The following is a 57,671-nucleotide window of genomic DNA, read 5'->3' on the forward strand; positions in this document are numbered from 1 at the left end:
ATGAACACATCGGAACAGGATCGCTGGTCACGCGTGAAGAGCCGGCTGCGCTCGAACGTAGGCGAAGACGTCTATACGAGCTGGTTTGCCCGCATGGATCTCGAAGGCGTGCAGGAGGAGAGCGTGCGGCTCTCGGTCCCGACGCGTTTCCTCAAGAGCTGGATCCAGGCCCATTATGCCGAGCGCGTGCTGTCGTGCTGGCAGGCCGAGATGCCGGAAGTGCATCGCATCGATCTCACCGTGCGCTCCGCGGTGCGCCCGATCGTGCAAAAGGAAGTGCCCGCACCGGTCGAGGCGCGACGCGCGCCTGCGCCGGAGCTGCGCTCGACCGCGACCGCGCCGGTCTCGGCCAATCACGATGCGCTCGGCGGCTCGCCGCTCGATCCGCGCCTGACCTTTGCGAGCTTCGTCGTCGGCCGCTCCAACACGCTGGCGCACGCAGCGGCGCGCCAGGTCGCGGAAGGCCGCCGCGGCGATCCCGTGATGTTCAACCCGCTCTACATCCATGCCGGCGTTGGCCTCGGCAAGACGCATCTGCTTCAGGCCGTGACCTGGGCCGGCAATTCCGGCAATGAGCGCAAGGTGCTGTACCTGACCGCGGAAAAATTCATGTACGGCTTCGTCGCCGCGCTGAAGACGCAGACGGCACTCGCCTTCAAGGAAGCGCTGCGCGGCATCGACGTGCTCGTGATCGACGATTTACAGTTCTTGCAGGGCAAGTCGACGCAGGCCGAGTTCTGTCACACGCTGAACGCGCTGATCGACGCAGGCCGCCAGGTCGTGATCGCGGCCGACCGTCCGCCGTCCGATCTCGAAAGCCTCGATGACCGCGTCCGCTCGCGGCTTGCCGGCGGCCTCGTGGTCGAGATGGGTTCGCTCGGCGAAGAGCTGCGGCACGGCATCCTCAAGTCGCGCGTTGCAGCCGCTCGCACCCACCACGCGACGTTCGAGGTGCCCGAGGAGGTGCTGACCTATCTGGCCCGCGCTATCACCCACAACGGCAGGGATCTCGAAGGCGCGATCAACCGGCTGCTTGCGCACTCGAAACTCAACAACCGGCCAGTGACGCTGGAGATGGCGGAGCACGAGGTTCGCGACCTGATCCGGCCGCAGGAGCCCAAGCGGATCAAGATCGAGGACATCCAGCGCGTGGTGGCGCGGCAGTATAATGTCAGCCGCTCCGACCTCCTGTCCTCGCGCCGCACCGCCAATGTGGTGCGCCCGCGCCAGGTCGCGATGTACCTCGCCAAGACGCTGACCCTGCGCTCTCTCCCCGAGATCGGGCGCCGCTTCGGCGGGCGCGATCACACCACGGTGCTGCACGCCGTGCGCAAGATCGAGGCACTGGTCAACAAGGACACGGCGCTGTCCGAAGAGGTCGAATCGCTGAAGCGCCAGCTTCAGGAATAAGCGCCCAGGCCCCTATTCCCGCTCTCCCGCCGCCCCGGCCAGTCCAGGGCGGCGGCTTCGTTTTTGCCGGTAAATCGTGGGGAACTACCTTCCAATCCCTTGAAACGGATGGCTTTCCGCGCCACCTTGCGCGACCCTGGCTGCTTTGGTCATATCGGCTGAATGATCCGGCTTTCGGGGTCTTCGGTGCCGCGGCGGGCTTTTCGGCCGCCCGGCTTTTTTCATCTTGGGGATCGGGCGAGTAGTGCAATGAAGGTTACGGTCGAACGCGCGCAACTCCTGAAGTCGCTGGGCCATGTCCACCGCGTGGTCGAGCGCCGCAACACGATCCCGATCCTGGGCAACGTGCTGGTCCGCGCCGAAAATGCAAAGCTGTCGCTGAAGGCGACCGACCTCGACCTCGAGGTAACGGAGACGCTGCCTGCGGAAACCGCGACCGCGGGCTCCACCACGGTGCCGGCGCACATGTTCTACGACATCGTGCGCAAGCTGCCGGATGGTTCGCAGATCGTGCTGGAGGCCGACGGCGACCGCGCCGTGCTGGCGATCCGCGCCGGCCGCTCGCGCTTCACGCTGCAGACACTGCCGGAAAATGATTTCCCGGATCTCGCCGCCGGCGACATGTCGCATTCGTTCTCGCTCGCCGCCAAGGACGTCAAGCGGCTGATCGACCGCACCCAGTTCGCGATCTCCACTGAGGAGACGCGCTATTATCTCAACGGCATCTATCTGCACGCCGCCGGCACCGCCAAGGCCGCGACCCTGCGCGGCGTCGCCACCGATGGCCACCGCCTCGCCCAGCTCGATCTGGTGCAGCCCAAGGGCGCCGACGGCATGCCCGGCGTCATCGTGCCGCGGAAAACCGTCGGCGAGGTGCAGCGCCTGATCGAGGACAATGAGGCCGAGGTCACGATCGAGCTGTCGCAGGCCAAGATCCGCTTCACCATCGGCAATGTGGTGCTGACCTCGAAACTGATCGACGGCACCTTCCCCGACTACGGCCGCGTCATCCCGCAGGGCAACGACAAGGAGCTCGTGGTCGACAAGAAGGATTTTGAGAACGCTGTCGATCGCGTCTCGACCATCTCCAGCGAGCGAGGCCGTGCGGTCAAACTCTCGCTGTCGCCGGGCAAGCTGGTGCTGTCGGTGACCAACCCGGATTCCGGCAGCGCGACCGAAGAGCTTGAAGTCGAATACGCCTCCGACGCCCTCGATATCGGCTTCAACTCCCGCTACTTGCTCGACATCGCCTCCCAGATCGAAGGCGACGTCGCAACGCTCAAGCTCGCCGACCCCGGCTCGCCGACCCTGGTGCAGGACAAGGACGACAAGAGCGCGCTGTATGTGCTGATGCCGATGCGGGTGTGAGGGCTACCGGCCTCTCCACACATTGACTACATCCGTCATGGCCGGGCGTAGCCGTCCGAGGGACGGCGTCGCTTCGCTCGCCTATGTCCCGGCCATCCACGTCTTTGAGCCAAGAACGTGGATGCCCGGCACAAGGCCGGGCATGACGAAAAGCGGATTTCCATGACCCCCTCCCGCATTCATCGCCTGACGCTGACGCATTTTCGCAATTATCGGGCGGCGGGGCTCGAGACGGCGGCTGACATGGTGGCGCTGGTCGGGCCGAACGGGGCGGGCAAGACCAATTGCATCGAGGCGATCTCGTTCCTGTCGCCGGGCCGCGGCCTGCGACGCGCGACGCTGGAAGACGTGGCCGACAATCAGGGCGACGGCTCCTGGGCCGTGTCCGCGCAGGTCGAGGGCGCGCTGGGGCTTGGCACGCTCGGCACCGGCATCGACGCTCCGCGCCCCGACACCGCGGTGAGCCGGCGCTGCCGCATCGACCGCGAGCCGGTCAATTCGGCCACCGCCTTCGGCGACCACATCCGCATGGTGTGGCTGACGCCGGCGATGGACGGGCTGTTCATGGGAGGCGCCTCCGAACGGCGGCGCTTCTTCGACCGCCTGGTGCTTGCGATCGACAGCGAGCATTCCAGCCGCATCTCGGCGCTTGAACGTTCCCTGCGCTCGCGCAACCGCCTGCTCGAGACGCGCAATTACGACGACCATTGGTGTGACGCGATCGAGCGCGAGACCGCCGAGCTTGCGGTCGCGGTTGCCGCGACGCGCGGCCAGACCGCGGCGCGGCTGACCGGCATGCTCAATGCGCGCGCGCAGGCTTCCGCCTTTCCGTCGGCGCAGATCGCGCTGGATGGCTGGATGGAGAACGCGCTGCTCACCGAGACCGCCACGGCGGTCGAAGACCGCTACCGCCAGATCCTGCGCGACAACCGTCCGCGCGACGCCATTGCCGGACGCACCACCGACGGCCCACATCTCACCGACCTCCAGGTGATCTACGCACCGAAAAGCATGCCGGCGCGCGATGCCTCGACCGGCGAGCAGAAGGCGCTACTGATTGGCCTCGTGCTGGCGCATGCGACGCTCGTCGCCGAGATGACCGGCATCGTGCCGCTGCTGCTGCTCGACGAGGTCGTCGCGCATCTCGATCCCAACCGGCGAACGGCGCTGTTCGAGGAGCTGCGCAAGCTCGGCGCGCAGGTGTGGCTGACCGGCGCCGACCCGGCCGCCTTCACCGAGATCGGCGCCTGCGGCGAGGTGTTTGACGTCGAGAGCGGGCAAGTGTCGGCCCGGCGCTGACCGCCGCCATTGAACCTGCCTTATTCTCCCCGCGACTAGCTCTCTGAGGCCGCACCGACGGTGTCGCAGCCGTTTTGCAATCGCGCATGACATGACGCGTGATTTCCCTGGAGAGTGACAATGCGGACGGTAGGGCTCGGAGCAAAAACTCCGGCACGATGGCGGGCGTTTGCGTGCGGCCTCGTCTTCCTCGCATGCTGTATGCTCGCGGCAACCGCCAGCGACTGGGTGCCATATCTGTCGCCGCTGTTTTCGTCCGCGCTCGCGCCGGATCCCGATGCCAAGCTGCCCGCGCCGACCCGTTACAGCTTCAGAGGCATCCACACCACCATGATGCTCGGCATCGAAGCGCCGCTCCGCATCGAGCTCGAAGCCACCGTGCCCGCAGAGCTCCGCGACGTTCTCGCCTTCTACCGCACGGAGCTCGGAAAGCTCGGCTGGCAGGAAAAGACCGATGGCGCGGTGGTCGCCGCCGATCACGTCCAGCTCGCCTTCATCTCCCCGCTGGGGCCGGCTATGCTGGAGCTCGGCCGCAAGGACAGCAGCACCTCGGTCAATCTGGTGCAGCGGAATCAGGATGCCGCGACCAGGGCGAACGTCATGCCCGAGCCCGGCCAGGCGATGCTGGTGTTCAGCAATATCAGCGAGACGGAAGCCGTGCTCGAGATCAACGAGCGGACCATCAAGCGCGCCACCGGCGCCCACGCGGTCGCGCTGGATCTGCCGCCCGGCCGGTATTCCTACCAATTGAGCGTGCCCGGCCATCCAGCTACCACGAACATCCTTAACTTCACCGCTGGCGATACCTGGGAGCTCACGGTCGGGCGCGACGGAGACGCCTGGTCGCCGCTCCAGCTGTATTGAACCTGCCCGGTTCCCGCCGCGACTAGCTGTCTAGGGCCGCGCCGACGGTGTCGCAGCCCGCAAACGCGCGCGGGAAAACCCGCGCGAAATCCAGGAGTTTTGCCGATGTCGACGATCGAGCGCGGGACGCAGGTCCCGGCACACTGGCGGCTGCTTGTGTGCGGTCTCTTCCTGCTGACGAGTTGCCCGATCACGGCACAGGCTGACGAGGGCATCGTGGACGTGCACACGCTGCCAAAGCTGCAAGGCGCGATCGAGGATAATTCGCGCGCAGATCCCAACCGGATGCAGTATGGCGTGCCGACCGTGGTCGCGGCGACCGCCGCTGCCGCGAAGAAGATGCTCAGCGCCGACGGCTGGGTGCCCTATGTCCGCCCGCTCGACGAGACCAACACCACTCTCGCCTTCAAGAAGGGACGGCAGGGACTTTCCGTCTCGTTCACGCAGGGCCTCGGCCGGCCCGATCAATCCGTGGTCTATTACAGCCCGGACCGCATCTATTCGAATGTGCCATTTCCTGAGGGCGCGATCGATCTCGTGTTCGACGAGACCCGCCCCTATCTCGGCTGCATCGCGCCGGCCGCTTTCGATGCGACGGTGAATTTCTACACCAGGGAAATGGCCGCGATCGGCTGGCGCAAGCTGACGCCCGAGACAGCCGCAATCTGGCCGAACGCGGACCTGACCGCGACCGTGCCGAACGGCATCCGCGCCTTCTACGACCATCCCGATGGCGACTCGACGCAGTTCTACAAGCAGAAGCCGGTGATGCTGACGCTGACCCGCCGTGACGACGGGCGGACCAATGTCGAGATCAGGATCGCGCCCTTCGCGCTGCCGACCGATCTTCAGTCAGAGGAGATGTCCGGCCTGCCGGCGCCGAAACCGTACAAATCAGCCTCGGGCAAGAGCAACGCCCGCGCCGCCACGCACGAGGTCACGGTCGCCGCCCTTGCCGATCTGCCCGCCGTGCTCGCGTTCTATCATCGCGAGTTCGCGGCGCGTGGCTGGACGGAAGAGGGAAATGCAGCGCTTGCCCCCGGCGATGAAGCCGCGGTCAAATTCTCCTCGCCCGAGGAAACCGGCGTGCTGCATCTCGGCCGCAAATACGATTTCACGATGGTTACCTTGACCGCGCAGGTGAAGGAGGCCGTGCTTGCCGCCCGCGCCAGGGCCAAGAAGGACGCCGACGACAAGTTCATGCAGGACGCCGAGGCGATGGCGAAACAGGTCATCGCCGCCGACGAAGCCCGGCGCAAGTCACAAGCCGCCACCTTGTCCGATTCGCCGTTGCAGGCGCAGGCCGGCAGCAACACGCCGCTGCCGCTGCCGGAGAATGCGCAGGAGGTGAATTTCGACAGCGACGACGGCCGGCTCGAATTCAACTCCACCTCCAGCGTCAAGGCGATTGCTGCCTTCTACCGCGCGTCGCTGAAGCAGGCGGGCTGGAAGGAGCAGCCCTCGGTCATCAACCAGCCGAACATGGCCGTGCTGGAGTTCGCCAAGGGCAGCAAGACGATCTCGATGACCGTGATGCAGATGGGGCCGAAGGTGAATGTCAGCGCCGACGGATCGGGTCTGGTGATGGCTGCCGCCAAGCCTGCGTCCAGCGGCAAGCCTTCGAGCAACGGCAAGCCTTCGAGTAGCGATCAGGCCGGCGCTTCGGCCACATCGGCCGGGCCGCTGGAGGCGGATGCGGAGTCCGCCCTGCCGGTGCCGAAGCAGCACAGCTCGACCTCGCTTGGCACAGCAAAGCTGCCTGGCATCGAAGCCCCGTTCCGCCGCGAGCTCGACGCCAGCGTGCCGGCCGAGCTCAGCGACGTGCTCGCCTTCTACCGCACGGAGCTGACCAGGCTTGGCTGGCAGGAAAAGCCGGACGGCGCGGCGATATCAGCCGACCGCGTCCAGCTCGCCTTCGCCTCGCCGCAGGGGCCGGCCACGCTGAAGCTCGGCCGCGCCAATGGCGAGACATCCGTCAGCCTTGTGCAGAAGAACCCGGACGCCGCGACCAAGGCGGACATCATGCCGAAGCCAGGTCAGGCCAAGCTGATGCTCGGCAATATGAGCACCACGGACGCACAGCTGACGATCAACAAGCAGACCATCAAGGTTGCGGCCGGCGCGGGCGGTCCGCAATCGCCAAAGGGCCCCACGCTTGATCTGCCGCCGGGCAAGTACCAGTACTCGCTGAAGATGCCAGGCCGTCCTGCTCGCAACGACACCATCGAGATCGCTGCGGGCGATGCCTGGGGCCTCATGGTGGGGCCGACCGGCGAGGTGCTGCCGATCCAGATGTACTGAGCCGATGAGCCGTTCCGGGGCGCCTGCGGCGCCTCGGAACACTCTCTGCGCCCCCGCAAAATTCACGCCTTTGCGGCATCGAAACAAGCGCTCGAATCGCGCTTTTTCCGGTGCCAGAAATCGGCCTTCAAACGCCTTGAAAACCGGCCGAAAAACCCTATCTACTCAAAGGGTTGCCGGAAGATACTTTGCGCTAGGCGCAATCTGTCTTTCATGGCACAAATAGCCTGCAAATCAGCGCCTTTTGCGCGGCTGATTCGGGCGACATCTCGAAGGCCTCTCATGACAGAACCTGCTCGGCAGACGCCTGCCGAAAACGAGCCCTCAAATCCAAGCGATTACGGGGCGGAATCGATCCGTGTGCTCAAGGGTCTCGACGCCGTCCGCAAGCGCCCGGGCATGTATATCGGCGACACCGACGACGGGTCGGGCCTGCATCACATGGTCTACGAGGTCGTCGACAACGCTATCGACGAAGCGCTCGCGGGTCATGCCACGCGGGTCGATGTCGTGCTCAACGCCGACAATTCCGTCACCGTGCGCGACGACGGCCGCGGCATTCCCGTCGACATCCACAAGGGCGAAGGCATCTCGGCTGCCGAGGTCATCATGACCCAGCTCCATGCCGGCGGCAAATTCGACCAGAATTCCTACAAGGTCTCCGGCGGCCTGCACGGCGTCGGCGTCTCCGTCGTCAACGCGCTGTCGAGCAAGCTCACGCTTCGCATCTGGCGTGACAACAAGGAGCACTCCATCGAATTCGCCCATGGCGATGCCGTCGCTCCGCTGAAGGTCGTCGGCGACGCGCCGGGCAGGCGCGGCACCGAGGTGACGTTCCAGGCCTCGAGCGACACGTTCAAGAACATCGAGTATGATTTCGCCACCCTCGAGCACCGCCTGCGCGAGCTCGCGTTCCTCAACTCCGGCGTTAACATCGCCCTCTCCGACATGCGTCACGCGGTCGAGAAGCGCGAGGAGATGCACTATTCCGGCGGCGTCGAGGAGTTCGTCAAATATCTCGACCGCAACAAGAAGGCGCTCGTGCCGGCGCCGATCATGGTGCGCGCGGAGCTGAACGGAATCGGTGTCGAGGCCGCGTTGTGGTGGAACGACAGCTACCACGAGAACGTGCTGTGCTTCACCAACAACATCCCGCAGCGTGACGGCGGCACGCATCTGGCCGGCTTCCGCGGCGCGCTGACGCGCCAGGTCAACGGTTATGCCGAGGCCAACGCGAAGAAGGAAAAGATCGCGCTGACCGGCGACGATTGCCGCGAAGGCCTCACCGCCGTGCTGTCGGTGAAGGTGCCCGATCCAAAATTCTCGTCGCAGACCAAGGACAAGCTGGTGTCCTCGGAAGTGCGCCCCGTGGTCGAGAACGTCTTGAACGAGGCGCTCCAGGCCTGGTTCGAGGAGCACCCCTCTGAAGCCAAGATGATCGTCGGCAAGGTGATCCAGGCGGCCGCCGCGCGCGAAGCTGCGCGAAAGGCACGCGAGCTGACGCGCAAGAGCCCGCTCTCGGTCTCCTCGCTGCCCGGCAAGCTCGCCGACTGCCAGGAAAAGGACCCGGCGAAATCCGAGCTGTTCATCGTCGAGGGTGACTCGGCAGGCGGCAGCGCCAAGCAGGGCCGCAACCGCGAATTCCAGGCGGTGCTGCCGCTGCGCGGCAAGATCCTCAACGTCGAACGCGTCCGCCCCGACAAGATGCTGGGAAGCGAGCAGATCGGCACGCTGATCACCGCGCTCGGCACCGGCATCAGCGACGAGTTCTCGATCGAGAAGCTGCGCTATCACAAGATCATCGTGATGACGGACGCCGACGTCGACGGCGCTCACATCCGTACGCTGCTGCTGACGTTCTTCTACCGGCAGATGCGCGAGATCATCGACGGCGGCTATCTCTATATCGCCCAGCCGCCGCTGTATAAGGTCAGCCGCGGCAAGTCCGAGCAGTACCTGAAGGACGAGCGCGCGCTGGAAGATTATCTGATCGACACCGGGCTCGACGACTGCGTCTACATTCCCGGCAACGGCGGCGATCGCACCGGCCGCGATCTGCGTTCGCTGGTCGACGACGCTCGAACCGTCCGCAGCATCCTGCGCAATCTGCACAGCCGCTATAACCGCAAGGTGATCGAGCAGGCCGCCATCACCGGGGTGCTGAACAAGGCGATCTACGGCGATCCCGAGAAAGCTGCTGCCGCCGCGCAATACATCGCGGGACGGCTGGACAGCCAAGCCGAGGAGGTCGAGCGCGGCTGGGTCGGCCAGTATGTGGAAGGCCAGGGCTTCCAGTTCGAGCGTACAGTGCGCGGCGTCAAGGAAGCAGCCGTCATCGACGATGCTTTCCTGGGGTCGGTCGAGGCGCGCCGGCTCGACGAGTACACGACCAAGCTCCAGGACGTTTATGCCCGCCCCGGCAAGCTGCGGCGCAAGGACGTCGAGCACATGGTCTACGGCCCGGTCGACCTGTTCGATGCGGTCACCGACGCCGGCCGCAAGGGCATCACGCTGCAGCGCTACAAAGGGCTGGGCGAGATGAACCCGGAGCAGCTCTGGGAAACGACGCTGGATATCAATGTGCGCTCGCTGCTGCAGGTGAAGGTCAAGGAGGTCGACGAGGCCGACGACATCTTCACCAAGCTGATGGGCGACGTGGTCGAACCGCGCCGCGACTTCATCCAGGAGCACTCGCTGAGCGCGACGATCGATATCTAGGGTTCGGTCGGACAGGCGGAGCTCAGCGCCCCGCCTGCCGGCAACGGCAAATTGAATTCGCCCGCAATTCCCTATAGTTTCCGCCTCCGAAGCAGCCCGCCCCAACCGCAACAGGACGGAGAGATCTCAGTGGCGCCCATCCAATATCTCGTCGAGGGCGGTCACCGGCTCTCGGGCTCGATCGAGCCGTCCGGCAACAAGAATTCGGCGCTGCCGATCATCGCAGCCGCCCTGCTCACCGAGCACCCGGTAACGCTCCAGAACGTGCCGCGCATCCGCGACACCGAGACGCTGGTCGAGCTGATCCGCTCGGTCGGCGCGTCGGCCGAATGGAGCGCCCGCAATACGCTCGTCATTCACGCCAAGAGCATCCGCGCCGCCGATCTCGACCCCGACCTCTGCGTCCGCATCCGCGCCTCGATCCTGCTCGCAGGCCCTCTGCTCGCCCGCTGCGGCGAGGTGATGCTGCCACCGCCCGGCGGCGACGTGATCGGCCGGCGGCGGCTCGACACGCACATGCTGGCGCTGGAACAGTTGGGCGCCAAGGTCACCGCCACCGACCGGCTCGAATTCCGCGCCTCAAAGCTCACCGGCGCCGACGTGTTCCTGGACGAGCCGAGCGTCACCGCGACCGAGAACGCGCTGGTCGCGGCGGTCGCCGCCGACGGCGTCACCTATTTGCGCAACGCGGCCTCCGAGCCGCATGTGCAGGACCTCGCCAATTTTCTGGTCGCACTCGGCGCCAGGATCGAAGGCATCGGCACCAACACCATGATCGTCCATGGCCCGGCGACGCTGGGCGGGGCGACCTACTCGATCCAGCCCGACCATATCGAGGTCGGCTCGCTGATCGGGCTTGCGGCCGTGACGCGCTCGCCGCTCCGCATCGTGCGTGCCGGCGTCGAGCATCTGCGCTCGATCCGCATGGGTTTCGAGCGACTCGGCATCGTCTGCCGCGTCGAGGGCGATGATCTGATCGTGCCCTCGAACCAGACGCTGAAGATCCAGGATGATTTCGGCGGCCACGTGCCGAAGCTCGAGGACCAGCCCTGGCCGGCCTTCCCGGCCGATCTGATGTCGATCGCGATCGTCACCGCCACGCAATGCGAGGGCGTCATCCTGATGTTCGAGAAGATGTTCGAATCGCGGATGTTCTTCGTCGACAAGCTGATCGCGATGGGCGCGCGTATCGTGCTCTGCGATCCTCATCGCGCCATCATCGCAGGCCCGAGCCGCTTGCGCGGCGCATCGATGATCTCGCCCGACATCCGCGCCGGCATGGCGATGCTGCTCGCGGCGGTGTGCGCCGAGGGCACCTCGACCATCAACAACGCCGACCAGATCGAGCGCGGCTACGAGCGCATCGACGAACGGCTGAACGCGCTGGGCGCGAAGATCCGGCGCGTGCCCGAGCGGAAGGGCTGACGCGCTTTCTTCCCTTCTCCCCTTGTGGGAGAAGGTGGCATAGGCGGCCTGCGGCCGCCGTCCTTAGAAACGCCGATGCTTTGCATCGGCTATGGCGCCGGATGAGGGGTTCTCTCCGCGCGCCCAAACTCGAAGACGAACTCGCGGAGAGAACCCCTCACCCGTCTCGCCGCTCCGCGGCGAGCCACCCTCTCCCACAACAAGGGGAGAGGGTAAGAAAGCCGGGCCATGCTCGACACCGTGCGACCTCATCCGCAGCCGCCAAACCATCTCGCCGATGAATTCGTCGAGACGTTGCGGCTGGCCGTGCCGATGATGCTGACGCAGCTCGGGCAGATGGCGATGATGACCACCGATCTCGCGCTGATCGGCCGGCTCGGTGAAGACGCGGTCGCAGCCGCGGCACTTGCGCACACCGTCTATTTCGTCAGCTTCACCTTCGGGCTCGGTCTCGTCGTCGCGGTGTCGCCGCTGGCCGCGCAGGCGTTTGGCGCCGGCGACGTCAGGCGCATGCGCAGCTCCCTGCGCGTCGGCCTGTGGGTCGCACTGCTGATCTCGCTGCCGATGATGGCCTCGCCGCTCTATGGCGAGCAAATTTTACTGGCGCTCGGGCAGGCGCCGCATTCGGCCCAGCTCGCCCAGCATTATCTCAACGGGCTGGCCTGGGGCATCGCGCCGGCGCTCGGCTTCGTCGCGCTGCGCGGCCTGATGAGCGCGATGAACCGGCCGCAGGCGCCGCTGTGGATCACGCTCGCGGCGATCCCCGCCAATGGCGCGCTGGTCTACGTTCTGATGTACGGCCTGTTCGGGATGCCGGAGCTCGGTCTGCTCGGCGCGGGCCTGGCGACCACGCTGGTCAATTTCGGCACTTTCGTTGCCGCGCTCGCCATCATCGCATGGCGAAAGCCGTTTTCCGGATATCGCCCGCTCGCTTATCTCTGGCGGATCGACTGGCCGCTGCTGCGCGAACTTGTTGCGCTCGGCGCGCCGATCTCGTTTGCGATGCTGATGGAATACGGCCTGTTCTCCTCGGCGGCACTCTTGATGGGGCTGATCTCGACCACCGCCCTTGCTGCGCACCAGATCGCGCTCCAGGTCACCGCCGTGCTGTTCATGGTCCCGCTCGGCATCGGCATGGCGGCGACGGTGCGGGTCGGCCACGCCGTCGGCCGCAACGAGCCCGCTTCCGTGCGGCGCGCCGGCCTCGTCGCGGGCGTGCTCGGGATTGCGTTCGTCTCGGCCCTGACCATCGCCATTGTTCTCGGCCGCTACGCGCTGGGGCGGCTGTTCTTCGGCAGCGGCGAGGCCAGCGCGGCCACAGTCGAGCTGACCGCGACCCTTCTCCTCGTTGGCGCGACCTTCTTCATCGCCGACGGCCTCCAGACCATCATCGGCGGGGCGCTGCGCGGCCTCAATGACACCAGGATGACACTGGTGTTCGCCGCCATCGGCTATTGGTGCGTCGCCTTTCCGATCGCCTGGATGCTTGCGTTCCACGCCCATCTCGGCGCGGTCGGCGTCTGGATCGGGCTGTCGATCGGTTCGTTCGTCTATGCCGGCCTCTTGATCTTGCGCTTTGGGATGTTGACGCGCAAGATCGCGGGATGACAGGACCAGTTCGCGAAATCAGCCCCAATGTTGATGCCGGCGCGGTGCTATCAGGCGCGCAGTTCATTGATGCCTTTCGTGTAGAGGTCGGCGCGACGCAATTGAGCGCCCGCGAGGCCTGCACCCGAATGGTGGTGCACGGGCCACGCTGGATCGATGCGCTGACGCGCTTGCGTAACATCCTGGTGAAACCCCTCGGACTGAAGACGTCGGGCGAAGGTGCTCCGGCCCCGTACGGGATGATCGGCTTGTTTCCAGTGCTGAGCGAAACACCGGACCGGCTGATCGCCGGATTTGACGACCACCATCTCGATTTCCGCGTCGTGGTCGAGGTCGCCGGCGATGCGGCTGACCGGCGGGTGACATTGACCACGTTGGTGCGGACCAACAATCTGCTTGGGCGGGCCTATCTCACACTGATCGTACCGTTCCACAAGCTCGTGGCCCGCAGCATGATGGGAGACATCGCGGAGCCGGCGCGATGACGCTGTCGGTCGACCTCTTCTTTTCCTTTCGCAGCCCCTACTCCTATCTGGCGCTGCCGAGGACACTGAAGCTGGTCGAAGAATACGATCTCGCGGTGAATCTGCGGCCGGTCTATCCCATCGCGGTCCGCGTGCCCGGCTTCTTCAAGAAGGCCAGTCCGCAATTCGCGCGCTACATCGTGCTCGACAGCCGCCGCGTCGCCGAGCACGCGGGCATTCCGTTCCGCTTTCCGCGGCCGGATCCGATCGTGCAGGACATGACGACGCTCGATGTCGCAGCCGAGCAGCCCTACATCCACCGCCTGACCCGCTTGGGCGCCATGGCACAGCTCGAAGGCCGCTCGCTCGCATTCACTTATGCGATCGCGCGCGTGATGTGGGACGGATCGGTGGCGGGCTGGGACCAGGGCGATCACCTGGCGCGCGCCGCCGAGAAGGCCGGCTTCGATCTCGCTGCGATGGATGCCGGGATCAGCGCAGACGCCGACCGCTACGAGCAGGTGATCACGGAGAACGAGAAAGACCACGCGGCGGCCGGCCATTGGGGCGTGCCGACTTTTGTGTTCGAGAACGAGCCGTTCTTCGGCCAGGACCGCATCGATCTCCTGGTCTGGCGCATGCAGGGCAAGGGACTGACGAAGCGCTAGGCCGCGCGCTTACGAGTTCGCGGAGCGGTAGTCATCGAAGAATGAGTTCGATGCCATCAGTTGCTTCGCTGCCGCCGGGGCAATGACACCGGATTATTCCTACAAGCCAGTCAAATACGGTAGGCCCTTCGTGTCTCAACGCCTCGGCCAGATAGTTTTCGACTGAAGGTATGTTGGACGGGTGACAGCGCTTCAGCCTTTTTTGCAACTGGCGAATAGTCTCGTCATATCCGAGATTTTGCTTCGAGATTTCGTGGTTGTCCCAGCAAAAAACGAAGCCTTCAGCCGGGGTCCCGAAACCGCCCCTTAGAATGTCGTTGAATGCGTCGAGATTTCTACCCCACTCGGCACCTGGAATAATACGAAGGCAAACTTGGTCGTAAAACTCCTCCAGCGTCGAAAACTCCGCCCCATCAATGCGCAGCTCTTGCTTCGAGACGATCATGGCGCAGCGCTAATCCTTTAGCTCAATCAACCGGCGATGAGACGCCGATGCTCACGAATACGAGCCCACGACTCACTCCGCGATCTTCACCGGCCTATCGGACGTAGCCTCCGACCATTCACCGGCGACGCGATCGAGGTCGCAGAGATTCTGGTGCATCTGCTCCAGCGAGAAGCCGAGCGCGAAGAAGCGCTCCGCGGTGTCGCCGGGATGGCCACGGATCAGGCCGTCCTGGCGGACAGCCGCGACCGCCTCGGCGTAATGCTGAAGTGCGACGTGAACGGGATGGATCGGCGGCGCGCCGGCACCCTCGCGGATGGCTTCGGCCGCCGACTTCAGGAAGCGCACGATTGCCGCGCTCACCTCTGCAAGGGGTGCCGCGAGCCTGACTTGCACTTCGGCCGGTAGCGGCACTACCGTGGCGCGGCCAATCATCACGACGTCGTGGCGCAGCCGCAAGATCGTGCGCAAGAGCGGGCCCGTATCAGGCCCACCCGATAACCGCGCGGAGCGCTCGCGTTCGGCTTCGGCACCGATTGCATTCATGCCCACCATTGCGGTGCCAATGCCGTCCTGAATCCGATGCAATGCATCGTTGTCGCGGCCGCGCGTGAGACCCGCGAGCAATTCGGTGAAGGCGTCCGCGATCAGTTCGAGCAGTTTTGCCGCGCTGGCGCGGATCTGCTGGACCGCGCGCGACGGCAGCACCAGGAAGGAGACCAGCAATCCCGTGATGGCGCCGACCGAGACCTCGCTGACGCGGTCGATCGCCGAGGCCATGGGATCGGCATGATGCATGCTCGGAAGCACCAGCACGATCACGGCCGTCACCGTTGCAGAGCTCAGGTTCGGATAGATGGCTGCGACAAAGGCGAGCGGCGCCACGGCCAGCACCAGCAAGCCCAGAAGCCCCAGTTCGCCGGAATAGGGGATCAGGATTGCGATAGCGCCACCATAGATCGCGCCGCCGATCGTGCCGATCATGTAGTCGCGTGTCGCCTTCAGCGAGCGGCCGACGCTCATCTGGGTCACGATGATGGAGGTGAGGACGGCCCAGAGCGGCAACAAAAGGTGCAGAGCGGTGGCAAGTGCATAGGCCGCGGTGGCCGCTACCGTGACCCGGACCGCCAGCCCCAATTGCGTCTTTCGCGACCAGACCCGGTCGAACAGCTGTCTTGCGAGTGCCATCGTCAATCGTCCCGGTCCAATCTTCGTCAACCGACCCAAAGCATAGCTGATGCCCGCGGCCCCAAGGCCGCTTGAAAGGCCAAATCAGCCCGCCTAACTTGCCGGCCAAAACGAGGAAACACGATGGCCCACGAAACCGCAACGCTCGCCGCCTATGTCGCCAACCTGAAATTCGCCGATATTCCGGCGGAGGTGCTGGATCGCGCCAAGGTGCTGACGCTGGATTTCCTCGGCAGCGCCATCCGCGCCCGCAGCGAGGCGGAATCGACCCCCTCGCTGCTGAAGATGCTCGAGGCGCTGGCGCTCGACACCAGGGGCGAGTCTACCGTGTTCGGCGACAGCAAGACCTGGACGCCGGCGGTGGCGGCCCTCCTCAATGGTGCACTCGGCCACTCCCTCGACTTCGACGATACCCATGCGGATTCCTCGCTGCATCCGAGCGCGCCGGTGGTTCCGGCCGCGTTTGCCGTCGGCGAGATGGTCGGCGCCTCCGGGCGCGACGTGCTGACCGCGATCGTCGCGGGCTATGAGGTCTGCTGCCGGCTCGGCAACGCGCTCGACCCGACCTCGCATTATGCGCGCGGCTTCCATCCCACTGCCACCGCCGGCACCTACGGCGCGGCGGCGGCGGCGGGCAAGCTGTTCGGCCTCTCCGAGACGCAGATCATCTCAGCTTTCGGCGTCGCCGGCAGCCAGGCCGCGGGCTCGCTGCAATTCCTGATGAACGGCGCCTGGAACAAGCGTTACCAGGTTGGCGCTGCCGCGATGAACGGCGTGATTGCGGCGACCTTGGCGCGCAACGATTTCGTCGGCGCGACGGAATCAATCGAAGGCAAGCATGGCTTGCTCGCCGGCTACACCGATGACGCGCATCCCGACAAGGCGGTGGCCGGACTCGGCAACAGCTATGAGACGATGAAGATCGGCGTCAAACCATATCCGAGCTGCCGCTACACCCATGCAGCGATCGACGCGCTCATCGCGATGCGGCGCGAGCACAATCTCACGCCCGACCAGGTCAAGCGCGTCGAGATCGGGCTGCATCGCAACGGCATCACGCTGACCGGCGATGCCGCGACCAAGCGGCATCCCACCTCGATCGTCGGCGGCCAGTTCTCGATGTTCTTCACCGGCGCGCTCGCGCTCGACCAGGGCTCATTTGGCTGGGACGATTACAGCCGTCTCGGCGATGCGGCGATCGACGCGCTCGCCGACAAGTTCGACGTGGTGCAGGACGACCGCCTCGAAGTCGGCCGCACCCACCCGTTCGGCGCGCGCGTCAGCATCACCACCGACGACGGCGTGCACGAACGGCTTTACGCCGATCCTTCCGGAGAGCCGGCCTCGTTCCCGGATGCGCAGGCGATGCAGCAGAAGTTCCTGACGCTGGCACGGCCCGTGCTGAATGCGCGGGCCGACAAATTCGCTGATGCGATCATGACGCTGGAGCGGTTCGATCGCGTGGCCAAGGCGACGGAACTGGGGCGGCAGTAGGCACCTAGTTCGCCCCCGCCAGCTTCCCCTTCTCGCGCGTTGTCGCCACGACATCACGCACCAGATCGAACACGCCATCGGCTTCCGGCGGCGCGTTCGGCGAGCGGCCGAGGCGTACGATCACGAGGCGCTCCGAGGGAATGATGATCGCATATTGCCCGATCGTGCCCTTGGCGAAGAAGGCATCGCGCGGCCAACCGTGTTCGATGCGAAACTTCGCGCCAAAGCTGCCGGCCTGGTTGGTCCAGAAGCCGGCACCGATCCCGACCCAGGCATTCGGCGTAGCCGTCGCGGAATAGTTCACCCAACCTTCGGGCAGGATCCGCTTGCCGCCGGCGATTCCGTCATTGAGATAAAGCTGGCCGAAGCGCGCCCAGTCACGCGCGGAGGCCAGCATTTCGCCGGAGCCCTCGATCGTGCCGGCGCCGTCGGGCTGCAGCGTGACGTGGTTCATACCGAGCGGTGCAAACAACTCGCGGCGCGCGAAGCGCAGCGCATCTTCGGGCTCGCCGCCAGCGGCGTTCTTGATCAATTGCGAGAGAATGACGAAATTGCCGTCGTGATAATTCCAGACCGTGCCGGGCGCGGTTGCAAGCGGTACGCTTTCGGCGAAGGTCGCCATGTCGTCCTCGACGTATTTCATGGCATTGACCGGCTCGATCACCGAACCGAGCGAAGCCTGCAACGAGCTTCCGAGCGCAATGCCTGCGGTGTGACGCAGCAACTGATCGACGGTGATGGCATGGTGCGGATCATCGGGATTTTGCCAGGCCGCAACCGGCGCGGGCCCGTCGAGCTTCAACTTGCCCTGGCGCACGAGGATGCCTGTCAGCGCTGAAATCACCGACTTCGTCATGGAGAAACCGAGCAGCTGCGTCTCCGGCCCGACACCGTCGGCGTAGCGCTCGGCGATGATGCGGCCGGCCTTCATGACGACGATCGCGCGGGTGCGGCGATAAGGCGGCTGCTCGGGCTCGGCGAAGGCGCGGTCGAGCGCGGCTGCCAGGCCCTCGCTTTGCGGCGGCACGATCCCCGGGCCGGCGATCTCGGGGAGCAGCGCGGGCTGCTTGTCGTCAGGCGGCAAAGCGACGTCGGCGATCCCTTGGCCGTGCTCAAGCGTGCAGCCGAGCCCCTCGCGATAGACGGCATGGCTGCGGCCGATGCCGAACAGCGAGACCGTGACATCCTTACGAGCGCGATCGATCTGCAAATTCATCGCCCAGGTCAGGAGGCCGGTACCCGGCATCGCGTCGGTGGTCTCGGCGAGGTTGCGCTGGGGATCGAGGCCCGAGACGAACGTCTCCGAGCAGAGCATGTGGGCGATGAAGCCGGTGGCAACCTTGGGCACGTCACGCGCCCGCGCCGCACCGAATGCGAGGCCGGCGCAAGCGATGGTAGTGGTGAGGAGGACGATCTTACGGCGACGGGTCACGGGCTTTCTCCGGGCTTGGGCGTGTGCCGGAGAACAAGCGGGATGCGGGCAATGCGCGCTCGCCGGATTTGAAAACTGACCTTATCGAAACTGATCGGGACTAGCCGATTCCAGAATTCCTATGTGATTTCAATGGCCTAAAAATCTAGGCTGCATCGGCCTTGAGCCGCCGGTACTCCGTCGGCGTCACACCAGTCACCGCCTTGAAGGCGCGGTTGAACGGGCCGAGCGACTGGAAGCCCGCGTCCATCGCGATGGTGATGACGGGGACTTCGGCCTGAGTGGGATCGGCGAGTGCGGCCTTGGCCTCCTCGATCCGGTGGTTGTTCAGGAACACATTGAAGTTGCGATAGCCGAGCCGCTGGTTGATCAGCCGGCGCAGCCGGTATTCGGGGATCTTCAGCCGGCCCGCCAGCACGCCGATGGTGATGTTCTCGTGGCGATAGACTCGCTCGTCCGTCATCAGGCGCATCAGGGCGTCGATGAATTTTTGATCGGCGGCGTCATCGGCCGCAGGCTGACTGAAAGCAACCGGCGGTGCGGGCTCCGCGGCGGCCGGAAACAGATCCGCCCCGTCAACGCGCATCATGGCATAGACGATCGCCGCGACGGTGCAGGCGAGCACGCCGGCATTGATGGTTTCGGCGACATCGCCGACGTGGAGGCCGGCGACGGCGATCTGGAGCACCGCGTTCAGCCCGCCATAGAGCGCGACTACGCAGACGATGAAGACGCGAACGCGGCGGCGGCGCTCGACCAGGTCGGTCGGCCAGGAGGCGATCATCTGCCCGACCGCAAGCGCGATGAACCCGAGCACGATCAGATTGACCACCGTCACCGAGAACCGCACATGGCCGCTGGGTGCAATCCAGACGCAGCCTGCGAAGCTTAAGGCCATCACCAGCACCCAGACCGATCCGTGCCACCAGCGGAGGCGAAACTCGTCGTCGAACAGGGAGCGTGTGAACAGCCAGAACACCACGATGTCGCCGGTCGACAACGCGATCAGCGGTGCATGCCAGAGCGGGATCCGTGACGTGACATCCAATGAATAGCTCGCCGCATGCACGGCCGAGCCCAGTGCGAAGGCGGCGCCGAGGCGGGCTGCGAGCACATTGCGAAAGTCCGACAGCAGTGACGCCGCCAGCATCAGCAACAGCGCGACGGACGCGGCACGAAATGCGAGTTCGAGATTGGTCAGCAGCATCCAGTCGGTCCGATCGTCCGTGTCGCGAATTTACGCCAGATCAGACATCGATTCAATTTTGTCGCTTCCACGAAGCCCGCGTCGTGATCCAGGCGTCGGCAGGCTTGCCGAACAGCTCGATCTCGCGATCCCTCCGGGCACCCAGGCTACGAGCGACGGCCTGCGATGGTGCATTCGTGCTCTCGATACAATGCATGATCTCGTCGACCTCAAAACTGTCGAACGCCCAATCAATCGATGCGCGGGCTGCTTCCACCGCATAGCCCTTGCCGCGAAACTCTTTTGCGATGCCCCAGCCGACCTCGAAGCCGGGCCAGCCCGGCGGACACCACGGGCCGACCCGCCCGACATAATGTCCGCTCGACTTTTCCTCGACCACGAACATGCCGAAGCCATAAAGCGCCCAGTGCCCAGAGATCACGGCAGCGTTACGCCAGCCCGCGATTTCGGTGGTGACCGGCTTGCCGTCCGCTGCAATGAAACGCGCGGTGCCGGGGTCGCTCAACATGACGGAATTGGGCGCGATGTCGCGTGCGCACCACGGGCGCAAAATCAGGCGTTCCGTCTCGATTTTGGGGCCCGTGACCTCAAGCAGCCTGGCGCCAGGCTTGAGTGGCGGAATCATCTGTCATCTCCCGTTCCCAAATTTGTTCTGCTACGATCATACCAGCAAGAAACAGGAGTCCACCATGAGCTGGCAACCGTCCAACGATCCCGTGCTCGGCGATCCCATGTCCTGCGACGCGCTCGATCTCGTCATCGTGCCGCGCACGCGCGATCTCGGCGATGGATTTGCGGTGCGGCGCGCGCTGCCGCATGGCAAGCGGCAGATGGTCGGGCCCTTCATCTTCTTCGATCATTTCGGGCCGGTGCAGTTCGTCTCCGGCAAGGGCATGGACGTGCGGCCGCATCCGCATATCGGGCTCGCCACTGTCACCTATCTCTTTGACGGCGCGATCATGCATCGCGACAGCGAGGGCAACATCCAGGAGATCCAGCCCGGCGCGATGAATTTGATGACCGCGGGGCGCGGCATCGCGCATTCCGAGCGCACGCCGGATGTGCAGCGCGCATCGGGGCAGAAGATGCTGGGCCTGCAAAGCTGGATCGCGCTTCCGGCCGGATCGGAAGAGATCGCGCCGTCGTTCCAGCACTACGGCGCCGGCGACCTGCCGATGATTTCCGAGCGGGACTTCACCGCGAAGGTGATTGCGGGCTCAGCCTTCGGCATCACCTCGCCGGTCTCGATGGTGTCGCCCTGGTTCTACACCGAGGTCACGGCCGGGGCGGGCGCGACCGTGCCACTCGACCCCGATCACGAGGAGCGCGCGATTTATGTCGTCGACGGCGAGGTCGAGATCGCGGGCGAGCACTACGAGGGGCCACGGCTGCTGATCTTCCGCCCCGGCGACCGCATCACCGTGAAGGCGCTCAAAGCCACGCGGATGATGTTTCTCGGTGGCGATGCCTTGGAAGGCCCTCGCCACATCTGGTGGAATTTCGTCTCCTCCAGCAAGGAGCGGATCGAGCAGGCCAAGCAGGACTGGAAAACCGGTCGCTTCGCGGCGGTTCCGCAGGAACATGAGTTCATTCCGCTGCCGGAATAGGCTAATCCGGTGTCCGGTCGCGCTGTCCGGTGCGGCTGGACGTTTTGCTCGAAAGCTTTGCCGATGACCACCATGCTCTCCAGCGACCTGCCGCTGCCCAAGATCGGGCGCGGCAAGGTGCGCGATATCTACGCCGTCGACGACGACCGCCTGCTGCTTCTCACCACCGATCGCATCAGCGCCTTCGACGTCGTGATGGGCGAGACCATCCCGATGAAGGGCGCGGTGCTGACGCAAGTGAGCGCGTTCTGGTTCCGGGAGCTCGGAGGCGTGGTGCCGCATCACATGATCAGCGCCGACGCCGACGAGATCATCGCGGCCGTGCCGGCACTTAAAGCTCATCGCGCCGAGATTCTCGGCCGCGCCATGCTGTCCCGCCGCACCACCGTGTTTCCGATCGAATGCGTGATCCGCGGCTATCTCTCCGGTTCGGCCTGGAAGGAATATGCTGGCTCCGGCACGCTCGCCGGCGAGAAGCTGAAGGCCGGCCTGGTCGAGAGCGAAAAACTCGAACCCGCGATCTTCAGCCCGGCGACCAAGGCCGAGACCGGCCATGACGAGAACATCACGATCGCACGGATGCGCGAAGTCGTCGGCGACGAGACAGCCTACACGCTCGAGAGCATGACGCGCGCGGTCTACACGCTCGGCGAGGAGCTTGCCCGCAAGCAGGGCATCATCATCGCGGACACCAAGTTCGAGTTTGGCCGCGACAGAGACGGCCGCATCATCCTGATCGACGAGGTTATGACGCCGGACTCCTCTCGCTTCTGGGCGGTGGATGCCTACAATCCCGGCCAGCCGCAGGCGAGTTTCGACAAACAGCCCTTGCGCGACTATCTCGACGTCGAACGCCACGCTGGCCGCTGGAACGGCGACGCCCCGCCGCCGCCGCTGCCGGCAAGCGTGGTGGAGGCGACCAGCAAAAGGTATCTGGAAGCGTATCGGCGGGTGACGGGGACGGAGCTGAAGATCTAGCCTAACTGTCGCACCTGCTCCGTCATTGCGAGCGTAGCGAAGCAATCCAGACTGCCGCCACGGAAAGACTCTGGATTGCTTCGCTACGCTCGCAATGACGCGGAGGGACTGCTGCACCCCTCTGGCACTGTCGACCTGGCTCCATCCCATCCGTCCTATGATTGCCCATTCACACGCCATGACCCGCATCCTCACCGGATGCGCGAAACTGTCGGCTATCTCATAGTTGCAAGAATCCTGTTGCACTAGGCTCGCAGTCGTCTACCTCTCGGGCGGGAATTCTCATGAGCGAGTGTCAGGGCGTGACAGATCCAGCAATTGGCTTCGATCCGGTCACCCGGATCAGTCCGTCCGTCAAGCGTGCGCTGAATGATATCCTGGGCGGAACTGCCGCGAGCGTCCTCACCGTTACGTTCGGGCTCTCCTATGCGCTGCTGATTTTCGCCGGCCCGCTCTCGCCCTATCTGTCCTACGGCATCACGGCGACCTTCGTCAGCTCGGCGGTGCTCGCGGCCGTGGTCGGACTCGGCAGCTCCCTGCCCTTCGCCATTGCCGCCCCTGACAGTTCGACCGCCGCCGTCACCGGAATCCTGGCGGCCTCGCTGGTCGAGCGGGTTGAAGCGGCCAATCTGTCGGCACCGCTGCTCTCGCCGGTCCTGATCACGCTCGGCCTGTCGACCGCGCTGACCGGGATCGTGCTGTGCGGGCTCGGCCTGACGCGGATGGGCCGCGCCATCCGCTACGTGCCGTATCCCGTGGTCGGCGGCTTCCTCGGCGCCACCGGACTGCTGATCGTCATGGGCGCGATCCGCGTCATCACCAATCATCCGGTGCAACTCGGAACGTTGTTGAGCTTCACCAATAGCGTCACGCTGTCGGAGCTCTGTGCGGCCTGTGCGATGGCAGTCGTGCTGTACCTGACCTGGCATCGCTCGCGAAACCCGTTCGGGCTGCCGATCATCCTGGTCGGCGGCGTGCTGACGGCGCATCTGGCGTTCTGGGTCGCGGGTGTCTCGCTCGAAGAGGCGCGAGCCATGGGCTGGACGTTTCAGCCGCCGCCGCAGGCAACGTTCATGATGCCCTGGCACACCGACGATCTCGCGCGCTATCCCTGGTTTGCCGTACCGGACCTGCTCGGCAATCTCGTCGCCGTCATCTTCGTCACGGCGTCCAGCACGCTGTTCAACACCACCGGCATCGAGGTCGCCGTGCACCGCGAAGCCAATCTGGAGCGCGAGCTGAACGTGACGGGCACGGCCAATATCCTGGCCGGCGTGCTCGGCGGCTACCCCGGTTGCAGCTCGATCAGCCGCTCGGTGCTCAATTTCAGCAGCGGCGGCCGCGGGCGCTTGTCCGGCCTCACCGTTTCGGCGCTGTCGCTCCTGATGCTCGCGGTCGCTCCCGAGCTGCTCGGCTTCATCCCGAAATTCGTGCTCGGCGGCCTGCTGCTCTATCTCGGCGCCGACCAGCTGCACAAATGGATCATCGAATCGCGCAAGCGGCTTTCAAAACTCGAATACCTCTCCCTGATCGCCATCATCGTCATCATCGTGGCCTGGGGCTTCGTGCCGGGCATCCTGATCGGCGTGGTCATCGGCTGCGCCACCTTCGCGTTCAGCGCGGCACGGGTGGAATCGATCAAGTACAGTTTTGACGGCTCCGAATATCGCTCCTCGCTCGACCGCTCGCGCGACGACCAGGAGGTGCTGCTGGCCCATGGCGGCAAGATCCAGGGCCTCAACCTGCAGAGCTATCTGTTCTTCGGCTCCGCCAACCGGCTCTATCAGCATGTCAAGCAGCTGCTGCACGAACGTCCGGAGTGCCGCTATTTGCTGTTCGATTTCAAACTCGTCACCGGCGTCGATTCCTCCGCCGCCTACAGCTTCGCGCAGATCAAGCGCAGCGCGGGCGATCTCGGCGTCGAGCTGATCCTGGTGCACCTGTCGGTGGCGGCCGAGAAGGTGCTGCGCTCCAGCGATTTCATCCGCGACGGCGTCACCATCATTCCCGAGCTCGATCGCGCGCTGGAATGGTGCGAGAATGAGCTGATCTCGCAGCATCAGGGATTGGCGCAGGAAGAAGCCAGCTTGCGCGACTGGTTCACCGGGATTCTCGACAGCGAGGACGACGCCGACGAGCTGATCCGCCGCTGCCAGCGCCTCGAGGTCGAAGCCGGTGACGTGATCGTGCAGGCCGGCGGTCCCGCCGATTCCATGCACTTCATCCTCGACGGCCGCGTCGGCATCATGGTCCCCGCCGACGACGACCGCACCACGCGCGTGCGCAGCCTGGGGCGCTACACCACGATCGGCGAGATGGGCCTGGTGTCACGGACCCCGCGCAGCGCCACGATCCAGGCCGAGGTCGACAGCGTGCTCTACGTGCTGAACACGCACCAGTTCGACGCCATCAGGACCGAGGACCCCGCACTCAGCCAGAAGCTGCTGACCTACTTCGTGTCGGTCATGGCCGAGCGGCTGACGTTTGCGAACCGAACGATCGCAGTGCTTAGGCGGTGATCAATACGTAACACGGAAGGTGTCACGTCAGAGAAGCTCCGCAGACCAGGGCTCGTGACGGATCTCGAACGACTCTGCCTTCTTCGACAGCCTCGCGAATCCGGGGAAATTCAGGTGCATTCCAGCGACAAGTTCTCCGGTCGTGGAGACTCTTTCCAGCACTTTCCTTCGAGTCTCCGCGGCTACCTGCGGATCCGCGTCGAACGCAATGGTCACGTCGGGTCTGGACACCTGGATATCCGGATAATGAACGATATCGCCCCAGATGAGCAGAGATGCACCGCCGCCCTCGATCCGATAGCCGCTATGCCCCGGGGTGTGGCCGGGTAGATGTTCAATCACGATGCCGGGTGCGACTTGCCCTGCGCTGACCGTCCGGCGCCGAGCGGCATAGGCCTCGAATACGCTGCGGGCGGCCCGAAAGAACGGCTTCATCGCGTCCGGAGCCTGACTGAGGTTCGCGTCATCCGCCCAGAAGGCGAATTCGGCATCGTGCATCACGATCTCGGCGTTCGGAAACAGAGGCGCCGACGGCAAGGCTCCGACGAGACCTCCGATGTGATCCGGATGGGCATGGGTCAGGAGGATCTGGTCGATTGCGAGCGGGTTCACGTTGGCAGCGGCGAGCGACGCGTGCAGTCGCCCTCCCCAACCGTTGATGCCGCCGCCACCGCCATCCACCAATATGGTCCGGCCTTTTCCCTCGATCAGATAGGCGCTGACGGTCATTGCAGATGTCGAAGGACGTCCCGCAGCCACCGTCATGCTCATCGCCTCGTCGGGGCCTATACCGGAGAGAAGGTCGAACGGCGCAGCGACGATGCCGTCGACGATAGCGGTGACGACGTAGTCGCCGATCTTCCGTCGGTTCAGGCCGGGAGCCTGCCAGTGGTTCGAATTCGTCATTCCATCACCCTTAGCTGCGCTGCGCGTTTCAGACCGTGACCGCGATCTTTCCGATCGGCTCATTCGACTCCGGGAATGCCTGCTACCTATGACAGGGTGTCACGCACCTTCGTGTCCAGGCTGCTCGCGGTGACCCCCAGCAGTTTCTCGGTGTCGCCGGCGTCGAGCAGAAGCGGCTGTTCGAACAAATAGGACATCTCGATCCCTTCGCTGAAGCCGATGCATTCGAGATCGGCCGCGGTGAGGCGAAGCAGGTTCGGAATGTCGATCTTCAGCGCGACCGCGAATCTTCGCACCAGTTCGCGTACGGTCGCGGACTGCGACGGCACATGAAAGGCGCGTCCCCATTCTCCGGTGTAGCGTGACGCTGCGACCAGCGTCTTCGCGGTGTCCTTGGTGAAGGACCAGGCGTGCGCCACGTCGGGATCGCCGAGGAAAGATACCGGCTCGCTCTTGAGCAGCGATGGCAGTGCCAGCAGCGAGAAATATGCGACCGCACCCTTGCCCAGATAGTCGCTTGCGCGGATCTCGATAGCGGGAACGTTCGATCGCAGCGCACGCTGCCACATGATGTGCCGGGTGGTGCCCTTTCTTGTGGTCGGGTCCGGCTCCAGGTCTGGAGTGAGAGGGCTTACGGCCTGCGCACCATAGCCATAGACATTCCCGACCACGAGCAGCCTGGCACCGACCTGCTCGGCTGCCTTGACCGTCCCGTCCAAGATCGGAAAGAAATCGGTTGGCCATCGATCATAGGCCGCCATCGCACACATGAAGATCGCATCCGCGCCCTTGCTGAGCGCGGCGAGCTGAGTGGCATCGGTGGCATCCGACGAAACGGTACGCACATCTCCGGCATCGAGCGACCCGGCATTCCTGCTGGTAAGGATGACGCTGTGTCCTTCCTCTGCCAGAAGGCGAGCAGTCTCACGTCCGACCGGACCGGCTCCGACAATCACGTAGTGACTCACCTTGCACCCTCATTTGTCACGAAACGACCGAGGAGTTCTTTGACGTCGGAGCCGTTGAAAATCGCGCACGATGCGCCAAATATCGATCACGTTCCGCCAAGCCTTTGGAGCCCGAAGATTTTGGAGCCCGCCCCATGCGTGCGAGATCGAGTTCGGCGCCGACATCGACCGGCAGCACCGCCGCAGCCACGCGCACCGAGCCGGATTTCGTTGCGCTCGAGCCGATCGGCGATCACCGGATCATCATCCACCTCAGCCCTGCGACGCGCACAATTTGTCTCGAGACCGGAGACAAGTTTCTACGTCAGGCCGGCGATATCGATGTGATTCCGTCCGGCGCCGTCAGCGGCTTCGTCGCGGAAACGCCCTACCAGTCGCTTCAGATCCGGCTCGCGCCCAGCATGCTGGACCACGCGGCTTCCAGGAGCAGGCAATTGGCATCCGCGCGACTCACGCATCATCATATGCTGCGGAATGACCGCATCATCCTGCTCGGACAGGCGATCGAAAGCGACGTGAAAGCAGGCTCGCCCAGCGGCCCCCTGTTTGCCGAAAACGTTGGAATGGCCCTGGCGGTCGAGTTGCTCAGCCTTGCGAATGATCCGCCGGGCGAGACCGTTCGCCTCTCAAGCGCGCAGCTCCAGAGAGTTCTGGCCTATATCGATGCAAACCTTGATCAGCCGCTCACCATCGACATTCTCTGCCGCGAGGCCGGCGTCAGCAGCTCACATCTGCGGACCTGGTTCAAGGCGGCCATGGACGTCACGATCCATCGCTACATCCTGAGAAGGAGGGTGGAGCACGCACGCCAGCTCCTCCTCCAGGGCGATCGCAAGCTCAGCGACATCGCCCTGGAGGCAGGCTTTTCCCATCAATCTCACCTGGCCAAATGGATGCGCCGTGAGTTCGGGCGCAGCCCCAGTGAACTGCGTCGAAGCAAGAGCTGATTGGCGAGGGCCTCACACCCCCGCCATCATCACGTATTTGATCTCGACATATTCTTCCATGCCGTGACGCGAGCCTTCGCGGCCAAGACCACTTTCCTTGACGCCGCCGAAGGGCGCGACTTCGGTGGTGATGAGGCCGGTGTTGACGCCGACCATGCCGGATTCCAGCGCCTCGGCGACGCGCCAGACGCGGCCGAGATCGCGGGAGTAGAAGTAGGAGGCCAAGCCAAACGGCGAGGCGTTGCACATCGCGATGACGTCGGCTTCTTCCTTGAAGCGGATCACCGGCGCGAGCGGGCCAAACGTCTCTTCCTGCGCCACCAGCGAGTCCGGCTTGACGTCGGCGAGCACGGTGGGCTCGAAGAAGGAGCGTCCGAGCTCGCTGCGCTTGCCGCCGGTGACGATCCTGGCGCCGCGCTTGACGGCGTCCGCGATGTGGCGCTCGACCTTGTCGACCGCTTTCAAATTGATCAGCGGGCCCTGCGTCACGCCGCTCTCGGCGCCGTCACCGACCTTCATCGCCGCGACCTTCTTCGACAGCTTCTGCACGAACTCGTCGTAGATACTGTCCTGGGCATAGATGCGATTAGCGCAGACGCAGGTCTGGCCCATGTTGCGGTATTTCGAAACGATGGCGCCTTCAACCGCGGCATCGATATCGGCGTCGTCGAACACCACGAACGGCGCATTGCCGCCGAGCTCGAGGCCGAGCCGCTTCACGCCGACGGAGGCCTGCTGATAGAGAATCTTGCCGACAGCGGTCGAGCCGGTGAAGCCGACGAAGCGTACCGCCGGATGCTCGCACAACACCTTGCCGATCGGCGGCGCGTCACCGGTGATGATGTTGAACACGCCCTTGGGTACGCCGGCCTTTTCTGCAAGCGCGGCGAGTGCCAGCGCCGACAGCGGCGTTTCATTCGCGGGCTTCAGCACCACGGTGCAGCCAGCGGCGAGCGCGGGCGAGACCTTTCGCGTGATCATCGAGTTCGGGAAATTCCATGGCGTGATGGCGCCGCAGACGCCGATCGGCTGCTTGATCGCGAGCAGCCGCGCATCGGGGCGCTGGGTCGGAATGGTCTCGCCATAGACGCGGCGGGCTTCCTCCGCAAAGAATTCGACATAGGCGCCGCCGATATCGACCTCGCCGAGTGCCTCGGAGAGCGGCTTACCCTGCTCGGAGGTGAGGATCAGCGCGAGATCCTCGCGGTTGGCGATAATCAGCTCGAACCATTTGCGAAGGATGTTCGAGCGCTGCTTGGCGGTGTGCTTGGCCCAGGCCGGGAATGCGCGCTCGGCGGCTTCGACGGCTTTGGTCGTCTCGTCCGCACCAAGCTGCGGGATTTTTGCAAGCTCGACGCCGGTGGCGGGATTGTTGACGGCAAACACCGGCGTGCCGACCCAGGCACCGTCGATGTAGCAGGCTTCCTTCAGGAGCGAAGGGTCCTTCAGCCGGTCGCGCAGGGTGGCGGTGGTGTGTGGGGCGCGTGCAGCGGCGGTCGGTGTCATGGCGTTACTCCTTAGGGCGCGATCGGATCGGCCCGGAATATAGGCACAGACGGCGCGCAATGCACCGTCCCGCAACGCACATCTGCTGGGAGCTAAACTCGGAGCGGGAAGGCTACGCCGCGCCGCTCAGATAAGTCTCGCGACGGCCGATCATGCGCTCGGCAGCCGCCTTGGCGTCAGCCTTCGAGGAGGTCGCGCAGGTCCGGTATTCGAGAGCGGGAGCGTCAGAGGTGTCGCGGCGGCCGAACCAGGATTTTGAACCGACCGGAAGCAGCGCAAGGGCCTGCGCGAGATTATCGACCGCGCCGAACGAATAGAGCGCGCCGGTGCCGGCGATGCGGACCTCGTAAATGCCGGGCGCGATCGGCGCCTCCAGATTCTCGCCCCGTCCGGGACGGGGATAGCGCTTCCATTCACTCCAAGTCGAAATCATTTCAAGTCCCCTCGCGGCCGATCGGCGGCCGCCAAATTTATATCAAGTCTTAGCGTCAGCCGCCGACCGGCGCCGTATGGCTGAACGCCGCAACGCACAAAATGTTTCAAGTGCTTCAAACACCCGAAACATATCGCTTGGGCCCATCCGAGGTCACGGCGAAGTGCGGCCATCCACCGCAGATTGTGATGATCTGTTGCAATTCAGTCGTCCTGCGTGGAGCGCGGAGCGTCAAGTCACGACATCGCGACCGAAGCGTGCACATCGCCACGCTTGCCGCGCAGCGGGTGCGGGAGGACAATCGATCGCTTCCAACAATAATCAAACCGGAGGAAACGCGCATGCAAAGCAAAGCTAAGATCGACGAGATTCTGCGCCAGAAGAGCGACGTTAAGGATATCCCCGGCGTCGTTGCGATCGCCGCCAGCGGTAACGACGTGCTGTATCAGGGCGCGTTCGGCAAGCGCGATTTGTCCAAGCCGGATGCGATGACAACCGACAGCGTGTTCTGGATCGCCTCGATGACGAAGGCGGTGACGAGTGCCGGCGCGATGCAGCTGGTGGAGCAGGGCAAGCTCTCACTCGATGCGCCGATCGGATCGCTGCTGCCCGATCTCGCCAAGCCGCAGGTACTGGAAGGTTTTGACGCCAAGGGCGAACCAAAACTGCGGCCGGCGAAGGGGCCGATCACGCTGCGCCAGCTCATGACCCACACCGCAGGCTTCGCCTACAACATGTGGAACGGCGATCTTGCGGTCTATCTCGAGAAGGCGGGCATCCCGGCGATCACCACCTGCCAGAACGCGGCGCTGAAAACGCCGATCATGACCGATCCCGGCACGCGCTGGGAATACGGCACCAACATCGATTTCGTCGGCAAGGCCGTGGAAGCCGTCAGCGGCAAGCGGCTCGACGCCTATTTGCGCGACAATCTTTTTGTCCCGCTGGGAATGTCTGACACCGGCTTCAAGATCACCAACGATATGCGCAAGCGCCTGGTCGGCATGCATGCGCGCGGCGAGGACGGCCAGCTCGCCGCGATCCCGTTCGAGCTCGAGCAGGAGCCGGAATTCCACATGGGTGGCGGCGGCCTCTATTCGACCGCGGGCGACTACATCAAGTTCACCCAGATGATCCTGAACAAGGGCCGCGGCAACGGCAATCAGGTGCTGAAGGCCGAGACCATCGCCACGATGGGGCAAAACCAGATGGGCGATCTCAGCATGACCAAGCTGACGACGGCCGCGCCGGTCTACACCAACGACGTCGATCTCTATCCGGACCAGGTGAAGAAATGGGGCCTCAGCTTCATGATCAACACCGCCAAGACCGCGGAAGGCCGCAGCGCGGGCAGCCTCGCCTGGGCGGGCCTCGCCAACACCTATTACTGGATCGACCCTGCGCGCGACATCACCGGCGTGATTTTGATGCAGCTGCTGCCGTTCGCGGATGGAAAGTGCCTGGAGGCATTCGCGGGATTCGAGCGCGGGGTGTATGCCGGGCTCGATGCGGGGCGTGGGCAGAAGGCGGCGTAGTTACGCATCCCTCACCACGCGTCATGGCCGGGCTTAGCTGTCCGAAGACGGCGTCGCTTCGCTCGCCTATGTCCCGGCCATGACGACTGAGAGTGGCGCGCGCATCTGCATCAACATCGTCATTGCGAGCGTAGCGAAGCAATCCAGAGTCTTTCCGCGGTGGCAGTCTGGATTGCTTCGCTTCGCTCGCAATGACGGGGAGAGAGACGGGGTTACGCCGTCAGCCCGCGCTGCTGGGCGAGCTCCTTGAGCGAGACTTGCGGACGCGCGCCGATGTGCTGGATCACTTCGGCGGCCGCGAGCGCACCGAGTTCGCCGCACTGCTTGTGCGCCAGGTTGCGCGCAAGGCCGTACAGGAAGCCGGCGGCGAAGAGGTCACCGGCGCCGGTGGTGTCGACCAGTTGCTTGATCGGCGAAGCCGGAGCGGCGACGGCGTCAGTCGGCGTCACCACCACGCAGCCCTTCTCGCTACGGGTGACTACGCCGAGATTGACGTCGTTGCGCAATTGCTTGAGCGCAGTGTCGAAATCCGAGGTCGTGTAGAGCGAGTGCAATTCGGATTCGTTGGCAAACACGATGTCGACGGTGCCGTTGCGCATCAGCGCCAGAAACTCGTCGCGATAGCGATCGACGCAGAATGAATCCGACAGCGTCAGCGCCACCTTGCGCTTGGAATCATGCGCGATCCTGGCCGCCTTGACGAAGGCGTCCTTGGCGTTCTTGGGGTCCCAGAGATAACCCTCGAGATAGACGATTGCAGCGCTGGCGATCTCTGCCGGATCGATGTCGGCGGGCGACAGATCCTGCGCGGCGCCGAGATAGGTGTTCATGGTGCGCTCGCCGTCCGCCGTCACCAGGATGTAGGAGCAGCCGGTGGCGGCGCCGTCCTTGGCGGCGGGCGTGTCGAAGGCAACGCCGGCGGCGCGGATGTCGTGCACATAGAGCTTGCCGATCTGGTCGTCCTTGACCTTGCCGACATACGCGGCCCGCGCCCCCAGGCTGCTGATGCCGACGATGGTGTTGGCGGCCGAGCCGCCCGAGACTTCGGTCGCCGGGCCCATGTCCTTGTAGATGGCGGCGGCCCGCGCCTCGTCGATCAGGGACATGCTGCCCTTGGTCATGCCGTGCTTGGCCAGAAAAGCCTCGTCGGTCCGGACCAGCACGTCGAACAGCGCGTTGCCGATGCCGAGAACGTCATATTTCACGTCAGCCATTCACCTTGATCCTGTTGCCGGATTGCGATTGTGCGGGAAATCCGCTTCCTGTTCGCCTGAAAATGTAGTTCGCGGCCTATCACGACCGGGCCTTTGCGGGCAAGCAACGGTATTATGAAGACCCCCATGATCCGCTCCTTCCTGACAGTCTCGACGGGAACACTGGCCTCGCGGCTGCTGGGCTTTGCTCGCGATTCCATGATTGCCGCCCTGCTCGGCACCGGCGCCGTGGCGGATGCGTTTCTGGCCGCGTTTCAGCTCGTCAACGTGGTGCGCCGGCTGCTCAGCGAAGGGGCACTCAACGCTGCACTGATCCCGGCGTGGCTGCGCGTCCGTGACAGGGATGGCGAGGAGGCTGCGGCGGCGTTCGCAGGACGCGTGCTCGGCACGGTCAGCATGGCGCTGATCGCGATCTCGATCGTCATTGCGCTGATGATGCCGCTGATCATCATGGTCATCGCGCCCGGCTTTCTCGGCAGCAGCACGCTCGATCTCGCCGTCGCGAACGCGCGGCTGATGCTGCCCTATCTCGCCTTTGCCGGCCCTGTCACCGTGCTGATGGGACTGCTGAATGCGCAAGGGCGATTTGTGCTGACCGCGTTCTCGCCGCTGCTGTTCAACATCGCGCTGATCGCCGCAATCGCAGTGCTGCTCGTCTGGCACGCCGATGCGAGCTTTGCCGCGTGGATGCTGGCCGCGACTGTCGGTATCGCGGGTCTGCTGCAACTCCTGATGCTGCTGTCGCAACGGAGTGCACGCCTTGCGACACCGTTGCGGGCAGACTTCGACAAGGAGATGCGCGGCTTTTTCGCCAAGGCGGTGCCCGGCATGATCGCAAGCTCGGGTCCGCAATGGCTGATGGTGGCCGGGGCGGTCATCGCTTCCGCCACGCCCTCCGCCGTGTCGTGGCTGTATTTCGCCAACCGCCTGATCGAGCTGCCGCTCGGCATTGTCGGCGTCGCCATGGGCACGGTGCTGGTGCCGGAGCTGACGCGCGCGGTCAGCGGCGGCGACCGTGAAGCCGTCGCGCATGCGGAATCGCGTGCGCTGGAGCTCGCGACGGGCCTCGCCCTGCCCGCCACGCTCGGCCTAATCGTGCTGGCCGAGCCGATCGTGCGCCTGCTGTTCGAGCATGGAGCCTTCGGTGCCGATGACAGCTTCGCCACCGCGCATGCGCTGATGTGGCTGGCACTGGGCTTGCCGGCGCATGTGCTGATCAAGGCGCTGTCGCCGGCCTTTTATGCCCGCAGCGACACGATGACGCCGCTGCTGGCAACCGCCAAAGGGTTTGTGGTCGCCATCGCGCTCGCAGTCCTGCTCGGTCACTTCTTCGGCGCAAGCGGGATCGCCGCGAGCATCGCGGCCGGCGGCTGGAGCAGCGCGCTCGCCTTGCTCCGCAAAGGCACCACCGAATTCGGCTTCTCGGTCGATGCCGCTGCCCGCAAGCGGCTGCCACGGATCGTGCTTGCCGCCGCGGCCATGGGCGCCCTGCTCTGGCTGACGACGGGGCTGATGCCCACCGAGGCCCACGGCCTGATCCGGTTCATTGCGCTGGGTTTGCAGATCGCGGCGGGAATTGGCGTCTACGGCCTGCTCCTGCAAATCCTCGGCGTCGCCTCCTTGCGCGAGGCGGTTAACGCGCTGAGGCGACCGGCTTAGCCCGCCCCGGATGCGCGAGCCGCCAAATTGCCCTTGACGGGGCAGCGCCGCTGTTGGAAACGACGCCGGCTACTCTTAGGAAAGCTTGCCATGCCATTCGTTGAACGGGTTTTTTCGGGCGTCCAGCCGACCGGCAATCTGCATCTCGGCAATTATCTCGGCGCGATCGTCAACTTCGTGAAGATGCAGGAAACCCACAATTGCATCTATTGCGTCGTCGACATGCACGCGATCACGCAGGGCGTTGACGTCTGGGGCGGCCCGGCCGAGCTCGCGCGCAACACCCGCGAGGTGACGGCGGCATTCATCGCAAGCGGCATCGACCCGAACAAGCACATCGTGTTCAACCAGAGCCAGGTCTCCGGACACGCCGAGCTCGCCTGGATCTTCAACTGCGTCGCCCGCATGGGCTGGCTGAACCGCATGACCCAGTTCAAGGAGAAGGCCGGCAAGGACCGCGAGAACGCCTCGGTCGGTCTCTACGATTATCCCGTGCTGATGGCCGCCGACATTCTGCTGTATCGCGCCACCCACGTGCCGGTCGGCGAGGACCAGAAGCAGCATCTCGAGCTTTCGCGCGACATCGCGCAGAAGTTCAACAACGATTTTGGCGATTCGATCCGCAGCCACGGCGCCAATGACGGCCTGTTCTTCCCGCTGCCGGAGCCCTTGATCACGGGACCGGCGACGCGCGTGATGAGCCTCCGCGACGGCACCAAGAAGATGTCGAAGTCGGATGCATCGGACAATTCGCGCATCAATTTGACCGACGATGCCGACACCATCGCGCAGAAGGTGCGCAAGGCGAAGACCGATCCGGAGCCGCTGCCGACTGAAGAGAAGGGCCTGGAACCGCGTCCCGAGGCCGACAATCTCGTCGGCATTTTCGCTGCGCTCTCCGGCCGCTCCAAGGCCGACGTGCTGCGCGAATTCGGCGGCGGCCAGTTCTCCAGCTTCAAGAACGCGCTGGTCGAGCTGTGCGTGACAAAGCTGTCGCCGATCGCCGGCGAGATGAAGCGCCTCGTTGCCGATCCCGGCCATATCGACGCCATCCTGAACGACGGCGCCGACCGCGCCCGTGCGATCGCCGACGAGACCTTGAAGCTCACGAAGGACATCGTCGGCTTCATTCGCCCGCGCTGACTATTGCGCTCGTGAAGTCTGGCCGACGCTGCAGTGTCGGCCGACGTCGCCTCTCCCAAATCCACGGGGAGTGTGGCAGCATGCTTGGCGAAGACACGCCGGGACATGCATGACCAGCAAGCGACAGTGCTTCGAGCCGGGTCACAAGCCCAAATGCCTCGTCATCGTCGACGACACCGCGGAATGGGATCGCGCGGTGTATTACGCCAGCCGCTGGGCGATCCGCGCCGGCGGCGGCGTGGTGATGCTGCGCATCATCGAGATCGAGGACCAGAACCAGCAATGGCTGGGGGTCGCCGACATCATGCGCGCCGAGGCGCATGAAGCCGCGGAGGCAGCGCTCGACCGCGCCGCCGGCCGCGCCAACGGCATCGCCGCGATCACGCCGGAGCGCGTCATTCGCGAGGGCACCGCGATGGAACAGCTGCTCGCGGTGATCGACGACGATCCCGACATCGCCGTCCTTGTGCTCGCCGCCAATCCCGGCGCGGAGGGGCCAGGACCGTGGGTGGCCCTGCTCGCGCATGCGCTGGGCACGTTCCCGGTTCCGGTGACGATCGTTTCCGGCGCGCTGAGCGACCAGAGCGTGGATTCGCTGTCGTAGCTCGCGCTTACCCTCCCCTCCAGGGGAGGGTGAACAGCACCGTAACTCACTGAAACTTATGGCTCAATTTGCTGCAAGCCCCTTGACCGTGCGTTCGGCGTCGCCATCTGCTACTGGATAGCTCACGCGCCGGCCTTGAACCGGCGATGTCCGGAGAAAACCATGTTCATTCAGACCGAAGCCACCCCCAATCCCGCCACGCTGAAATTCATTCCCGGCCGCGTCGTGGTCGATGGCAGCCCGATGGAATTTTCGAGCCGCGAAACCGCCGCGCGCTCGCCGCTCGCCGAAAAGCTGTTCGACGTGCCCGGCGTCACCGGCGTGTTCTATGGATCGGACTTCATCACCGTGACCAAGACAGGCGGTGAATGGCAGCAGCTCAAGCCCGCGATCCTCGGCGCCATCATGGAGCACTACATGTCCGGCGCGCCGCTGCTCGCCGACGGTGTAGCTGCAAGCGATGCCGACCTCGACGACGAGGACGAGTTCTTCGACGAGTCCGACGCCGAGACGGTCGACATGATCAAGGATCTGATCGAGACCCGCGTGCGGCCGGCGGTAGCCAATGATGGCGGCGACATCACCTTCCGCGGCTTCAAGGACGGCATCGTCTATCTCAACATGAAGGGCGCCTGCTCCGGCTGCCCGTCATCGACCGCCACGCTCCAGCACGGCATCCAGAACCTGCTGAAGCATTTCGTGCCGGACGTGGTCGAAGTCCGGCCGATGTGAGTAAGGTGCCGTAGGGATTCGTCCGGTTCGATGGTCCCTACGCCGCTTGCCCGATGCTGGCCGCCTCTTCCGCGGCCCTGCGCATGCTCGCCGACATTTCCTCGGTGACCGTGCTCTGCTCCTCGACGGCTGCGGCCGTTGACGACACATATTCGCTGACGCCCTGGATCGCGCTCTTGATCGACTCCAGCGCGGTGACGACGTCGACCGAGATGCCGTTCAGATTGCCGATCTCCTGCTCGATCCGGTCGGCCGCCTGCTTGGCCTGATTGGCGAGATTCTTCACCTCGGATGCGACCACCGCAAAACCACGCCCGGCCTCGCCCGCGCGCGCGGATTCGATGGTGGCATTCAGCGCCAGCAAATTGATCTGGCCGGTGATGTTGCCGATCAGCTGCACGATCGTGCTCATCGATTCCGCCGCCTGGGTCAGCCGCTGCGCCTGCTGGTCCGCCGCCTCGACCCGATCGACCGCGGTCGATGCGGTCTCGCGCGAGCGGGTCATCGCTTCCGCAATCTCCCGCACCGATGCATTGAGCTCCTCGGCGCCGGCGGCGACCGATTCCATCATGCTGCGCACCTTCTCGCCGCGCATCCGCGCGATCACCTGCGCGGTGGTGTCGGAGGCGTATTTCACCACCTTGAACGGCTTGCCGTTGAGATCGCGGATCGGATTGTAGGAGGCCTGGATCCAGACCTGCCGGCCGCCCTTGCCGACGCGCTGATATTCGCCGGACTGGAATTCGCCCGTGTTCAGCTTCGCCCAGAAGCCGCGATAGGCCTCGCTGTCGCGCTGGTCGGCGACCACGAACATGCTGTGATGCCGGCCGACGATCTCGGACAGCGCATAGCCGAGCGCACCGAGGAAGTTCTCGTTGGCGGTCAAAACCTTGCCGTCCATGTCGAACTCGATCACGGCCTGTGACTTGCCGATCGCCTCGATCTGCCCGGCGAAATTCGCGTTCGACAGCTTCTGCGCGCTGATGTCGGTGGCGAACTTCACCACCTTGAACGGCTTTCCGGCATCGTCGAGGATCGGATTGTAGGAGGCAAGGATCCAGACCTCTTTGCCGCCCTTGCCGAAGCGCTTGTATTCAGCGGACTGGAACTCGCCGCGGCCAAGCTTGGCCCAGAACTCGCGATAGGCAGCGCTGTCGCGCTCGCCGGGTCCGACGAACATGCTGTGGTGCTTGCCCCTGATCTCGTCGAGCCGATAGCCCACCGTGGCCAGGAAATTTTCATTGGCCGTGATGATGCTGCCGTCGAGATTGAACTCGATCACCGCCTGGGCGCGGCCGATCGCGAAAATCTTTCCGGCGTCTTCCAGGCTGCGAATCTTGCGCGCGGTGATGTCGGTGGCAAACTTGACGACCTTTACGGGCTTGCCGGCCTCGTCGATGATCGGATTGTAGGACGCCTGGATCCGGATCTCGCGCCCGCCCTTGCCGAGGCGCTTGTACTCGGCGGATTGATATTCGCCGCGGCCAAGACGCGTCCAGAATTCGCGATAGGCGGCACTGCCCCGCTCCTCCGGTATCACGAACATGCTGTGGTGCTTGCCCCTGATCTCGTCGAGCCCGTAGCCCATCGCGGCCAGGAAATTATCATTCGCCGTGAGGATGGTGCCGTCCAGGTTGAATTCGATTACCGCCTGTGACTTGCCGAGCGCGATGACCTGAGCCAAGGCCTCCCTCGCCGAAGAACCGCTTCGCCAAAAAGACATTAATGAAATCCTTCCAAATGCCCGGAACGAGCGTGGCTTGATCTGCCCAAATGCATCGTCCGAGTCTCCGTTGACTCGCTTTTCCGCTATGCACGCAAGGTGGCATTTGATTGCTAATGCTTTATTAAAATCACGATATTTCAAAGGCTTAGCTATCTCGGAGGTTGCAAATCCATGCATCCGCTTCCAAAAAAGGGCGCGAAGATTCTGCTCGGTTCCCGCAAGCGTAGAATTACGGGGATGATCGTGCGCTGGCCGAGAAATGAAACTTGCTCTGGTTCGACCGTGGCGGAACCGACTAAGCTGATTCGATGCTGATCCTTGCCATCGATACCGCGCTGGAAGCGTGCGCGGCTGCCGTCCTCGACACAGATGCCGGCGAGCTCCTTGCACAGGAGCAGCTCCTCATGAAGCGCGGCCATGCCGAAGCGCTGATGCCGATGATTGCGCGTGTGATGCAATCGGCGGATCTCGCATTTACGGCGCTCGACCGCATCGCGGTCACGGTTGGCCCCGGCAGTTTCACCGGCCTGCGCGTCGGCATTTCGGCGGCGCGCGGTCTGGCGCTCGCGGCCAAACGGCCTGCCGTCGGACTGACGACGCTATCCGCATATGCTGCCGCCATCGTCGGCCAGAGCAAAGCGGCGCCCGTGATCTCGGCAATCGATGCGCGGCATGACCACGTCTATTTCCAGATCGTCGCCGGCGACGGCAGCCAGCTGGTGCGGCCGCAAGTCGCCAGCATCGACGAGACGATCGCAGCCTCGCAATTCGGCGGACCGCATCTGGTCGGCAATGCCGCCAAAATTCTCGCCGACCGCTGGCCGACCGATGTGCCGCCACCCGTTGCGGTCGACGTGCAGGCCGCACCCGACATCAGCTGGGTCGCATGGCTTGGCGCGGCCGCCGATCCCGACACCAACCCGGCGCGGCCGTTCTATCTGCGCGCGCCCGATGCGAAGCCGTCGGCACAGCCGCACCTCGCAGCACAAGCCGCAATCACAAGATGAGATGGTTGTCGGAATGGTGGCGCGGCGGCACCGCTTCCGTCGAGCCGGCCTCAGCGCGCGATGCTGCGCGGCTGGCGCAGCTTCACGGCGCCTCATTCGCGCGCGGCTGGGGCGAAACCGAGTTCGAGACCATGCTCGGCGAACGCAACACGCTGGTGCATCGCTTGCGCCTCGGCCGCAAGACAATCGGCTTTGCGGTGTCGCGGATCGGCGCCGATGAAGCGGAGATACTTTCGGTTGCGGTCGATCAGGCTCATCGCGGCCGCGGCCTCTCCCGCACGCTGCTGATGACCCATCTCGGTCACCTCGCAGGGCGAGGCGTCCGCACGATCTTTCTGGAAGTCGAGGAGAATAACCAGCCGGCACGGCGGCTCTATGACAAAGGTGGATTCGTGGTGGTCGGGCGGCGCGAACGCTACTATAAGCAGGCCAACGGGGAACAATTGAACGCACTTCTGATGCGACGTGACTTGTCGTAATATTGATGGCAGATAGCGCCCCGTCAGGCAGACATCACATGACTGGACTTAAACCTTCCTCCGCATCCAAGGCGTCCGGCATCGAGGCGCGCTGTGCCGCCACCGGCATGCGCATGACCGAGCAGCGCCGCGTCATCGCCCGCGTGCTTGCGGAGGCGGTCGATCACCCCGACGTCGAGGAACTGTACCGGCGCTGCGTCGCCGTCGACGACAAGATCTCGATCTCGACGGTCTATCGTACCGTCAAACTGTTCGAGGATGCCGGCATCATCGAGCGCCACGATTTTCGCGAGGGCCGCGCGCGCTATGAGACGATGCGCGACAGCCATCACGATCATCTCATCAACTTGCGCGACGGCAAGGTGATCGAGTTCACCTCGGAAGAGATCGAGAAGCTCCAGGCGGAGATCGCGCGCAAGCTCGGCTACAAGCTGGTCGATCACCGGCTCGAGCTCTATTGCGTCCCGCTCGACGACGACACGCCGACGTCTTAAGTGGGCATGATCTCCGCGCAAACGGGTTCTGCGTTTGTCGCGAGGGAAAACCGCTTCACACTTTTCCGGATCATGCCCTAGTGCCCATCGATCTCATCATCTTCGATTGCGACGGCGTGCTCGTGGACAGCGAGGTGATCTCCTGTCGCGCGCATGCGGATGTGTTGACCCGACACGGCTATCCGATCACGTCGGAGCAGGTGTTCGCGCGCTTCCTTGGCCGCTCGACGCGGCAGGCCAATCTCGAGATCGAGACCGAGCTCGGCCGCGAGCTGCCCGAGGCCTATCACGGTGATCTGCAGGACGAGCTGTTTCGCTCGTTCGAGGCCGACCTCGACGAGATCCGCGGCATTCACGACGTGCTCGATGTGGTGACTCAGCACGTCTGCGTCGCCTCCAGTGGTTCGCATCAGCGCATGCAGGTGAGCCTGGGGAGCACCGGACTGTACGAGCGTCTCGCGCCGAACATCTTCTCCGCATCGCAGGTGAAGAACGGCAAGCCAGCACCGGATCTGTTCCTGTTCGCCGCCAAGGAAATGGGCGTGCCGCCCGAGCGCTGCGTCGTGATCGAGGACAGCCTGGCGGGAATTGCCGGCGCTCGCGCGGCGGGCATGACCGTATTGGGCTTTTGCGGCGGCAGCCATTGCTGGGAAGGCCATGCCGAGACCCTGCGCCAGGCCGGGGCCGACTTGACCTTTGCCGACATGCATCAGCTGCCGGCCCTGGTCCGGCGGATCGAGGCGGACGCCGCGGCGGGGTGATTTCACCTCTCATCGTCATTCCGGGCCACGCGCAGCGCGCGTAAATCCGGAATCCCGAGGTTTTGGGTCGAGATTCCTCGCTTCACGCTACCCCGCCCCCCGAATGACCGTCCTAAAAGCCCCCACTCGCTGGCTTTTCGGCCCTCCAGCCTATATCTGAGGGCCGTCCTCCACCTCAATTCCGGGTTCCATGAAGCCGCCGCGCAAGCTGCACATCAAATCTTATGGCTGCCAGATGAATGTCTACGATGCCCAGCGCATGGTGGACACGCTGGCACCGGAAGGATTCGTGGAGACGGCGAACGCCGAGGATGCCGACCTCGTCATTCTCAACACCTGCCACATCCGCGAGAGGGCCTCCGAGAAGGTCTATTCCGAGCTCGGCCGCCTGCGCGTCGCCAAGGACGAGGCCGCGCGCGCGGGCCGCGCGATGCAGATCGCGGTCGCAGGCTGCGTGGCGCAAGCCGAAGGCGAAGAGATCGTGCGCCGCGCGCCGACTGTCGACGTCGTGGTCGGCCCGCAGAGCTATCATCATCTGCCCGAGCTGTTGAAGCGCGCCGGCGACCAGGGCCGCGCGATCGAGACCGAGTTTCCGGCCGCGGACAAATTCGGCTTCCTCGCCCAACCGAAGCCCGAAGCGATCCGCGCCCGCGGCATTTCTGCTTTCGTCACGGTGCAGGAAGGCTGCGACAAATTCTGCACCTTCTGCGTCGTGCCCTATACCCGCGGCGCGGAAGTCTCGCGCCCGGTGGCGAGGATCATCGACGATGTAAAGCGGCTCGCCGACAATGGCGTGCGCGAACTCACGCTGATCGGGCAGAACGTCAACGCCTATCACGGCGACGGACCTGACGGGAAAAGCTGGGGGCTCGGCCAATTGCTCGAGCGCCTGGCGGAGGTCCCGGGCGTGGCGAGGCTGCGCTATTCGACCAGCCATCCCCGCGACGTCGATGACAGCTTGATTGCGGCCCATCGCGATCTCGACGCGCTGATGCCGTTCGTGCACCTGCCGGTGCAGTCCGGTTCGGACCGGATTCTTGCCGCCATGAACCGGAAACATACCGCCGATGATTATCGGCGGGTTGTCGACCGTTTCCGGTCCGCACGCCAAGACATTGCTTTTTCATCAGATTTTATCGTTGGCTTCCCTGGGGAGAGCGAGCAAGATTTTCTCGGCACTCTCGCGCTTGTCACGCAAATCGGCTACGCTGCGGCATATTCGTTCAAATACTCCGCCCGGCCGGGAACGCCGGCCGCGGATATGCAGGAGACGGTGTCCCCCGCCGAAATGGACCAGCGATTGGAGCGGCTCCAGGAACTGATCGACAGCCAGCAATCGGCCTTCAACAAGGCTGCGATTGGCTCAACGGTCGACGTGCTGTTCGAACGCCCGGCCCGCAAGGACGGCCAGATCGTCGGCCGCACCGCTTTCCTCCAGCCCGCGCATGTGATGGCCTCGCCCGACATCATCGGACAGATCCTGCCGGTCCGGATTGACAGCCTCGAACGCTATAGCTTCCTCGGTGAGCTCGTGCCGCCACGTTCGGCGCGCGAGCCCGCTTCATCCCCCATCGCCACTGGAGCCTGAACCCTTGCCCAAAAGCGCATCGGATTCGTCTTCCCTCGCTCCCAGCCGCAAATTTGACCGCGACATGCAAGTTCCGCCCGAGACCCAGGTCGTCATCGACTTCGACGACAACCGCGCCGCATCCGCACTGGTTGGTCCCTACGGGCAGAACCTGGCGCAGATCGAGCGACGGCTAGGCGTCGTGGTGGACTCCAAGGGCAACCACATCACCATCGGCGGCACGCGCGATGGCTGCGATGCGGCGCGCCGCGTGCTGGAGACGCTCTACGCCCAGGCGGTGAAGGGACAGGATGTCGACCAGGGCGAGGTCGAAGGCGCGATCCGCGCCGTGATCGCCCAGGGCTCGCTGTTCGAGTTCGACGCCAAATCCGCCAAATCGAGCTTCGACAGCATCAATCTGCGCAAGCGTCCGGTGCGCGCACGCACCGCCGCGCAGAATTCCTACATAAGCGCGCTGAAGCGTCACGAGCTGGTGTTCGGCATCGGCCCGGCCGGTACCGGCAAGACCTGGCTCGCGGTCGCGCATGCCGCGCAATTGTTCGAGCGCAAGGAAGTCGACAAGATCATCCTGTCGCGCCCGGCTGTCGAAGCCGGCGAGCGGCTCGGCTTCCTGCCCGGCGATCTCCGCGAGAAGGTCGATCCCTATTTGCGCCCGATCTACGACGCGCTCTACGACCTGATGGACGCGCGCATCGTCGAGCGCGCGCTCCAGACCGGCGAGATCGAGATCGCGCCGCTGGCCTTCATGCGCGGTCGCACGCTCACCAACGCCGCCATCATCCTGGACGAAGCGCAGAACACGACATCGATGCAGATGAAGATGTTCCTGACCCGTCTCGGCGAAAACAGCCGCATGATCGTCACCGGCGATCCCTCGCAGATCGACCTGCCGAACGGCCAGACTTCGGGGCTGGCGGAAGCGACCCGGCTCTTGGCCGGCGTCGAAGGCATTGCGCAAGTTCATTTCACCGCTGAAGACGTCATCCGCCACGAGCTCGTGGCGCGGATCGTCTCCGCCTATGAAGGGCTGCCGCAGCGGCCGGCCGCCGGTAAATCCTGACGAGACAACAGCCGGACCATGCGGGCGCGGACGCAAGCGCCCTTTCGTTCCGAACAAGGACAATGTCACACCCCAACCTTCCCATGACCGAGGTTCTCGTCGTCGCCGATTGCTGGCAGCACGAGGCTGACGCCGAAGCCGTGATCCAGCGCGCCGTTGCGGCCGCCGCCGAATCTGTCGACGAAGACGTTGCGGACGCGGAAGTGGCGGTAATGCTGACCGATGATGCCGGCATCCGCACGCTCAACAGTAACTGGCGGGGCATCGACAAGCCGACCAATGTGCTGTCGTTTCCGGCGCTCCAGCCCGAAGGCGAGTGGAAACCGGGCGATGCGCCGCGCATGCTCGGCGACATCGCAATCGCCTACGAGACCCTACGGCGCGAGGCGGACGACGAGCATAAGCCGTTCGACCATCACTTAAGCCATCTCGCCGTGCATGGTTTCCTGCATCTGGTCGGCTTCGACCACGAAAACGACGACGACGCGGAGGAAATGGAAGCGCTCGAAACCCAGATTCTGGCGCATCTCGGCATCCCCGATCCCTATGCTGACCGCGCAGGGACGCACTGAGATGCCGGATTCCGACCCGACCCACGACAATCCGCGCAACACGCCGAACCTGCCGGCCGTGGTGACGCCGGGCGAGCTGCTGCGCCCGACCGCGGATGGCTGGCTGTTGCGCGCCATCCGCACGCTGTTCGGCTGGAAGGCGGGATCGGTACGCGACGATCTTCAGGTCGTGCTCGATGCCACCACGCCTGACGACACCGGCTTCTCGACCGTCGAGCGCACCATGCTGCGCAACATCCTCGGTCTGCACGAGCGCCGTATCGCCGACGTCATGGTGCATCGCGCCGACATCATCGCGGTGAAGCGCGACATCCCGCTCGGAGAGCTGATGGACCGCTTCGAGAGCGCCGGCCATTCGCGCCTCGTGGTCTACAACGAGACGCTCGACGATCCCGTCGGCATCGTCCACATCCGCGACCTGCTCGCCTTCATGACGGCGCGCGCGCGCGTGCCGGACGCAACCAAGGCCAAGCGCAAGAAACCATTGCCGGCCGGGCTCGATTTGCGCTCGGTCGATCTCGCGCTGCCGCTGCAGGATGCGCGCATCATCCGCAAGCTGCTCTACGTGCCGCCGTCGATGCGGGCGATCGACCTGCTCGCGCAGATGCAGGCCACGCGCATCCACCTGGCGCTGGTCGTCGACGAATATGGCGGCAGCGACGGGCTGGTTTCGCTCGAGGACATCGTCGAGCAAATCGTCGGCGAGATCGACGACGAGCATGACAGCGACGAGCCGCCGTCGATCGTGCGCTTGCCCGACAACGCCTTCATTGCCGATGCCCGCGCCAGCCTCGACGACGTCCGCACGGTGATCGGCGAGGACTTCGTCACCGGCGAGGCCGGCGAGGAAGTGGAGACGCTCGGCGGTTATCTCGTCAGCTTCGTCGGCCGCTTGCCGGTGCGCGGCGAGGTGATCTCGGGCCCTGGCCACTACGAAATCGAGGTGCTCGACGCCGACCCGCGCCGCGTCAAGCGGCTGCGCATTTCGACACGGAAGGAACGTCCTGCGCCGCGCACCCAGCGTGAGACCCGCCGCCGCGAAGCCACGCCGGAGAGTGGTCAGCCGCAGACCGGCGACACGCCCACCCCGCCGCCTGCCGACGGGGCCGGTTCACAGTGAGTTCCTTCCAGCGACTCCGGCAGATCGCCCTCGCCGTCATCCTGACCTGGGGATGGAAACGCGCCGTCCTTGCGATGGCGGCCGGCGCGCTGTCGGTTCTCGCAATGGCACCGTTCAATGCCTGGCCGGTGCTGTTCATCACCTTCCCGCTGCTGGTCTGGCTGATCGACGGCGCCGGCGCGGGACGGCTCGGCGGCGTCCCCGCCGCGGCGCTGACCGGCTACTGGTTCGGGCTCGGCTATTTCGTCCCCGGTCTGTACTGGATCGGCTACGCTTTCTTCGTCGAGGCGGACGTGTTCGCCTGGCTGACGCCCTTCGCCGTGCTGGGCTTGCCGGCCTATCTGTCCATTTTCACGGCCATCGGTTTCGCGCTGGCCCGCCTGCTCTGGACCAAGGATGCCACGCGCATCCTCGCGCTCGCCGCGAGCCTCACCATCGCCGAATGGCTGCGCGGCCATTTGCTGACCGGCTTTCCCTGGAACGCCTTCGGCTATGCGCTGTCGGAGCCGCTGGCGCTGGCGCAGACGGCATCGCTGATCGGCCAGTGGGGCATGACGTTCCTCACGGTGGCGATCTTCGCGAGCCCCGCGGCGCTGATCGACCGCACGCCCGATCGCCGCATGGCGTGGCGCGTGCCGGCCGCGGCGGTCGCGCTCCTGATCGTGATGGGCATCTTCGGCATCATCCGCCTGTCGTTGCATCCGACCACGATGGTCGCGGGCGCCAAGCTCCGCCTGATGCAGCCGAACCTCCAGCAGGACGCGAGATTCAACTACGCGGCCAAGGCGGAGGTGATGAAGAAATATCTCGCGCTGTCGGATCGCGCCTCAGGGCCGCAATCGACCGGCGTGCGCGATGCCACCATCCTGATCTGGCCGGAATCCGCCTTTCCGTTCTTTCTCACCCGCGAAGCCGACGCGATGGCTGAGATCGCCGAGCTGCTGCCGAAAGGAACAGTGCTGATCACCGGATCGGTCCGCGCCCCCGATCTGCCGCCGGGCACGCCGATCACACGCGCCTATAATTCGATCTACGTGATCGACCACGACGGCAGCGTGCTCGCGATCTACGACAAGCTGCACCTGGTTCCGTTCGGAGAATATCTTCCGTTCCAGGATACGATGGAGAAGCTCGGCTTCGAACAACTGACGCGGATGCGCGGCGGTTTCATTCCCGGCACGGTGCGGCACGCGCTGCCGGTGCCGGGCGCGCCGCCTGCGTTGCCGCTGATCTGCTACGAGGCGATCTTCCCCGGCGAAGTCGGCGCGCGCAACGAGCGCCCGGGCTGGATCGTGAACCTCACTAATGACGGCTGGTTCGGCATCTCGACCGGTCCCTACCAGCATCTGGAGCAGGCGCGGATGCGCGCCATCGAACTCGGTTTGCCGCTGGTCCGCTCCGCAAATACCGGCGTGTCGGCCGTGATCGATCCGGTGGGGCGAACGGTGGCCAGCCTCGGCCTGGGGATCGAAGGCATTTTGGATGCAGGTCTGCCCACCGCAATCCCGCCCACTATCTATGCGAGAGTCGGCGACATCCCCGCAGCCATGCTCGTCGCGCTGGCTGTAATACTGGCGGTACGGCGACGTGTTGCCAAACGGCATCCGTGATCACACTGTCGCTAGCGGTTTTCGGTCGAAGCGGCCGGAAACCTTTGACAACCGTAGTCCCACGGTTGACAGACTGCACGCGGTCTCCCCATTCTGCACCCGCTGCATAAGACAGCGGTGCATTGCTAAATTTCTCCGCAATGTTTCCCCAATCAGAGTGAAGTTTTGACGTCGCTGTCACCTGAGGCAATACTTCTATTGCGCCGACGGTGGTGTTTGGAGGGCTGAGGAAATGTCGAAAGCGCCCAACCCTGTTGACAAATATGTCGGCAGTCGCGTGCGCATGCGCCGCATCATGTTGGGCATGAGCCAGGAAAAGCTCGGTGAAGCTTTGGGCCTGACATTCCAGCAAGTCCAGAAGTACGAGAAGGGCACAAACCGGGTCGGCGCGAGCCGTATTCAGCAGATTGCCGAGATTCTCCAGGTGCCGGTATCGTTCCTGTTCGAAGGCGGACCGAGCGGCGTGGCCGGCCCGAACGGCTTCGCTGAAGGCGCTTCGCCCTCCTACGTCTCTGACTTCCTCGCAACCTCCGAAGGGCTCGCGCTGACCAAGGCGTTCACCCGAATCAGCGATTCGAAGCTGCGCCGCTCGATCGTCGATCTCGTCGAGCAGATCGCCGCCCGCGAGGGGCCCGACAAGCGCTGACGCGCCACTTCATTCCGATTTGAGACTGCGCCAAATCTGGCCTATGTCGTCATTTGCGGGCGCGCTTCAGCGCACATCCGCTCCGATGATGTGATTCGAAGGCGCAGATAATTCCATGGCCAGATCCAATTCGTTCGATTCCCAAACCATTCTCGATGGTATCCGCCGCTGGGTGGAGATCGAGACGCCCACGGAAGTGCCCGAACAAGTCAACAAGCTGACCTCGCTGGTTGCCGAGCATTATCGCGACCTGCCCGTCACGCTCGAACGCGTCGCCGGCACCGATGGCTGCGGTGATCATCTCGTGGTGCGTTCGACCTGGGGTCAGGACCGCCCTGGTATCCTGGTGCTCAGTCATCTCGATACCGTTCACCCCATGGGCTTCATCGCGCGCCTGCCGTTCAAGGTCGAAGGCGACAGCGCGTTCGGTCCCGGCATCTACGACATGAAGGGCGGCGCCTACATCGCCTATCACGCCTTTCGCGAGCTTTGCACCGCGGAAGGTCGTTCCCCGCTCGGCATCACCCACATGTTCAACTCCGACGAGGAGATCGGCAGTCCCACCTCACGCGCCCTGATCGAGAAGGAAGGGCGCAAGGCCAAATACGTGCTGGTGACGGAGCCGGCGCGCGACGGCGGCAAGATCGTCACCGGACGCAAGGGCGTCGGCCGGTTCCAGGTGTTCATCAAGGGCGTGCCCGCGCATGCCGGCTCGCGGCCCGAGGATGGCCGCAGCGCGGTCCGCGAGCTCGCCAATGTCATTCACGCGCTCGAAGCGATGAACGATTTGACGCGCGGCGTCACCGTCAATGTCGGCGTGGTGCGCGGCGGCACGCGTCCCAACGTGACGCCGGAAGACGCCTATGCCGAAGTCGATCTGCGCGTGCCGAGCGTCGCCGACGCAGACGAGTTCGTCGGCAAGATCCTCGGACTGACATCGAAGACCGAAGGCGTCACTGTGAAGGTCACGGGCGAGCTCAATCGTCCGCCTTACGAGAAGGGCAATGCGGGCGCCTCGCTGTACGAGCACGCCAAGACGATCGCCGCAGAGATCGGCTTCGAGCTGATCGACACCCACACCGGCGGCGGCTCGGACGGTAATTTCACGGCGCCGCACACCGGCACGCTCGACGGGCTCGGCGTCGACGGCAAGGGCGCGCACACCCATTATGAGCAGATCTACGTCTCCTCGCTCGAGCCGCGCGCGCGGCTGCTCTACCGCCTGTACCAGACGCTGCGATGAGCGAGCGAAAATCAGATCCCGAGCGGGAGGACAGCGAGCGCGCCTTCTTCGGACGCCGCAAGGGACACAAGCTCCGGCAGCACCAGGCCGAACTGGTCGATCATTTGCTGCCGCATCTTTCGCTCGACATCGCGACTGCGGCGCCGGCGAATGCCGGCGAGATCTTCGATCCCGCGGCCGATGATGTGCGGCTCGAGATCGGCTTCGGCGGCGGAGAGCATCTTGCCGCGGAGGCGCAAAGCTTTCCCACCACCGGCTTCATCGGCTGCGAGCCCTATGTCAACGGCATGGCAAAAATCCTCGCGCAGATCGAGGCCGGCAACATCGGCAATATCCGCCTGCTTGCGGGCGATGCCGCCGAGCTGCTGGCCTGGCTGCCGAAGGCCTCGCTATCGCGGATCGACCTGATCCATCCCGATCCCTGGCCGAAGCGTCGGCACTGGAAGCGGCGGTTTGTTCAGGACAGGACGATCGTCGCGATGGCGCGCGTGCTGAAGGCAGGCGGCGAATTCCGCTTCGTCTGCGACATCGACGATTACTGCGCCTGGACGCTGTCGCACCTGTCGCGCTCGCCGGATTTCCAATGGCTCGCGGAATGCGCCGATGATTTTCGGCAGCCCTGGGCCGGCTATACGATGACGCGCTATGGCCGGAAAGCGGCGCGCGAGGGACGCAAGGCGGCTTATCTGCGATTCAGAAGAAGCTAGATCGGCTGCCGGTTGCGCCAGAAATTCACGACGCGTTCGGCGGTCGCCGGCATCAGGCGCGTGAAATTGTTGCGCGCCGCCTCGATGTCGGCATCGGCCGGCTTGCGATGCGGGCCGTACCACAACAGGATCAGCGCGCGCACCGTGGGCCAGCCGAGATTCAAGAATCGGCCCAGGATCAGAATCGGATCGTAGCGATCGCCCGCGATCAGGCGATCGAGGATCGTGAGCCGGACGCCGGCCATCGCCGAGAGCGAAGCGATCGACTCCTCGTATTTTTGCGCCTTGGCGAAGCCGAGCAGCGCGCTCTCGCCGAGATGGCCGCCGCGATACAGACCCAGCACCGTGCGTTGCGCGGCCGAGAAATCGCGCCGCGGGCCGGGCGGCAGCGCGGCCTCCTCGATCGCGACCATGGTACGCTTGATCTCGACCTGGCGCGACGGATTGACCACGCTGGAGAGGCGGCGGCGAATGACGCCGAGCGTGCCGTTCAGAAGCTCTTTGAGATGCTCGCCGGAAAGATCCTCGCGCTGGCCGATCTTGAGCGTCAGCACACCGTCCTGGCTGGCGCGCTTGATCAGTTCCGAATAGCCGCCGTCTGAGAACGTCGCGCCGGCGTTGCTGGCGGCGCGGCGCACCACGTCGCGATCGCCGCGCTCGACCAGCACGTCGGTGATGTCGGCCGACAATATCGGCCGCTCCGTTATCGCCAGCAGATGACCCTGGCCCTTCAGCCGCGCGATCTCGACGAGCGCGGCGTCATCGAGCACGGGCGAGCGGCGCAGCACCGGAGCCGCCACCATGATTTCATTCTCGCGGGCGAGCTCGCCGACCAGATGAGGCGGTGCATTGTCCAGGTACGAGAAGCGCTCGGCAAGATCGGCGCGCGCAGCAAGCTCGGCGTGCGGGACGAGATCGATCAGGAGATTGTCGAAGAGATCGACGAGGTCGGGACGGAGTTTTGCGGCATCCTGAAAGAACAGCGCGGCGATGGCGCGCGCGATCTCGCCACGGCGCCGGGGATCGCTGCGTTTGACGATATCGTCCAGTCCTGGAATGAGCGACGTGGCAACGGTCATGGAACGCAACTCGAATCTGGCACGCCGTGGGCGCGCCATAGGCTCAAGCCGCCCCACAACCGGGAAATTTAGGCCTCCTTGATGAAGGAAGCGTTGCTCCGTGGCCGCCGGACCGGGCGCAAAAAGGCCCCTCCGGCCTGCGATGGGCCTTGTCCGCGAGGGTGGAAGGCGCTATATCAGCGGCAATTCATCTTCTCATACGATCCGCGTAGTGAGAGTGGGCCCGAAAGGACCCGCTCTTTTTTATTACCTGAACGCGGCTTGGCGGAAGATGCGCGCCCCGACGTGTCGGGACGAAGAGTTCCGAAGCAGGCTCTGCAATCTTAGCCTGCGCAAGTCGTTAACCTAGCCTTAACCATCGAGCGCCCCGATCCTGGATATGACCGAACCGAATACTGGTTCCACGGATGCCGAATTGCTGACCGAGCCGCGGCTTGTGGTCGAGCCGGGCGTGGCCGCGCGCGTGTCTGCGGTCGCCGGTCCTGTGCTCGAGGGCATGGGCTACCGGCTGGTGCGGATCCGCATCTCCGGCGAGGCCGGCTGCACCGTGCAGATCATGGCTGAACGTCCGGACGGCTCGATGCAGATCGAGGATTGCGAGGCGATCTCGCGGGCGCTGTCGCCGGTGCTCGACGTCGCCGACCCTATCGAGCGTGCCTATCGGCTGGAAGTTTCCTCGCCCGGGATCGACCGGCCGCTGGTGCGGCGCTCCGATTTCGAACGGTATACGGGTCATCTCGTCAAGATCGACATGGCGGTCGCCCATGAGGGACGGAAGCGGTTCCGCGGCAAGATCACGGGCGTCGAAGGCGACGGCGTTCGGCTGATGCGTGACGACGTCAAGGGCGGCGACGATGTCGAGGTTCTCCTGGTGATGGAGGATATCGGCGAGGCGCGGCTGGTGCTGACCGACGAGCTGATCGCGCAATCCATGCGCCGCGGCAAGGCCGAGGCGCGCGAGATGCGCCGCAATCTTGGCCTGGAGGCGCCCGCTGCGCCGCACGCCAGCATCAGCGAGAAAACCACCAAGAACACCAAGCCGCAAAAGAAGCCGGCCCCGACCAATACAAAGAAACATCGCCTTGCCGCCGACCGCGCGCGGCGCGGCGAGATCGAGCCTGACGAAGGAGACTAGCCATGGCAGTCAGTGCCAATCGACTTGAACTGCTCCAGATCGCCGACGCCGTTGCTCGCGAGAAATCGATCGACCGCGGCATCGTCATCGCGGCGATGGAGGACGCCATCGCCAAGGCCGCGCGGGCACGTTACGGCAGCGAAACTGACGTTCATGCCGAGATCGACCCGAAGAAGGGCGAACTCCGGCTGTCGCGCCACATGCTGGTGGTCGACAATGTCGAAAACCACTCCAACCAGATCTCGCTGGTGGATGCGCAGCGCGCCAATCCCGGCGCCCAGGTCGGCGACACCATCGCCGACACCCTGCCGCCGCTGGAATACGGCCGCATTGCCGCGCAGTCGGCCAAGCAGGTGATCGTGCAGAAGGTGCGCGAGGCCGAGCGCGACCGGCAATATCAGGAATTCAAGGACCGCATTGGCGACATCGTCAACGGCGTCGTCAAGCGCGTCGAATACGGCAGCGTGATCGTCGATCTCGGCCGTGGCGAAGCCATCATCCGCCGCGACGAGATGCTGCCGCGCGAGGTGTTCCGCAACGGCGACCGCGTCCGCGCCTATATTTTCGACGTCCGCCGCGAGACGCGCGGCCCGCAGATCTTTTTGTCCCGCACCCATCCGCAGTTCATGGCAAAACTGTTCGCGCAGGAAGTGCCGGAAATCTATGACGGCATCGTCGAGATCAAGGCTGTGGCCCGCGATCCGGGTTCGCGCGCGAAAATCGGCGTGATTTCCCGCGATTCCTCGGTCGATCCGGTCGGCGCCTGCGTCGGCATGCGCGGCTCGCGCGTGCAGGCCGTGGTGAACGAATTGCAGGGCGAGAAGATCGACATCATTCCGTGGTCGCCCGACATCGCGACCTTCGTGGTCAACGCGCTGGCCCCGGCCGAAGTGTCCAAGGTCGTCATCGACGAGGACCGCGAGCGCATCGAGGTCGTGGTGCCCGACACCAACAACCAGCTTTCGCTGGCGATCGGCCGCCGCGGCCAGAACGTCCGCCTCGCCTCGCAGCTCACCGGCTGGGACATCGACATCCTGACCGAGCAGGAGGAATCGGAGCGCCGCCAGGCCGACTTCGAGAACTCCACCCGCGTCTTCATGGAATCGCTCAATGTCGACGAGGTGGTCGGCCAGTTGCTCGCGTCCGAAGGCTTCACCTCGGTCGAGGAACTCGCGATGGTGGACATCAAGGAACTCGCCGGCATCGAGGGCTTTGACGAGGAGACCGCCCAGGAACTCCAGAATCGCGCCCGCGAATATCTCGATCAGCAAGAAGCCGAGATCGAGGCCCGGCGCAGGGAACTCGGCGTCGAGGACGCGGTCAAGGACGTGCCCGGCGTGACCTTGAAGATGCTGGTGAAGTTCGGCGAGAACGACATCAAGTCGGTCGACGACCTCGCCGGCTGCGCCACCGACGATCTGGTCGGCTGGACCGAGCGCAAGGAAGGCGGCGAGCAGACCAAGTTTGCCGGCGCGCTCGATGGCCTCGGCGTCTCGCGGGACGATGCGGAAGCCATGATTATGCAGGCGCGCGTCAAGGCGGGCTGGATCACCGAGGCTGATTTGGCCAAGCCGGCCGAAGAGGCCGAGGCCGCCGAAGATCAACCTGCTTAAGGGCGAAGGAGGATGTCGCCCGGATGCTTGCCAGCACTGACCCCGAACTTGACCATGGACCGCGGACCGAAAAGTCCGCGACCATGCGGATGTGCGTGGTCAGCCGCGAGGTCCGGCCGATCGACGAGCTGATCCGCTTCGTCGTTTCGCCCCAAGGCGACATAGTTCCAGATCTCAAGCGCAAGCTGCCCGGACGGGGCATGTGGGTTACGGCTTCGCGACAGGTGGTTGCGGAAGCGGTCCGTCGTCACCAATTTACCAAAGCCTTCAAGCGCGACCTGCGCATTCCTCCGACGCTTCCCGCCGACATCGAGGCGCTCCTGGTTCGGAGCGTGACCGAAGCCCTTGGGATTGCTGCCAAGGCGCGGCAGATCGTTGCCGGCTTCGGCAAGGTCGAGAGCGCCCTGCGGGGAGGCACGGTCGAGGTCCTGATCCATGCCAGCGACGGGGCCGCGGACGGAATCCGCAAATTGGACATGCTGGCGAGGCAAAATGACGAAAATGGCGGTCCCAGGCCGCCGATTCCCGTCGTTACCGCACTGAAATCGATAGAATTGGATTTGGCACTTACCCGGTCAAATGTGATACATGCTGCCCTGCTCGCGGGCCCGGCGAGCAAGACATTCCTGTCACGTAGCCAGATGCTGGTCCGATACCGGCTGGCGGACGATGACAAGACTGCCGAAAAGCACGGCCAGGATTTCTAAGAGACAACGATCACCCGATAGAACGGTGCGGCAACGCACAACGTTAACTAAGATCAGGATTAGGACTGCTGAATGGTTGATACTAAGACCCCTGACGACAAGAAGCTGAGCGTTCCGAGCAAGACGCTATCGCTCAAGCCGCGCGTCGAAACGGGCACCGTGCGCCAGAGCTTCAGCCATGGCCGCAGCAAGCAGGTCGTGGTCGAGAAGCGCGGCAAGCGCCGCGTCGACGGCAGCCCCGAGCCGCAAGCTCCCGCCGCCGTTGTCGCAAGGCCGGCTCCGGCCGCGCCTGCGCCCGCTCCTGCACGCCAGGCGCCGCCGCGTAACGCCGGCTCCGGCGTGGTGCTGCGCACGCTGACCGAAGACGAACGTTCCGCCCGCGCCAGCGCGCTGGCGGACGCCAAGGTGCGCGAAGTCGAAGAGCGCCGCCAGGCTGAAGACGAAGCCCAGCGCCGCGCCGTGCGTGAAAGCGCCGAGCGTGTCGAGCGCGAAGCCGCCGAAGCCCGCCGCAAGGCCGAGGACGAACGTCATCGCCACGAAGAGGAAGCCAAGCGCAAGGCCGAGACCGAGGCCAAGAAGCGCTTTGGCGAGGGCGAGCAGTCGCAAGCCGGGGCACGCACTGCGACAGCCGCACCGGCGGCAAGCGCACCGCGGTCCTCCGCACCGGCCGCAGCGCGACCTGCTACGACCACAGGGCGCCCCGCAACGACCACTGCGCGACCTGCGACCACAACCGCACAGCGGCCCGGCGCGCCGGGTCGTGCTCCCGGCGTCGCGGCCGGACCGGACGAAGATGATGGTCCGCGCCAGATCCGCCGTGGTCCCGGCGGCGCCATGCGTCCCGTGGCAGCCCCCAAGACCACCCACAAGCCGGCTCCGCAGAAGGAACGCGGTCGCCTGACGCTCGTCACGGCGCTCAATGCCGACGAGGTGCGCGAGCGCTCGATCGCCTCGTTCCGCCGCCGTACCCAGCGCCTGAAGGGCCATGCCTCGAACGAGCCGAAGGAAAAGCTGATCCGCGAGGTGATCATTCCGGAAGCGATCACCATCCAGGAACTCGCCAACCGCATGGCCGAGCGCGCGGTCGACGTCATCCGCATGCTGATGAAGCAGGGCGCGATGCACAAGATCACCGACGTGATCGATGCCGACACCGCGCAGCTGATCGCCGAAGAGCTCGGCCACACCGTCAAGCGCGTTGCCGCCTCCGACGTTGAAGAAGGCCTGTTCGACGCTATCGAGGACTCCACCGACACCGAGACGCGGTCGCCTGTGGTGACCGTGATGGGCCACGTCGATCACGGCAAGACTTCGCTGCTCGACGCGCTTCGTCATGCCAACGTGGTCTCCGGCGAAGCCGGCGGCATCACCCAGCATATCGGCGCCTATCAGGTGCTGTCGCCCGAAAGCGGCAAGAAGATCACCTTCATCGACACGCCCGGCCACGCCGCGTTCACCGCGATGCGCGCCCGCGGCGCCAAGGTCACCGACATCGTCGTGCTGGTGGTTGCGGCCGATGACGGCGTCATGCCGCAGACGGTCGAAGCCATCAACCACGCCAAGGCGGCGCGCGTGCCGATCATTGTTGCCATCAACAAGATCGACAAGCCCGACGCCAAGCCCGAACGCGTCCGCACCGAGCTGCTTCAGCACGAAGTGCAGGTCGAGTCGTTCGGCGGCGAAGTCGTCGACGTCGAAGTGTCTGCCAAGAACAAGACCAATCTCGACAAGCTGCTCGAAATGATCGCGCTCCAGGCCGACATCCTCGACCTGAAGACCAATTCGGAGCGCCCGGCCGAAGGCACCGTGATCGAGGCCAAGCTCGATCGCGGCCGTGGTCCGGTCGCGACCGTGCTGGTCCAGCGCGGCACGCTCCGTGTCGGCGACATCATCGTCGCCGGCGCCGAGATGGGCCGCGTCCGCGCACTGATCTCCGATCAGGGCGAGACGGTTCAGGAAGCAGGTCCGTCGGTTCCGGTCGAGGTGCTCGGCTTCAACGGTCCGCCGGAAGCCGGCGACCGCCTCGCCGTCGTCGAGAATGAAGCCCGCGCCCGCCAGATCACCAGCTACCGCGCGCACCAGAAGCGCGAGAACGCGGCTGCCTCGATCTCCGGCATGCGCGGCTCGCTCGAGCAGATGATGTCGCAGTTGAAGACGGCGGGCCGCAAGGAATTCCCGCTGATCATCAAGGCCGACGTGCAGGGCTCGCTGGAAGCCATCCTCGGCTCGCTGGAGAAGCTCGGCACCGACGAAGTCGCAGCCCGCATCCTGCATGCCGGCGTCGGCGGCATCTCGGAATCGGACGTTACGCTCGCGGAAGGCTTCAACGCCGCGATCATCGGCTTCAGCGTTCGTGCGAACAAGGAAGCCGCTGCCGCCGCCAAGCGCAACGGCATCGAGATCCGCTACTACAACATCATCTACGACCTCGTGGACGACGTGAAGAAGGCGATGAGCGGTTTGCTCGCGCCGACCTTGCGCGAAACCATGCTGGGCAACGCTTCGATCCTGGAGATCTTCAACATCTCCAAGGTCGGCAAGGTTGCCGGCTGCCGCGTCACCGACGGCACCGTGGAACGCGGCGCCAATGTGCGCCTGATCCGCGACAACGTCGTCGTGCACGAAGGCAAGCTGTCGACACTGAAGCGCTTCAAGGACGAAGTGAAGGAAGTCCAGTCCGGTCAGGAATGCGGCATGGCCTTCGAGAACTATCACGACATGCGTGCCGGTGACGTGATCGAGTGTTATCGCGTGGAGACGATCCAGCGCTCCCTGTAAGTCCAAATCTTACCGAAGCGCGCGGATCTTTTTGAACTGAAATTGCGGGAGTGCGATGGCCGGATTTATTCCGGCCATCCGTCTCTCATTCGTTTCAACGAGACAAATGACAATGCCCGTGTCCCATATGCGGGCATGACGAGGTGATTTTCGTACTATGCCCCGCCATCATCAGAAGAAAAGTTCCGCGCCCGGCGGCTCGCAGCGACAGCTGCGCGTCGGCGAACAGGTTCGCCACGCGATAGCCGAGATTCTGGCGCAAGGCAGTGTGCATGATGCGGACCTCGAAGGTCACATCATCACCGTGCCGGAGGTGCGGATGTCGCCCGACCTGAAGCTCGCAACAATCTACGTGATGCCGCTCGGTGGCCGCGACACCGAGGTGGTTCTCGCTGCGCTCGAGCGCAACAAGAAATTCCTCCGCGGCGACGTCGCGCGGCGCGTTAACCTGAAATTTGCACCTGATCTTCGTTTCCGCGTCGACGAACGATTCGACGAAGCGGAACGGATCGAGAAGCTTTTACGAACACCTGCGGTGCAGAAGGACCTGGAACAGGATCCGGATTCGGATCGGGAAGAAGAACGATGATGATGGACCCGGCTCACGGCATGATCGGCGGCGAAGAGGCCGATCAGCACGACATGCAGAAAAATAATTTTGCAGACGTCGGCGGCAATGTTCAGCCGCAGCAGGAGGCGCGTCG

At 64.6% G+C, this 57,671-nt stretch carries 51 protein-coding genes (1 of these 51 running past the window's edge); 38 read left to right on the plus strand and 13 right to left on the minus strand.

Annotated features, from left to right (window positions below):
• The 10 genes from dnaA (at position 1) to ACPPVR_RS00050 (ending at position 14,125) form a co-directional block, all read left to right on the plus strand.
• Entirely contained in the window at positions 1-1,410 is a 1,410-nt protein-coding gene (gene dnaA, locus ACPPVR_RS00005; protein ID WP_426612273.1) for a chromosomal replication initiator protein DnaA, read from the plus strand.
• A 249-nt stretch (positions 1,411-1,659) separates the two neighbouring features.
• Entirely contained in the window at positions 1,660-2,778 is a 1,119-nt protein-coding gene (gene dnaN, locus ACPPVR_RS00010) for a DNA polymerase III subunit beta (protein WP_426612274.1), read from the plus strand.
• 162 nt (positions 2,779-2,940) lie between these two features.
• Positions 2,941-4,077: a DNA replication/repair protein RecF gene (gene recF, locus ACPPVR_RS00015; RefSeq protein WP_426612275.1), complete on the plus strand. Its 1,137-nt coding sequence runs from the start codon at positions 2,941-2,943 to the stop codon at positions 4,075-4,077.
• 120 nt (positions 4,078-4,197) lie between these two features.
• Positions 4,198-4,941: a hypothetical protein gene (locus ACPPVR_RS00020; protein ID WP_426612276.1), complete on the plus strand. Its 744-nt coding sequence runs from the start codon at positions 4,198-4,200 to the stop codon at positions 4,939-4,941.
• A 105-nt stretch (positions 4,942-5,046) separates the two neighbouring features.
• Positions 5,047-7,242 (plus strand): hypothetical protein, encoded by a 2,196-nt coding sequence (locus ACPPVR_RS00025; RefSeq protein WP_426612277.1) that lies wholly within the window; start codon positions 5,047-5,049, stop codon positions 7,240-7,242.
• A gap of 282 nt (positions 7,243-7,524) precedes the next feature.
• Positions 7,525-9,960, plus strand: coding sequence for a DNA topoisomerase (ATP-hydrolyzing) subunit B (gene gyrB, locus ACPPVR_RS00030; protein ID WP_426612278.1), 2,436 nt, complete (start codon positions 7,525-7,527; stop codon positions 9,958-9,960).
• 129 nt (positions 9,961-10,089) lie between these two features.
• Positions 10,090-11,385, plus strand: a complete 1,296-nt coding sequence (gene murA, locus ACPPVR_RS00035) for a UDP-N-acetylglucosamine 1-carboxyvinyltransferase (RefSeq protein ID WP_426612279.1) — start codon at positions 10,090-10,092, stop codon at positions 11,383-11,385.
• Positions 11,386-11,613: 228 nt separating this feature from the next.
• On the plus strand, positions 11,614-12,993 hold the full coding sequence (locus ACPPVR_RS00040) for an MATE family efflux transporter (RefSeq protein WP_426612280.1): 1,380 nt from the start codon (positions 11,614-11,616) through the stop codon (positions 12,991-12,993).
• Complete coding sequence (locus ACPPVR_RS00045; protein ID WP_426612281.1) at positions 12,990-13,478, plus strand: DUF2867 domain-containing protein; 489 nt, start codon at positions 12,990-12,992, stop codon at positions 13,476-13,478. Before ACPPVR_RS00040 ends, ACPPVR_RS00045 begins: the two co-directional genes overlap by 4 nt.
• A complete protein-coding gene (locus ACPPVR_RS00050; RefSeq protein ID WP_426612282.1) occupies positions 13,475-14,125 on the plus strand; it encodes a 2-hydroxychromene-2-carboxylate isomerase in 651 nt (216 codons plus the stop codon). The genes ACPPVR_RS00045 and ACPPVR_RS00050 overlap by 4 nt, the downstream gene beginning before the upstream one ends.
• 31 nt (positions 14,126-14,156) lie before the next feature.
• Here ACPPVR_RS00050 and ACPPVR_RS00055 read toward each other — a convergent pair whose 3' ends face one another.
• Together ACPPVR_RS00055 and ACPPVR_RS00060 are read right to left on the minus strand one after the other, a co-directional pair.
• Positions 14,157-14,570: a barstar family protein gene (locus tag ACPPVR_RS00055; protein WP_426612283.1), complete on the minus strand. Its 414-nt coding sequence runs from the start codon at positions 14,568-14,570 to the stop codon at positions 14,157-14,159.
• Between the two features lie 72 nt (positions 14,571-14,642).
• Positions 14,643-15,758 (minus strand): FUSC family protein, encoded by a 1,116-nt coding sequence (locus ACPPVR_RS00060; RefSeq protein WP_426612284.1) that lies wholly within the window; start codon positions 15,756-15,758, stop codon positions 14,643-14,645.
• 123 nt (positions 15,759-15,881) lie between these two features.
• On the opposite strand from ACPPVR_RS00060, the gene ACPPVR_RS00065 reads away from it, so the two are divergent.
• Positions 15,882-17,252, plus strand: coding sequence for an MmgE/PrpD family protein (locus tag ACPPVR_RS00065; RefSeq protein WP_426612285.1), 1,371 nt, complete (start codon positions 15,882-15,884; stop codon positions 17,250-17,252).
• 4 nt (positions 17,253-17,256) lie between these two features.
• Here ACPPVR_RS00065 and ACPPVR_RS00070 read toward each other — a convergent pair whose 3' ends face one another.
• The 3 genes from ACPPVR_RS00070 to ACPPVR_RS00080 all read right to left on the minus strand — a co-directional run bounded on the left by ACPPVR_RS00070 (position 17,257) and on the right by ACPPVR_RS00080 (position 20,516).
• Positions 17,257-18,684 (minus strand): serine hydrolase domain-containing protein, encoded by a 1,428-nt coding sequence (locus ACPPVR_RS00070; RefSeq protein WP_426612286.1) that lies wholly within the window; start codon positions 18,682-18,684, stop codon positions 17,257-17,259.
• 145 nt (positions 18,685-18,829) lie between these two features.
• Entirely contained in the window at positions 18,830-19,891 is a 1,062-nt protein-coding gene (locus tag ACPPVR_RS00075; protein ID WP_426612287.1) for a helix-turn-helix domain-containing protein, read from the minus strand.
• Positions 19,892-19,943: 52 nt separating this feature from the next.
• A complete protein-coding gene (locus ACPPVR_RS00080) occupies positions 19,944-20,516 on the minus strand; it encodes a GNAT family N-acetyltransferase (RefSeq protein ID WP_426612288.1) in 573 nt (190 codons plus the stop codon).
• Between the two features lie 64 nt (positions 20,517-20,580).
• Here ACPPVR_RS00080 and ACPPVR_RS00085 point away from each other — a divergent pair, with 64 nt between their 5' ends.
• The 3 genes from ACPPVR_RS00085 to ACPPVR_RS00095 all read left to right on the plus strand — a co-directional run bounded on the left by ACPPVR_RS00085 (position 20,581) and on the right by ACPPVR_RS00095 (position 24,995).
• A complete protein-coding gene (locus ACPPVR_RS00085) occupies positions 20,581-21,498 on the plus strand; it encodes a pirin family protein (RefSeq protein WP_426612289.1) in 918 nt (305 codons plus the stop codon).
• A gap of 63 nt (positions 21,499-21,561) precedes the next feature.
• The gene (locus ACPPVR_RS00090; RefSeq protein WP_426612290.1) at positions 21,562-22,476 is read left to right on the plus strand and encodes a phosphoribosylaminoimidazolesuccinocarboxamide synthase; all 915 of its coding nucleotides are present in this window, start codon (positions 21,562-21,564) and stop codon (positions 22,474-22,476) included.
• Between the two features lie 302 nt (positions 22,477-22,778).
• Positions 22,779-24,995 carry an SLC26A/SulP transporter family protein gene (locus tag ACPPVR_RS00095; RefSeq protein WP_426612291.1) on the plus strand — a complete coding sequence of 739 codons (2,217 nt, stop codon included), beginning with the start codon at positions 22,779-22,781 and terminating at the stop codon, positions 24,993-24,995.
• Between the two features lie 27 nt (positions 24,996-25,022).
• Here the strand turns inward: ACPPVR_RS00095 and ACPPVR_RS00100 are convergent, their stop codons facing one another.
• Complete coding sequence (locus ACPPVR_RS00100; RefSeq protein ID WP_426612292.1) at positions 25,023-25,901, minus strand: MBL fold metallo-hydrolase; 879 nt, start codon at positions 25,899-25,901, stop codon at positions 25,023-25,025.
• A gap of 86 nt (positions 25,902-25,987) precedes the next feature.
• Positions 25,988-26,869 carry an NAD(P)H-binding protein gene (locus ACPPVR_RS00105; protein ID WP_426612293.1) on the minus strand — a complete coding sequence of 294 codons (882 nt, stop codon included), beginning with the start codon at positions 26,867-26,869 and terminating at the stop codon, positions 25,988-25,990.
• Between the two features lie 134 nt (positions 26,870-27,003).
• Between ACPPVR_RS00105 and ACPPVR_RS00110 the strand changes: the two genes are divergently transcribed.
• A complete protein-coding gene (locus ACPPVR_RS00110) occupies positions 27,004-27,816 on the plus strand; it encodes a helix-turn-helix transcriptional regulator (RefSeq protein ID WP_426612294.1) in 813 nt (270 codons plus the stop codon).
• 12 nt (positions 27,817-27,828) lie between these two features.
• On the opposite strand, the gene ACPPVR_RS00115 is transcribed toward ACPPVR_RS00110, so the two are convergent.
• Both ACPPVR_RS00115 and ACPPVR_RS00120 read right to left on the minus strand, forming a co-directional pair.
• Positions 27,829-29,322 (minus strand): NAD-dependent succinate-semialdehyde dehydrogenase, encoded by a 1,494-nt coding sequence (locus ACPPVR_RS00115; RefSeq protein ID WP_426612295.1) that lies wholly within the window; start codon positions 29,320-29,322, stop codon positions 27,829-27,831.
• A gap of 112 nt (positions 29,323-29,434) precedes the next feature.
• The gene (locus ACPPVR_RS00120) at positions 29,435-29,755 is read right to left on the minus strand and encodes a hypothetical protein (protein ID WP_426612296.1); all 321 of its coding nucleotides are present in this window, start codon (positions 29,753-29,755) and stop codon (positions 29,435-29,437) included.
• 341 nt (positions 29,756-30,096) lie between these two features.
• Here ACPPVR_RS00120 and ACPPVR_RS00125 point away from each other — a divergent pair, with 341 nt between their 5' ends.
• Entirely contained in the window at positions 30,097-31,290 is a 1,194-nt protein-coding gene (locus ACPPVR_RS00125; protein WP_426612297.1) for a serine hydrolase domain-containing protein, read from the plus strand.
• A gap of 212 nt (positions 31,291-31,502) precedes the next feature.
• On the opposite strand, the gene ACPPVR_RS00130 is transcribed toward ACPPVR_RS00125, so the two are convergent.
• Positions 31,503-32,504 carry an adenosine kinase gene (locus ACPPVR_RS00130; protein WP_426612298.1) on the minus strand — a complete coding sequence of 334 codons (1,002 nt, stop codon included), beginning with the start codon at positions 32,502-32,504 and terminating at the stop codon, positions 31,503-31,505.
• Positions 32,505-32,630: 126 nt separating this feature from the next.
• On the opposite strand from ACPPVR_RS00130, the gene murJ reads away from it, so the two are divergent.
• The 4 genes from murJ to ACPPVR_RS00150 all read left to right on the plus strand — a co-directional run bounded on the left by murJ (position 32,631) and on the right by ACPPVR_RS00150 (position 36,642).
• Positions 32,631-34,163, plus strand: a complete 1,533-nt coding sequence (murJ, locus tag ACPPVR_RS00135; RefSeq protein ID WP_426612299.1) for a murein biosynthesis integral membrane protein MurJ — start codon at positions 32,631-32,633, stop codon at positions 34,161-34,163.
• A 90-nt stretch (positions 34,164-34,253) separates the two neighbouring features.
• Positions 34,254-35,306 (plus strand): tryptophan--tRNA ligase, encoded by a 1,053-nt coding sequence (gene trpS, locus ACPPVR_RS00140; protein WP_426612300.1) that lies wholly within the window; start codon positions 34,254-34,256, stop codon positions 35,304-35,306.
• A gap of 109 nt (positions 35,307-35,415) precedes the next feature.
• Positions 35,416-35,910: a universal stress protein gene (locus ACPPVR_RS00145; protein ID WP_426612301.1), complete on the plus strand. Its 495-nt coding sequence runs from the start codon at positions 35,416-35,418 to the stop codon at positions 35,908-35,910.
• A gap of 162 nt (positions 35,911-36,072) precedes the next feature.
• Positions 36,073-36,642 carry a NifU family protein gene (locus ACPPVR_RS00150; RefSeq protein ID WP_426612302.1) on the plus strand — a complete coding sequence of 190 codons (570 nt, stop codon included), beginning with the start codon at positions 36,073-36,075 and terminating at the stop codon, positions 36,640-36,642.
• A 37-nt stretch (positions 36,643-36,679) separates the two neighbouring features.
• Here ACPPVR_RS00150 and ACPPVR_RS00155 read toward each other — a convergent pair whose 3' ends face one another.
• Positions 36,680-38,365: a PAS domain-containing protein gene (locus ACPPVR_RS00155; protein ID WP_426612303.1), complete on the minus strand. Its 1,686-nt coding sequence runs from the start codon at positions 38,363-38,365 to the stop codon at positions 36,680-36,682.
• Between the two features lie 311 nt (positions 38,366-38,676).
• On the opposite strand from ACPPVR_RS00155, the gene tsaB reads away from it, so the two are divergent.
• From tsaB to trmB, 12 genes are all read left to right on the plus strand, one after another.
• The gene (tsaB, locus tag ACPPVR_RS00160) at positions 38,677-39,375 is read left to right on the plus strand and encodes a tRNA (adenosine(37)-N6)-threonylcarbamoyltransferase complex dimerization subunit type 1 TsaB (protein WP_426612304.1); all 699 of its coding nucleotides are present in this window, start codon (positions 38,677-38,679) and stop codon (positions 39,373-39,375) included.
• Positions 39,372-39,854, plus strand: a complete 483-nt coding sequence (gene rimI, locus ACPPVR_RS00165) for a ribosomal protein S18-alanine N-acetyltransferase (RefSeq protein WP_426612305.1) — start codon at positions 39,372-39,374, stop codon at positions 39,852-39,854. The genes tsaB and rimI overlap by 4 nt, the downstream gene beginning before the upstream one ends.
• 38 nt (positions 39,855-39,892) lie before the next feature.
• Positions 39,893-40,348, plus strand: coding sequence for a Fur family transcriptional regulator (locus ACPPVR_RS00170; RefSeq protein ID WP_426612306.1), 456 nt, complete (start codon positions 39,893-39,895; stop codon positions 40,346-40,348).
• A gap of 80 nt (positions 40,349-40,428) precedes the next feature.
• Positions 40,429-41,109 (plus strand): HAD family hydrolase, encoded by a 681-nt coding sequence (locus ACPPVR_RS00175; RefSeq protein WP_426612307.1) that lies wholly within the window; start codon positions 40,429-40,431, stop codon positions 41,107-41,109.
• 190 nt (positions 41,110-41,299) lie between these two features.
• Positions 41,300-42,697, plus strand: coding sequence for a tRNA (N6-isopentenyl adenosine(37)-C2)-methylthiotransferase MiaB (miaB, locus tag ACPPVR_RS00180; RefSeq protein ID WP_426612308.1), 1,398 nt, complete (start codon positions 41,300-41,302; stop codon positions 42,695-42,697).
• 64 nt (positions 42,698-42,761) lie between these two features.
• Complete coding sequence (locus ACPPVR_RS00185; protein ID WP_426612309.1) at positions 42,762-43,757, plus strand: PhoH family protein; 996 nt, start codon at positions 42,762-42,764, stop codon at positions 43,755-43,757.
• An 83-nt stretch (positions 43,758-43,840) separates the two neighbouring features.
• Positions 43,841-44,329, plus strand: coding sequence for an rRNA maturation RNase YbeY (gene ybeY, locus ACPPVR_RS00190; protein ID WP_426612310.1), 489 nt, complete (start codon positions 43,841-43,843; stop codon positions 44,327-44,329).
• Between the two features lies 1 nt (position 44,330).
• On the plus strand, positions 44,331-45,449 hold the full coding sequence (locus tag ACPPVR_RS00195; protein WP_426612311.1) for a hemolysin family protein: 1,119 nt from the start codon (positions 44,331-44,333) through the stop codon (positions 45,447-45,449).
• Positions 45,446-47,059: an apolipoprotein N-acyltransferase gene (lnt, locus tag ACPPVR_RS00200; protein WP_426612312.1), complete on the plus strand. Its 1,614-nt coding sequence runs from the start codon at positions 45,446-45,448 to the stop codon at positions 47,057-47,059. The genes ACPPVR_RS00195 and lnt overlap by 4 nt, the downstream gene beginning before the upstream one ends.
• A 232-nt stretch (positions 47,060-47,291) precedes the next feature.
• Positions 47,292-47,705, plus strand: a complete 414-nt coding sequence (locus ACPPVR_RS00205; protein WP_426612313.1) for a helix-turn-helix domain-containing protein — start codon at positions 47,292-47,294, stop codon at positions 47,703-47,705.
• A gap of 115 nt (positions 47,706-47,820) precedes the next feature.
• Entirely contained in the window at positions 47,821-48,948 is a 1,128-nt protein-coding gene (locus ACPPVR_RS00210; RefSeq protein WP_426612314.1) for a M20 family metallopeptidase, read from the plus strand.
• A complete protein-coding gene (gene trmB / locus ACPPVR_RS00215) occupies positions 48,945-49,655 on the plus strand; it encodes a tRNA (guanosine(46)-N7)-methyltransferase TrmB (protein ID WP_426612315.1) in 711 nt (236 codons plus the stop codon). The genes ACPPVR_RS00210 and trmB overlap by 4 nt, the downstream gene beginning before the upstream one ends.
• On the opposite strand, the gene ACPPVR_RS00220 is transcribed toward trmB, so the two are convergent.
• Positions 49,652-50,734, minus strand: coding sequence for a DUF2336 domain-containing protein (locus ACPPVR_RS00220; RefSeq protein ID WP_426612316.1), 1,083 nt, complete (start codon positions 50,732-50,734; stop codon positions 49,652-49,654). The two genes, trmB and ACPPVR_RS00220, sit on opposite strands and share 4 nt — an antisense overlap.
• Before the next feature lie 379 nt (positions 50,735-51,113).
• Here ACPPVR_RS00220 and rimP point away from each other — a divergent pair, with 379 nt between their 5' ends.
• From rimP to infB, 4 genes are all read left to right on the plus strand, one after another.
• Entirely contained in the window at positions 51,114-51,869 is a 756-nt protein-coding gene (gene rimP, locus ACPPVR_RS00225) for a ribosome maturation factor RimP (protein ID WP_426612317.1), read from the plus strand.
• Between the two features lie 2 nt (positions 51,870-51,871).
• On the plus strand, positions 51,872-53,482 hold the full coding sequence (gene nusA / locus ACPPVR_RS00230; protein ID WP_426612318.1) for a transcription termination factor NusA: 1,611 nt from the start codon (positions 51,872-51,874) through the stop codon (positions 53,480-53,482).
• A 23-nt stretch (positions 53,483-53,505) separates the two neighbouring features.
• Entirely contained in the window at positions 53,506-54,189 is a 684-nt protein-coding gene (locus tag ACPPVR_RS00235) for an RNA-binding protein (RefSeq protein ID WP_426612319.1), read from the plus strand.
• 72 nt (positions 54,190-54,261) lie between these two features.
• The gene (gene infB, locus ACPPVR_RS00240) at positions 54,262-56,967 is read left to right on the plus strand and encodes a translation initiation factor IF-2 (RefSeq protein WP_426612320.1); all 2,706 of its coding nucleotides are present in this window, start codon (positions 54,262-54,264) and stop codon (positions 56,965-56,967) included.
• Between the two features lie 94 nt (positions 56,968-57,061).
• On the opposite strand, the gene ACPPVR_RS00245 is transcribed toward infB, so the two are convergent.
• A complete protein-coding gene (locus ACPPVR_RS00245; protein WP_426616342.1) occupies positions 57,062-57,262 on the minus strand; it encodes a hypothetical protein in 201 nt (66 codons plus the stop codon).
• On the opposite strand from ACPPVR_RS00245, the gene rbfA reads away from it, so the two are divergent.
• Both rbfA and truB read left to right on the plus strand, forming a co-directional pair.
• The gene (gene rbfA, locus ACPPVR_RS00250) at positions 57,179-57,556 is read left to right on the plus strand and encodes a 30S ribosome-binding factor RbfA (protein ID WP_426616293.1); all 378 of its coding nucleotides are present in this window, start codon (positions 57,179-57,181) and stop codon (positions 57,554-57,556) included. The two genes, ACPPVR_RS00245 and rbfA, sit on opposite strands and share 84 nt — an antisense overlap.
• A protein-coding gene (gene truB, locus ACPPVR_RS00255) for a tRNA pseudouridine(55) synthase TruB (RefSeq protein WP_426612321.1) crosses the window boundary here: on the plus strand, positions 57,553-57,671 show its 5' end (the start). The gene runs 1,003 nt beyond the window's last position; the window shows 119 of its 1,122 coding nt (coding positions 1-119); it begins with the start codon at positions 57,553-57,555; its stop codon lies beyond the right edge, outside the window. Before rbfA ends, truB begins: the two co-directional genes overlap by 4 nt.

It is taken from the genome of Bradyrhizobium sp. McL0616 (genome assembly GCF_049993385.1).
GTDB lineage: Bacteria > Pseudomonadota > Alphaproteobacteria > Rhizobiales > Xanthobacteraceae > Bradyrhizobium.

Coding starts and splice junctions, on each gene's coding strand:
- ACPPVR_RS00155 (WP_426612303.1), bottom strand. CDS start 38,365: ATGTCTTTTTGGCGAAGCGGTTCTTCGGCGAGGGAGGCCTTGGCTCAG.
- ACPPVR_RS00050 (WP_426612282.1), top strand. CDS start 13,475: ATGACGCTGTCGGTCGACCTCTTCTTTTCCTTTCGCAGCCCCTACTCC.
- dnaN (WP_426612274.1), top strand. CDS start 1,660: ATGAAGGTTACGGTCGAACGCGCGCAACTCCTGAAGTCGCTGGGCCAT.
- ACPPVR_RS00090 (WP_426612290.1), top strand. CDS start 21,562: ATGACCACCATGCTCTCCAGCGACCTGCCGCTGCCCAAGATCGGGCGC.
- ACPPVR_RS00040 (WP_426612280.1), top strand. CDS start 11,614: ATGCTCGACACCGTGCGACCTCATCCGCAGCCGCCAAACCATCTCGCC.
- miaB (WP_426612308.1), top strand. CDS start 41,300: ATGAAGCCGCCGCGCAAGCTGCACATCAAATCTTATGGCTGCCAGATG.
- ACPPVR_RS00115 (WP_426612295.1), bottom strand. CDS start 29,322: ATGACACCGACCGCCGCTGCACGCGCCCCACACACCACCGCCACCCTG.
- ACPPVR_RS00210 (WP_426612314.1), top strand. CDS start 47,821: ATGGCCAGATCCAATTCGTTCGATTCCCAAACCATTCTCGATGGTATC.
- infB (WP_426612320.1), top strand. CDS start 54,262: ATGGTTGATACTAAGACCCCTGACGACAAGAAGCTGAGCGTTCCGAGC.
- ACPPVR_RS00185 (WP_426612309.1), top strand. CDS start 42,762: ATGCAAGTTCCGCCCGAGACCCAGGTCGTCATCGACTTCGACGACAAC.
- gyrB (WP_426612278.1), top strand. CDS start 7,525: ATGACAGAACCTGCTCGGCAGACGCCTGCCGAAAACGAGCCCTCAAAT.
- ACPPVR_RS00145 (WP_426612301.1), top strand. CDS start 35,416: ATGACCAGCAAGCGACAGTGCTTCGAGCCGGGTCACAAGCCCAAATGC.
- ACPPVR_RS00045 (WP_426612281.1), top strand. CDS start 12,990: ATGACAGGACCAGTTCGCGAAATCAGCCCCAATGTTGATGCCGGCGCG.
- rimP (WP_426612317.1), top strand. CDS start 51,114: ATGACCGAACCGAATACTGGTTCCACGGATGCCGAATTGCTGACCGAG.
- trpS (WP_426612300.1), top strand. CDS start 34,254: ATGCCATTCGTTGAACGGGTTTTTTCGGGCGTCCAGCCGACCGGCAAT.
- ACPPVR_RS00075 (WP_426612287.1), bottom strand. CDS start 19,891: ATGCTGCTGACCAATCTCGAACTCGCATTTCGTGCCGCGTCCGTCGCG.
- ACPPVR_RS00195 (WP_426612311.1), top strand. CDS start 44,331: ATGCCGGATTCCGACCCGACCCACGACAATCCGCGCAACACGCCGAAC.
- ybeY (WP_426612310.1), top strand. CDS start 43,841: ATGACCGAGGTTCTCGTCGTCGCCGATTGCTGGCAGCACGAGGCTGAC.
- ACPPVR_RS00220 (WP_426612316.1), bottom strand. CDS start 50,734: ATGACCGTTGCCACGTCGCTCATTCCAGGACTGGACGATATCGTCAAA.
- ACPPVR_RS00020 (WP_426612276.1), top strand. CDS start 4,198: ATGCGGACGGTAGGGCTCGGAGCAAAAACTCCGGCACGATGGCGGGCG.
- ACPPVR_RS00150 (WP_426612302.1), top strand. CDS start 36,073: ATGTTCATTCAGACCGAAGCCACCCCCAATCCCGCCACGCTGAAATTC.
- ACPPVR_RS00130 (WP_426612298.1), bottom strand. CDS start 32,504: ATGGCTGACGTGAAATATGACGTTCTCGGCATCGGCAACGCGCTGTTC.
- nusA (WP_426612318.1), top strand. CDS start 51,872: ATGGCAGTCAGTGCCAATCGACTTGAACTGCTCCAGATCGCCGACGCC.
- recF (WP_426612275.1), top strand. CDS start 2,941: ATGACCCCCTCCCGCATTCATCGCCTGACGCTGACGCATTTTCGCAAT.
- murJ (WP_426612299.1), top strand. CDS start 32,631: ATGATCCGCTCCTTCCTGACAGTCTCGACGGGAACACTGGCCTCGCGG.
- ACPPVR_RS00080 (WP_426612288.1), bottom strand. CDS start 20,516: ATGATTCCGCCACTCAAGCCTGGCGCCAGGCTGCTTGAGGTCACGGGC.
- ACPPVR_RS00125 (WP_426612297.1), top strand. CDS start 30,097: ATGCAAAGCAAAGCTAAGATCGACGAGATTCTGCGCCAGAAGAGCGAC.
- ACPPVR_RS00025 (WP_426612277.1), top strand. CDS start 5,047: ATGTCGACGATCGAGCGCGGGACGCAGGTCCCGGCACACTGGCGGCTG.
- ACPPVR_RS00085 (WP_426612289.1), top strand. CDS start 20,581: ATGAGCTGGCAACCGTCCAACGATCCCGTGCTCGGCGATCCCATGTCC.
- ACPPVR_RS00235 (WP_426612319.1), top strand. CDS start 53,506: ATGCTTGCCAGCACTGACCCCGAACTTGACCATGGACCGCGGACCGAA.
- trmB (WP_426612315.1), top strand. CDS start 48,945: ATGAGCGAGCGAAAATCAGATCCCGAGCGGGAGGACAGCGAGCGCGCC.
- ACPPVR_RS00055 (WP_426612283.1), bottom strand. CDS start 14,570: ATGATCGTCTCGAAGCAAGAGCTGCGCATTGATGGGGCGGAGTTTTCG.
- dnaA (WP_426612273.1), top strand. CDS start 1: ATGAACACATCGGAACAGGATCGCTGGTCACGCGTGAAGAGCCGGCTG.
- ACPPVR_RS00120 (WP_426612296.1), bottom strand. CDS start 29,755: ATGATTTCGACTTGGAGTGAATGGAAGCGCTATCCCCGTCCCGGACGG.
- ACPPVR_RS00065 (WP_426612285.1), top strand. CDS start 15,882: ATGGCCCACGAAACCGCAACGCTCGCCGCCTATGTCGCCAACCTGAAA.
- ACPPVR_RS00110 (WP_426612294.1), top strand. CDS start 27,004: ATGCGTGCGAGATCGAGTTCGGCGCCGACATCGACCGGCAGCACCGCC.
- ACPPVR_RS00100 (WP_426612292.1), bottom strand. CDS start 25,901: ATGACGAATTCGAACCACTGGCAGGCTCCCGGCCTGAACCGACGGAAG.
- ACPPVR_RS00060 (WP_426612284.1), bottom strand. CDS start 15,758: ATGGCACTCGCAAGACAGCTGTTCGACCGGGTCTGGTCGCGAAAGACG.
- ACPPVR_RS00205 (WP_426612313.1), top strand. CDS start 47,292: ATGTCGAAAGCGCCCAACCCTGTTGACAAATATGTCGGCAGTCGCGTG.
- rimI (WP_426612305.1), top strand. CDS start 39,372: ATGAGATGGTTGTCGGAATGGTGGCGCGGCGGCACCGCTTCCGTCGAG.
- ACPPVR_RS00170 (WP_426612306.1), top strand. CDS start 39,893: ATGACTGGACTTAAACCTTCCTCCGCATCCAAGGCGTCCGGCATCGAG.
- tsaB (WP_426612304.1), top strand. CDS start 38,677: ATGCTGATCCTTGCCATCGATACCGCGCTGGAAGCGTGCGCGGCTGCC.